The organism is Sphingomonas sp., assembly GCF_017745215.1.
GTDB lineage: Bacteria > Pseudomonadota > Alphaproteobacteria > Sphingomonadales > Sphingomonadaceae > Sphingomonas.
Genome location: NZ_JAGHZV010000005.1, coordinates 1 through 55,213, shown reverse-complemented (window position 1 = coordinate 55,213; position 55,213 = coordinate 1). Strand labels below are relative to the sequence as shown.

56 protein-coding genes, 3 tRNA genes and 1 pseudogene (1 of these 60 cut by a window edge) are annotated in these 55,213 nt (G+C 68.6%); 40 read left to right on the top strand and 20 right to left on the bottom strand.

The genetic code is table 11. The annotated features are described in order from the left end of the window. The 9 genes and pseudogenes from J7495_RS06630 to J7495_RS06590 all read left to right on the top strand — a co-directional run. Positions 1 to 419: the 3' portion of a dihydroorotase family protein gene (locus tag J7495_RS06630; protein WP_294055580.1), read on the top strand. Its footprint begins 790 nt before the window's first position; 419 of the gene's 1,209 nt are visible here — the last part of the coding sequence; the start codon falls outside the window, past its left edge; the stop codon is at positions 417 to 419. A 184-nt stretch (positions 420 to 603) separates the two neighbouring features. Beyond that, entirely contained in the window at positions 604 to 1,554 is a 951-nt protein-coding gene (locus tag J7495_RS06625; RefSeq protein WP_294055578.1) for a glycosyltransferase, read from the top strand. Positions 1,555 to 1,619: 65 nt separating this feature from the next. Next, positions 1,620 to 2,702 (top strand): acyltransferase, encoded by a 1,083-nt coding sequence (locus J7495_RS06620; RefSeq protein ID WP_294055577.1) that lies wholly within the window; start codon positions 1,620 to 1,622, stop codon positions 2,700 to 2,702. Between the two features lie 38 nt (positions 2,703 to 2,740). Beyond that, the gene (locus J7495_RS06615; protein ID WP_294055575.1) at positions 2,741 to 3,379 is read left to right on the top strand and encodes an ATP-dependent Clp protease proteolytic subunit; all 639 of its coding nucleotides are present in this window, start codon (positions 2,741 to 2,743) and stop codon (positions 3,377 to 3,379) included. A 112-nt stretch (positions 3,380 to 3,491) separates the two neighbouring features. After that, positions 3,492 to 4,592: a glycosyltransferase family 61 protein gene (locus J7495_RS06610; protein WP_294055573.1), complete on the top strand. Its 1,101-nt coding sequence runs from the start codon at positions 3,492 to 3,494 to the stop codon at positions 4,590 to 4,592. A gap of 197 nt (positions 4,593 to 4,789) precedes the next feature. Next, positions 4,790 to 6,055, top strand: a complete 1,266-nt coding sequence (clpX, locus tag J7495_RS06605) for an ATP-dependent Clp protease ATP-binding subunit ClpX (RefSeq protein WP_294055571.1) — start codon at positions 4,790 to 4,792, stop codon at positions 6,053 to 6,055. Between the two features lie 267 nt (positions 6,056 to 6,322). Next, the gene (locus tag J7495_RS06600) at positions 6,323 to 7,048 is read left to right on the top strand and encodes a hypothetical protein (protein ID WP_294055569.1); all 726 of its coding nucleotides are present in this window, start codon (positions 6,323 to 6,325) and stop codon (positions 7,046 to 7,048) included. Between the two features lie 51 nt (positions 7,049 to 7,099). Next, positions 7,100 to 7,438 (top strand): annotated as a pseudogene (locus J7495_RS06595) (MgtC/SapB family protein); the annotation flags it as partial. Continuing rightward, positions 7,424 to 8,314 (top strand): DUF4010 domain-containing protein, encoded by an 891-nt coding sequence (locus J7495_RS06590; RefSeq protein ID WP_294055848.1) that lies wholly within the window; start codon positions 7,424 to 7,426, stop codon positions 8,312 to 8,314. The pseudogene J7495_RS06595 and the gene J7495_RS06590, both read left to right, overlap by 15 nt. Here J7495_RS06590 and J7495_RS06585 read toward each other — a convergent pair. The 5 genes from J7495_RS06585 to J7495_RS06565 all read right to left on the bottom strand — a co-directional run bounded on the left by J7495_RS06585 (position 8,311) and on the right by J7495_RS06565 (position 12,076). Then, complete coding sequence (locus tag J7495_RS06585; RefSeq protein WP_294055567.1) at positions 8,311 to 8,664, bottom strand: DUF1428 domain-containing protein; 354 nt, start codon at positions 8,662 to 8,664, stop codon at positions 8,311 to 8,313. The two genes, J7495_RS06590 and J7495_RS06585, sit on opposite strands and share 4 nt — an antisense overlap. 4 nt (positions 8,665 to 8,668) lie before the next feature. Further along, a complete protein-coding gene (locus tag J7495_RS06580) occupies positions 8,669 to 10,123 on the bottom strand; it encodes an NCS1 family nucleobase:cation symporter-1 (protein WP_294055565.1) in 1,455 nt (484 codons plus the stop codon). A 238-nt stretch (positions 10,124 to 10,361) separates the two neighbouring features. Further along, the gene (locus J7495_RS06575; RefSeq protein WP_294055564.1) at positions 10,362 to 10,976 is read right to left on the bottom strand and encodes a hypothetical protein; all 615 of its coding nucleotides are present in this window, start codon (positions 10,974 to 10,976) and stop codon (positions 10,362 to 10,364) included. Between the two features lie 36 nt (positions 10,977 to 11,012). Then, positions 11,013 to 11,477 (bottom strand): hypothetical protein, encoded by a 465-nt coding sequence (locus J7495_RS06570; RefSeq protein WP_294055562.1) that lies wholly within the window; start codon positions 11,475 to 11,477, stop codon positions 11,013 to 11,015. Further along, the gene (locus tag J7495_RS06565) at positions 11,477 to 12,076 is read right to left on the bottom strand and encodes an isoprenylcysteine carboxylmethyltransferase family protein (RefSeq protein ID WP_294055560.1); all 600 of its coding nucleotides are present in this window, start codon (positions 12,074 to 12,076) and stop codon (positions 11,477 to 11,479) included. The genes J7495_RS06570 and J7495_RS06565 overlap by 1 nt, the downstream gene beginning before the upstream one ends. A gap of 24 nt (positions 12,077 to 12,100) precedes the next feature. Between J7495_RS06565 and J7495_RS06560 the strand changes: the two genes are divergently transcribed. Beyond that, positions 12,101 to 13,228: a toll/interleukin-1 receptor domain-containing protein gene (locus J7495_RS06560; RefSeq protein WP_294055558.1), complete on the top strand. Its 1,128-nt coding sequence runs from the start codon at positions 12,101 to 12,103 to the stop codon at positions 13,226 to 13,228. Positions 13,229 to 13,237: 9 nt separating this feature from the next. Here the strand turns inward: J7495_RS06560 and J7495_RS06555 are convergent, their stop codons facing one another. Continuing rightward, positions 13,238 to 14,929 carry a M1 family metallopeptidase gene (locus J7495_RS06555; RefSeq protein WP_294055847.1) on the bottom strand — a complete coding sequence of 564 codons (1,692 nt, stop codon included), beginning with the start codon at positions 14,927 to 14,929 and terminating at the stop codon, positions 13,238 to 13,240. 171 nt (positions 14,930 to 15,100) lie between these two features. Between J7495_RS06555 and lon the strand changes: the two genes are divergently transcribed. The 6 genes from lon to J7495_RS06525 all read left to right on the top strand — a co-directional run bounded on the left by lon (position 15,101) and on the right by J7495_RS06525 (position 24,245). After that, positions 15,101 to 17,512, top strand: coding sequence for an endopeptidase La (gene lon, locus J7495_RS06550; RefSeq protein WP_294055557.1), 2,412 nt, complete (start codon positions 15,101 to 15,103; stop codon positions 17,510 to 17,512). A gap of 309 nt (positions 17,513 to 17,821) precedes the next feature. Continuing rightward, positions 17,822 to 18,094, top strand: coding sequence for an HU family DNA-binding protein (locus J7495_RS06545; protein ID WP_294055555.1), 273 nt, complete (start codon positions 17,822 to 17,824; stop codon positions 18,092 to 18,094). Between the two features lie 112 nt (positions 18,095 to 18,206). Then, positions 18,207 to 18,281: transfer RNA gene (locus J7495_RS06540), tRNA-Val, on the top strand. 89 nt (positions 18,282 to 18,370) lie between these two features. Next, positions 18,371 to 19,246: an FkbM family methyltransferase gene (locus tag J7495_RS06535; protein WP_294055553.1), complete on the top strand. Its 876-nt coding sequence runs from the start codon at positions 18,371 to 18,373 to the stop codon at positions 19,244 to 19,246. A gap of 526 nt (positions 19,247 to 19,772) precedes the next feature. Next, positions 19,773 to 21,428 (top strand): hypothetical protein, encoded by a 1,656-nt coding sequence (locus tag J7495_RS06530; protein ID WP_294055551.1) that lies wholly within the window; start codon positions 19,773 to 19,775, stop codon positions 21,426 to 21,428. 96 nt (positions 21,429 to 21,524) lie between these two features. Continuing rightward, positions 21,525 to 24,245 carry a TonB-dependent receptor plug domain-containing protein gene (locus J7495_RS06525; RefSeq protein ID WP_294055549.1) on the top strand — a complete coding sequence of 907 codons (2,721 nt, stop codon included), beginning with the start codon at positions 21,525 to 21,527 and terminating at the stop codon, positions 24,243 to 24,245. A gap of 181 nt (positions 24,246 to 24,426) precedes the next feature. On the opposite strand, the gene J7495_RS06520 is transcribed toward J7495_RS06525, so the two are convergent. Both J7495_RS06520 and J7495_RS06515 read right to left on the bottom strand, forming a co-directional pair. Next, positions 24,427 to 24,642, bottom strand: coding sequence for a hypothetical protein (locus J7495_RS06520; protein WP_294055547.1), 216 nt, complete (start codon positions 24,640 to 24,642; stop codon positions 24,427 to 24,429). Positions 24,643 to 24,667: 25 nt separating this feature from the next. Next, positions 24,668 to 25,336, bottom strand: coding sequence for a 2OG-Fe(II) oxygenase (locus tag J7495_RS06515; protein WP_294055545.1), 669 nt, complete (start codon positions 25,334 to 25,336; stop codon positions 24,668 to 24,670). 126 nt (positions 25,337 to 25,462) lie between these two features. Here J7495_RS06515 and J7495_RS06510 point away from each other — a divergent pair, with 126 nt between their 5' ends. From J7495_RS06510 to J7495_RS06500, 3 genes are all read left to right on the top strand, one after another. Continuing rightward, positions 25,463 to 26,548, top strand: a complete 1,086-nt coding sequence (locus J7495_RS06510; RefSeq protein WP_294055543.1) for an ATPase, T2SS/T4P/T4SS family — start codon at positions 25,463 to 25,465, stop codon at positions 26,546 to 26,548. A 58-nt stretch (positions 26,549 to 26,606) separates the two neighbouring features. Then, positions 26,607 to 26,683: transfer RNA gene (locus tag J7495_RS06505), tRNA-His, on the top strand. Between the two features lie 77 nt (positions 26,684 to 26,760). Further along, positions 26,761 to 27,810, top strand: a complete 1,050-nt coding sequence (locus tag J7495_RS06500; RefSeq protein WP_294055541.1) for a Glu/Leu/Phe/Val dehydrogenase dimerization domain-containing protein — start codon at positions 26,761 to 26,763, stop codon at positions 27,808 to 27,810. Positions 27,811 to 27,827: 17 nt separating this feature from the next. Here the strand turns inward: J7495_RS06500 and J7495_RS06495 are convergent, their stop codons facing one another. Further along, positions 27,828 to 28,493, bottom strand: a complete 666-nt coding sequence (locus J7495_RS06495) for a class I SAM-dependent methyltransferase (RefSeq protein WP_294055539.1) — start codon at positions 28,491 to 28,493, stop codon at positions 27,828 to 27,830. A gap of 168 nt (positions 28,494 to 28,661) precedes the next feature. On the opposite strand from J7495_RS06495, the gene J7495_RS06490 reads away from it, so the two are divergent. The 3 genes from J7495_RS06490 to J7495_RS06480 all read left to right on the top strand — a co-directional run bounded on the left by J7495_RS06490 (position 28,662) and on the right by J7495_RS06480 (position 30,608). After that, entirely contained in the window at positions 28,662 to 29,216 is a 555-nt protein-coding gene (locus J7495_RS06490; protein ID WP_294055537.1) for a TetR family transcriptional regulator, read from the top strand. Positions 29,217 to 29,283: 67 nt separating this feature from the next. Continuing rightward, entirely contained in the window at positions 29,284 to 29,754 is a 471-nt protein-coding gene (locus J7495_RS06485; protein ID WP_294055536.1) for a carboxymuconolactone decarboxylase family protein, read from the top strand. A 2-nt stretch (positions 29,755 to 29,756) separates the two neighbouring features. Continuing rightward, positions 29,757 to 30,608: a sigma-70 family RNA polymerase sigma factor gene (locus J7495_RS06480; protein ID WP_294055534.1), complete on the top strand. Its 852-nt coding sequence runs from the start codon at positions 29,757 to 29,759 to the stop codon at positions 30,606 to 30,608. A 186-nt stretch (positions 30,609 to 30,794) separates the two neighbouring features. On the opposite strand, the gene J7495_RS06475 is transcribed toward J7495_RS06480, so the two are convergent. Next, positions 30,795 to 31,826 carry a hypothetical protein gene (locus J7495_RS06475; RefSeq protein ID WP_294055532.1) on the bottom strand — a complete coding sequence of 344 codons (1,032 nt, stop codon included), beginning with the start codon at positions 31,824 to 31,826 and terminating at the stop codon, positions 30,795 to 30,797. Between the two features lie 91 nt (positions 31,827 to 31,917). On the opposite strand from J7495_RS06475, the gene ccmC reads away from it, so the two are divergent. The 7 genes from ccmC (at position 31,918) to J7495_RS06440 (ending at position 36,924) form a co-directional block, all read left to right on the top strand. After that, on the top strand, positions 31,918 to 32,643 hold the full coding sequence (ccmC, locus tag J7495_RS06470) for a heme ABC transporter permease CcmC (protein WP_294055531.1): 726 nt from the start codon (positions 31,918 to 31,920) through the stop codon (positions 32,641 to 32,643). After that, complete coding sequence (locus J7495_RS06465) at positions 32,640 to 32,771, top strand: hypothetical protein (RefSeq protein ID WP_294055529.1); 132 nt, start codon at positions 32,640 to 32,642, stop codon at positions 32,769 to 32,771. The genes ccmC and J7495_RS06465 overlap by 4 nt, the downstream gene beginning before the upstream one ends. Continuing rightward, on the top strand, positions 32,768 to 33,205 hold the full coding sequence (gene ccmE, locus J7495_RS06460) for a cytochrome c maturation protein CcmE (RefSeq protein WP_294055528.1): 438 nt from the start codon (positions 32,768 to 32,770) through the stop codon (positions 33,203 to 33,205). The genes J7495_RS06465 and ccmE overlap by 4 nt, the downstream gene beginning before the upstream one ends. Then, a complete protein-coding gene (locus tag J7495_RS06455) occupies positions 33,202 to 35,187 on the top strand; it encodes a heme lyase CcmF/NrfE family subunit (protein ID WP_294055526.1) in 1,986 nt (661 codons plus the stop codon). The genes ccmE and J7495_RS06455 overlap by 4 nt, the downstream gene beginning before the upstream one ends. Further along, positions 35,184 to 35,711 (top strand): redoxin family protein, encoded by a 528-nt coding sequence (locus J7495_RS06450; RefSeq protein ID WP_294055524.1) that lies wholly within the window; start codon positions 35,184 to 35,186, stop codon positions 35,709 to 35,711. Before J7495_RS06455 ends, J7495_RS06450 begins: the two co-directional genes overlap by 4 nt. Positions 35,712 to 35,806: 95 nt before the next feature. Then, the gene (locus tag J7495_RS06445; protein ID WP_294055522.1) at positions 35,807 to 36,220 is read left to right on the top strand and encodes a cytochrome c-type biogenesis protein; all 414 of its coding nucleotides are present in this window, start codon (positions 35,807 to 35,809) and stop codon (positions 36,218 to 36,220) included. Continuing rightward, entirely contained in the window at positions 36,217 to 36,924 is a 708-nt protein-coding gene (locus tag J7495_RS06440) for a tetratricopeptide repeat protein (protein WP_294055521.1), read from the top strand. Before J7495_RS06445 ends, J7495_RS06440 begins: the two co-directional genes overlap by 4 nt. A 102-nt stretch (positions 36,925 to 37,026) precedes the next feature. On the opposite strand, the gene ald is transcribed toward J7495_RS06440, so the two are convergent. Next, positions 37,027 to 38,130, bottom strand: coding sequence for an alanine dehydrogenase (gene ald / locus J7495_RS06435; RefSeq protein WP_294055520.1), 1,104 nt, complete (start codon positions 38,128 to 38,130; stop codon positions 37,027 to 37,029). A gap of 138 nt (positions 38,131 to 38,268) precedes the next feature. Between ald and J7495_RS06430 the strand changes: the two genes are divergently transcribed. Next, the gene (locus tag J7495_RS06430) at positions 38,269 to 38,736 is read left to right on the top strand and encodes an Lrp/AsnC family transcriptional regulator (protein ID WP_294055518.1); all 468 of its coding nucleotides are present in this window, start codon (positions 38,269 to 38,271) and stop codon (positions 38,734 to 38,736) included. A gap of 131 nt (positions 38,737 to 38,867) precedes the next feature. On the opposite strand, the gene J7495_RS06425 is transcribed toward J7495_RS06430, so the two are convergent. Beyond that, entirely contained in the window at positions 38,868 to 39,278 is a 411-nt protein-coding gene (locus J7495_RS06425) for a glyoxalase superfamily protein (RefSeq protein ID WP_294055516.1), read from the bottom strand. 233 nt (positions 39,279 to 39,511) lie between these two features. On the opposite strand from J7495_RS06425, the gene J7495_RS06420 reads away from it, so the two are divergent. From J7495_RS06420 to J7495_RS06410, 3 genes are all read left to right on the top strand, one after another. After that, positions 39,512 to 41,416, top strand: a complete 1,905-nt coding sequence (locus tag J7495_RS06420; protein WP_294055846.1) for a potassium transporter Kup — start codon at positions 39,512 to 39,514, stop codon at positions 41,414 to 41,416. Between the two features lie 17 nt (positions 41,417 to 41,433). Continuing rightward, positions 41,434 to 41,919 carry a 2'-5' RNA ligase family protein gene (locus tag J7495_RS06415; protein WP_294055515.1) on the top strand — a complete coding sequence of 162 codons (486 nt, stop codon included), beginning with the start codon at positions 41,434 to 41,436 and terminating at the stop codon, positions 41,917 to 41,919. A 65-nt stretch (positions 41,920 to 41,984) separates the two neighbouring features. Then, positions 41,985 to 42,061, top strand: a tRNA-Met gene (locus J7495_RS06410). A 9-nt stretch (positions 42,062 to 42,070) separates the two neighbouring features. Here the strand turns inward: J7495_RS06410 and J7495_RS06405 are convergent. After that, positions 42,071 to 42,475, bottom strand: coding sequence for a DUF2147 domain-containing protein (locus J7495_RS06405; RefSeq protein WP_294055513.1), 405 nt, complete (start codon positions 42,473 to 42,475; stop codon positions 42,071 to 42,073). A gap of 175 nt (positions 42,476 to 42,650) precedes the next feature. On the opposite strand from J7495_RS06405, the gene J7495_RS06400 reads away from it, so the two are divergent. Continuing rightward, positions 42,651 to 42,794 (top strand): hypothetical protein, encoded by a 144-nt coding sequence (locus J7495_RS06400; protein WP_294055511.1) that lies wholly within the window; start codon positions 42,651 to 42,653, stop codon positions 42,792 to 42,794. A 213-nt stretch (positions 42,795 to 43,007) separates the two neighbouring features. Beyond that, entirely contained in the window at positions 43,008 to 43,979 is a 972-nt protein-coding gene (gene trxB / locus J7495_RS06395) for a thioredoxin-disulfide reductase (protein WP_294055509.1), read from the top strand. 116 nt (positions 43,980 to 44,095) lie between these two features. Here trxB and J7495_RS06390 read toward each other — a convergent pair whose 3' ends face one another. Genes J7495_RS06390 through J7495_RS06380 form a run of 3 tightly spaced genes read right to left on the bottom strand, consistent with a single transcriptional unit; the run spans position 44,096 to position 45,854 of the window. Then, the gene (locus J7495_RS06390; RefSeq protein WP_294055507.1) at positions 44,096 to 44,890 is read right to left on the bottom strand and encodes a hydrolase 1, exosortase A system-associated; all 795 of its coding nucleotides are present in this window, start codon (positions 44,888 to 44,890) and stop codon (positions 44,096 to 44,098) included. Then, a complete protein-coding gene (locus J7495_RS06385; protein WP_294055505.1) occupies positions 44,878 to 45,576 on the bottom strand; it encodes a hypothetical protein in 699 nt (232 codons plus the stop codon). The genes J7495_RS06390 and J7495_RS06385 overlap by 13 nt, the downstream gene beginning before the upstream one ends. Continuing rightward, positions 45,573 to 45,854 carry an acyl carrier protein gene (locus J7495_RS06380; protein ID WP_294055503.1) on the bottom strand — a complete coding sequence of 94 codons (282 nt, stop codon included), beginning with the start codon at positions 45,852 to 45,854 and terminating at the stop codon, positions 45,573 to 45,575. The genes J7495_RS06385 and J7495_RS06380 overlap by 4 nt, the downstream gene beginning before the upstream one ends. Positions 45,855 to 45,915: 61 nt before the next feature. Between J7495_RS06380 and J7495_RS06375 the strand changes: the two genes are divergently transcribed. Then, a complete protein-coding gene (locus J7495_RS06375; protein ID WP_294055501.1) occupies positions 45,916 to 47,523 on the top strand; it encodes an acyl-CoA ligase (AMP-forming), exosortase A system-associated in 1,608 nt (535 codons plus the stop codon). A 17-nt stretch (positions 47,524 to 47,540) separates the two neighbouring features. Further along, entirely contained in the window at positions 47,541 to 48,755 is a 1,215-nt protein-coding gene (locus tag J7495_RS06370; RefSeq protein WP_294055845.1) for a pyridoxal-dependent decarboxylase, exosortase A system-associated, read from the top strand. Here the strand turns inward: J7495_RS06370 and J7495_RS06365 are convergent. The 4 genes from J7495_RS06365 to J7495_RS06350 form a co-directional block, all read right to left on the bottom strand. Next, entirely contained in the window at positions 48,752 to 49,123 is a 372-nt protein-coding gene (locus J7495_RS06365) for a hypothetical protein (protein WP_294055500.1), read from the bottom strand. The genes J7495_RS06370 and J7495_RS06365 overlap by 4 nt on opposite strands. 87 nt (positions 49,124 to 49,210) lie before the next feature. Further along, entirely contained in the window at positions 49,211 to 49,471 is a 261-nt protein-coding gene (locus J7495_RS06360) for a hypothetical protein (protein ID WP_294055498.1), read from the bottom strand. Positions 49,472 to 49,475: 4 nt separating this feature from the next. Next, on the bottom strand, positions 49,476 to 50,489 hold the full coding sequence (locus J7495_RS06355) for an inorganic phosphate transporter (protein ID WP_294055496.1): 1,014 nt from the start codon (positions 50,487 to 50,489) through the stop codon (positions 49,476 to 49,478). Between the two features lie 13 nt (positions 50,490 to 50,502). Next, the gene (locus J7495_RS06350) at positions 50,503 to 51,603 is read right to left on the bottom strand and encodes a DUF47 family protein (protein ID WP_294055494.1); all 1,101 of its coding nucleotides are present in this window, start codon (positions 51,601 to 51,603) and stop codon (positions 50,503 to 50,505) included. A gap of 251 nt (positions 51,604 to 51,854) precedes the next feature. Here J7495_RS06350 and J7495_RS06345 point away from each other — a divergent pair, with 251 nt between their 5' ends. Genes J7495_RS06345 through J7495_RS06335 form a run of 3 tightly spaced genes read left to right on the top strand, consistent with a single transcriptional unit; the run spans position 51,855 to position 55,053 of the window. Beyond that, a complete protein-coding gene (locus J7495_RS06345) occupies positions 51,855 to 52,499 on the top strand; it encodes an XrtA/PEP-CTERM system exopolysaccharide export protein (protein ID WP_294055493.1) in 645 nt (214 codons plus the stop codon). A 12-nt stretch (positions 52,500 to 52,511) separates the two neighbouring features. Beyond that, positions 52,512 to 54,023 carry an XrtA system polysaccharide chain length determinant gene (locus J7495_RS06340; RefSeq protein ID WP_294055491.1) on the top strand — a complete coding sequence of 504 codons (1,512 nt, stop codon included), beginning with the start codon at positions 52,512 to 52,514 and terminating at the stop codon, positions 54,021 to 54,023. Between the two features lie 4 nt (positions 54,024 to 54,027). Next, on the top strand, positions 54,028 to 55,053 hold the full coding sequence (locus tag J7495_RS06335) for an AAA family ATPase (RefSeq protein WP_294055489.1): 1,026 nt from the start codon (positions 54,028 to 54,030) through the stop codon (positions 55,051 to 55,053). Positions 55,054 to 55,213 lie beyond the last annotated feature (160 nt).

Sequence of the window (55,213 nt, the reverse complement as noted above, 5' to 3'; positions counted from 1 at the left end):
GCGAGGAGGACCGCAAGGCCGCGCTCGCGGCGCTGGCGGACGGGACGATCGACGTGCTCGCCTCGGGCCACGACCCGCGCGGGCCCGAGGAGAAGCGCCTCCCCTTCGCCGATGCCGAGCCTGGCATGTCCGGCGCCGAGACGCTGTTCGCGCTGGGGATGAGCCTGGTGCACAACGGCACGATCGACACCGCCCGGCTGTTCGACCTCGTCGCGCGCAATCCGGCGCGGATCCTGGGGGTGGATGCGGGCTCGCTCGCGCCGGGGCTGGCGGCGGACCTGATCCTCATCGATCCGAACGCGCCGTGGCGGATCGACGCGATGAAGATGGCCGCGCGCTGGGGGAATACGCCGTTCGACGGGCTGCCGGTGCAGGGCAAGGTGCTGCGCGTGTGGAAGGGCGCGGCGGAGATCGGCTGATCCCCCCACCCAACAATACCAACCGTCATCCCGGCGAAAGCCGGGATGACGGTTTCGGTGTGCGTGGATGGCCTTCTGCGCTCACCCTCCGGCCCGCACGGTCTCGAATGTCGAACCAACCTAGGCCTTTCCTTCCCTCTCTCCCTGTGGAAGAGGGGTGGAGACGGAAGGGCGTGATCCAGCCATGACAGAGACGCCGCGCATTGCGGTCTTGCTGCCTTGCTACAATGAGGAAGCCGCGATCGCGCAGACGATCGCCGGCTTTCGCGAGGCGCTGCCCGGTGCCGACATCTACGTCTTCGACAACAACAGCCGCGACCGCTCGATCGAGGTGGCGCGCGAGGCGGGGGCGATCGTCCGCACCGTCCGCATGCAGGGCAAGGGCAATGTCGTCCGCCGCATGTTCGCCGACGTCGAGGCCGACGTCTATGTGATGGCCGACGGCGACGCGACCTACGACCCGCGATCGGCGCCGGCGATGGTGGCTCAGTTGCAGGGCGACGGGCTCGACATGGTGGTCGGCACCCGCGTGCACGAGGCGGCCGAGGCCTATCGCCGCGGCCATGTGCTCGGCAACCGGCTGATGACCGGCTTCCTCGCGGCGCTGTTCGGGCGGACCTTCACCGACGTCTTCTCGGGCTATCGCGCCTTCTCGCGCCGCTTCGTGAAGAGCTTTCCCGCGCTCTCGGCGGGGTTCGAGATCGAGACCGAGATCAGCGTCCATGCGCTCGAGCTCAAGATGCCGGTGGGCGAGCTCGAGACGCCCTATTTCGCGCGGCTCGAAGGCTCGCATTCGAAGCTCAACACCTGGCGCGACGGCCAGCGCATCCTGCGCGTGATGCTCACGCTCTACCGGATCGAGAAGCCGCTCCAGTTCTTCGGGCTGTTCGCGGCGCTGTTCGCGGGGGCGGCGGTGGTGCTCGCGGTGCCGCTGGTGGTGACCTATGTCCACACCGGGCTGGTGCCGCGCTTCCCCACCGCGATCCTGTCGACCGGGGTGATGATCCTCGCCTTCCTCAACTATTTCACCGGGTTGATCCTGGACACGGTGGTGCGCGGGCGGCGCGAGATGCGGCGGCTCGCCTATCTCGCCCAGCCGGGCCCGGCGATCGATTCTGCGACAACGCGCCGATAGGCGGCGGTTCACAGCCTGCCGCGGCAGTGCTAGCCAGCCACGCACCGGGGAAGCGAGGGCGTGGCGTGGCCGAGGAACAGACTGTCGTCGAGGATGCGATCGCCGAGGATCATGTGGTCGCGAGCGCAAGCGGCGCGACAAGGCCGGCGCGGATCGGCTGGCTCGACGCCGCGCGCGGGATGGGCATCATCCTGGTGGTCTACGGCCATGCGCTGCGCGGCTGGGTCTCCGCCGGGATCGTCAAGGCGACGCCGATCGAGCAGCTGCAGGACCGGCTGATCTATTCCTTCCACATGCCGCTGTTCTTCCTGCTCTCGGGGCTGGTGGTCGGGCGCAGCCTCGCGCGGGGCAAGGGCGAGTTCCTGCGCACGCGCTGGCTGACGATCGTCTGGCCCTATCTCCTCTGGTCGGTGCTCCAGGGCTCGATCAGCATGGCGGCGGGCGACGCGGCGAACCATCCGGTGACGCCGGGCACGCTGGTCGCGATCCTCTGGGATCCGTTCGCGCAATTCTGGTTCCTCTACGCGCTGCTGCTCTGCCAGCTGACCCTGCTGCTCCCCGGTCGCTGGACGCTGCCGGTGCTGGTGGGGGCGGGCGTGGTGCTCGAATCGGTGACCAACGTCGGCGGGATCCTCGCGGCGTCGCTCAAGCATCTTCCCTATTTCGCGCTGGGCTATTGGGTGACGGCCGGCCGGCTCGACGCGCAGCTGAGCGCGCCGGCGAAGGCGGCGATCGTGGCTGCGGTCGCGTGGGCGATGTTCGCCATCTTCACGCTGATCGACAATCCCGCCGCGCCGCCGGTGCTGGCACTCCAGCTCGCGCAGGGCTTCGCGGGCTCGATCGGTGTGATCGCAGTGGCGCGGCTGGTGATGGCGCTGCCCGGCCTCCAGGCGCTGGGGGCAGCGTCGATGGCGATCTTCCTCATGCATGTGATGGCGGCGGCGGTGTTCCGCATCGTCGCCAAGAAGCTCCACGTGCACGGCGAGCTCTCGCTGCTGCTCGGCGTGGTGGTGGGGATCGCGGCGCCCTATATCTTCCTCCGCATCACCCAGCGGCTGGGCATCGCCTGGTGGTTCGGCTTCGAATCGCGCAAGCGGCGCGGCGGCGGGCGGAAGCCCTTGAACTTATCTTCCGGGGGCGCGATCTAGGACCCCGAGAGAGGGCAAAATAGGAAAAGAATCTCCCCATGATTGATCATTTCAGGCTTGCAACCAGCGCCATCATTCCCACGGTGATCGAACAATCGAGCCGCGGCCAATATCAGCACGACATCTACTCGCGCCTGCTGCGGGAGCGTATCATCTTCGTGACCGGACAGGTGGAGGATCATATGTCCGCCTCGATCTGCGCCCAGCTGCTGTTCCTGGAGGCGGAGAATCCAAAGAAGGACATCTGGATGTACATCAACTCGCCGGGCGGCGTGGTGACCGCGGGCATGGGCATCCACGATACGATGCAGTACATCCGCCCCAAGGTGGGCACGGTTTGTATCGGCCAGGCGGCGTCGATGGGCAGCTTCCTGCTCGCCTCGGGCGAGCCGGGGATGCGCGTGGCGCTCACCAATGCGCGGATCATGCTGCACCAGCCCTCGGGCGGCGCGCAGGGCATGGCCTCGGACATCGAGATCCAGGCGAAGGAAATCCTGCGCATCCGCGCACGGATGAACGCGCTCTACGCCAAGTACACCGGCCAGCCGATCGAGAAGATCGAGACGACGATGGATCGCGACAGCTTCTTCGAAGCCGAAGAGGCCAAGGCGTTCGGCATCGTCGACGAAGTCTATGAGAAGCGCCCGCGGCCGAGCGAGGACGCCGCCGCGGCCTGATCCGGCGGAATCGGCCCCAGGCCGGCGGCTCGCGCATTGCGCGCGAGCCGCGGGTGGGGAATAGCTGCGCTTCCAGCATCCTGATTTCCAGGCGGCCGGAGCGGGGGGCGCAGTGGATTTAGTCGCGACGATCGAATCGGAACCCTGTCGCTACGGCGGCTGCTGGGTGATCACGCCGCGCAGCCATCTGGCCGACCGCGTCGTCGCGCAGCACGAATTCATCTACTGGCCGCCGGGCGAGGTCCATGGCGGGACGCTCAAGCTGTTCGCGTCCAAGACGGTGAGCGAGATCGCGCGCCCTGCGCCGGCGGGCCCGCTCGGCGGCGAGCCCGGCGGGCTCAAGGGCAAGCTCCGCGCGCTCCGCAAGCGAGTCAGCGCGATCAAGGGCGGCGCCGAGCCGCTGCCCATGCTCGACCTCGGCGACAAGCTCGTGCTCGACCTGCGCTTCGAGCCCTATGCCAACTGGTCGCATCAGATGAACCGCTACCTGCTGATCGCGGCCAACCTGCGCCGCGCGGCAGGGGAGCCGGTCACCATCCTGCTCCACGCGGGCATGGCCGGCTACATCGTGCGGATGTACGAAGTCTTCGGGTTCGAGGTGGTGCGCAGCGACGCGCCGGTGCGGGCGCGGGCGGCGCGGTTCGAGATCGACAAGCGGACCTCGATCTATTCGCTCCGGCCGCGTCTCCTCCCTGTGTTCGACGGATTCGACTTCGCGCCCTTCAGCGCGGGCGAGCCGGCCGAGCGGCTGTTCCTCTCGCGCAAGGACACGCGCAAGATCGCCAACGAGGCCGAAGTGCTCGCGCTGCTCGAGCGCTACGGCTACCGCCGAATCTACCCCGAGGACCTCTCGCCGGCGGACCAGATCGCGGCGATTCGCGCGGCACGCTCGATCGTCTCGATCCACGGCGCCGCGCTTGCGCCGCTCCAGTTCCACCCCGATCCCGCCGCGCTCGGGCTGATCGAGCTGCTGCCGGTGGGGCATGTCACCAATTTCTATCGGGTGATGGCGTGCCAGCTTGGGGCGAACTATCTCGCGGTGCGCGGGCGCGAGAAGCCGAATTACGTGAAGTCGATGTACACCCAGGGGTGGTTCAAGGACTTCTCGCTCGACGACTTCGAAGTCGACGTCGAAGCGCTCGAACTCGCGCTGCAGCTGCGCCACGACGGCAAGGCGCCGTTCGACGCGGAGGGGCTGGCGGCGCCGCGTTGAACTCGGGACAAGTCCGAGGCTTGTTTGCGCAGCGTGGATCATCATATCATGGGGCCTCGGCACCGCCGGCGCAGATTCTTGCCCGGATCGTGCGAAGGAACGGGGTTCGTAAACCTCGTTTTAGGTTTGCCGGATCGAAACCCGCGTGTAGGATAACGGGTGGTGTTGCGCGTCCGGCGCGTAAAGGATTGGATTGAATGACGAAGCTCAGCGGCGGCGACTCGAAGAGCACTCTCTATTGCTCGTTCTGCGGCAAGTCGCAGCACGAGGTGCGCAAGCTCATCGCAGGCCCCACCGTCTTCATCTGCGACGAGTGCGTCGAGCTCTGCAACGACATCATCCGCGAGGAGACCAAGTCCGCGCTGGTGTCGAAGAAGGACGGCGGCGTGCCCACGCCGCAGGAAATCTGCGACGTGCTCGACGATTACGTCATCGGCCAGAAGCAGGCGAAGCGCGTGCTCTCGGTCGCGGTGCACAACCACTACAAAAGGTTGAACCACGGCCAGAAGGGCGCGGACGTCGAGCTCGCCAAGTCGAACATCCTGCTCGTCGGCCCCACCGGCTGCGGCAAGACGCTGCTTGCCCAGACCCTTGCTCGAATTCTCGACGTGCCCTTCACCATGGCCGACGCGACGACGCTCACCGAAGCGGGCTATGTCGGCGAGGACGTCGAGAACATCATCCTCAAGCTGCTCCAGGCCTCGGACTATAACGTCGAGCGGGCGCAGCGCGGCATCGTCTACATCGACGAAATCGACAAGATCAGCCGCAAGGCCGAGAATCCCTCGATCACGCGCGACGTGTCGGGCGAGGGCGTGCAGCAGGCGCTGCTCAAGCTGATGGAAGGCACCACCGCGAGCGTGCCGCCGCAGGGCGGGCGCAAGCATCCGCAGCAGGAGTTCCTCCAGGTCGACACGACCAACATCCTGTTCATCTGCGGCGGCGCCTTCTCGGGCCTCGAGAAGATCATCGGCGATCGCCTTGAGGGCAAGTCGATCGGCTTCGGCGCCCATGTCGCCGCGCCGGACGAGCGCCGCACCGGCGAAGTGCTCAAGCGCGTCGAGCCCGAGGATCTGCTCAAGTTCGGCCTGATCCCCGAGTTCGTCGGCCGCCTGCCGGTGATCGCGACGCTCGAGGACCTCGACGTCGAGGCGCTGGTGAAGATCCTTACCGAGCCGAAGAACGCGCTGGTGAAACAGTATCAGAAGCTCTTCGACATGGAACAGGTGAAGCTGGGCTTCACCGACGATGCGCTGACCGCGGTCTCGAAGAAGGCGATCGAGCGCAAGACCGGCGCGCGTGGCCTGCGCTCGATCCTGGAGGGCATCCTGCTCGACACGATGTTCGACCTGCCGTCGATGGATGGCGTGGACGAAGTGATGGTCGACAAGGACGTGGTCGGCGGCACCAAGGATCCGGTGCGCGTCTATACCAAGAAGGAAAAGGCCGGCGGCGCGGCCTGAGTTTCGTTCGACTGACCCACAACTGTCACCCCGGCCTTGTGCCGGGGTCCACCGTGCGGCAGGCGTCGAACTTACCGTGATCACCTAACCCGTCGTCCCGGCTTTCGCCGGGATGACGATCGTGGGGCGATGGGTGGCGTCTCTCGATCCGTCAGAGCCAGCCCCGGCCCCTGATCGATTGCGGGACAATTTGCCGGTCTCGATTCTGCCACGTCCCTGCGATACCTTGGGCGCGCGGGATAATTACACACGGGTCATCGACAGGGCATGGGCGAGGGGGATCAGCCTTTCCCGGATCGGCGCGAGGCATGGTCCTCGCCCTATCGCGGCATCGAGTTCGGCATCACGGCCAAGTGGCTGATCCTCGGCGCGTTCCTCTACGCGCTGCTGCTGCTCGGCACGATGGCGGCCAACACCGCCGAGGCGATCTGGCCGATCGTCGGGCCCAGTCTCTATTGCACGCCCTTCTTCGGCCTTCCCTATGTCCTCGCGACGATCAACCGGCCCGGGCGGACGCGGCGAATCCTGTTCTTCCTCATCCTCCTGCCGCTGATCCACGTTGCGGCGAACTATCTCGCGTGGCGCAACGCGGTGGAGAATTACGACGAGCTCAAGGCTGGGCGCGACCTGATCCCCAACCTGATCTCGGGCGGGATCGGCGGACTGGCCGGCGCGGCGCTGTCGTTCGGCTTCCTCGAGTTCGTCCAGTTGAGCTCGAGCCAGCGCTTCGAGCGCCTTTCGCTGCTGCTCGGCGTGGTGTTGCTCACCGCGATGGGCGCGCTGGGGCTCGCCTATGGCCTGCAGCTCACCGACGCACTGCGCGAGCCGCGGGTGATCTCGCATCTGGTGCTCTTCTACGAAATGATCCATTTCCCCTGGCAGCTGCTGTTCGCGGTGCTGCTCGCCTGGCTGATGCGCAAGCCGCGCGAGCCGCGCCCGAAGCGGCTCAACTGGTGGCAGCGCCGTGCAGTGCTCGCCCGGGCCGGGAGCTGAACGACGAACGGTTTCACGCTTGATCCCACGCTTCGCGCGCTCGCGGCGGCGCTCGCGGTCGGGCTGCTGATCGGGCTCGAGCGCGGCTGGCGGCAACGCGAGGAAGCCGATGGGCTGCGCGTCGCGGGATTCCGGACCTTCGGGCTGGTCGGGCTGGCGGGCGGGATCGCCGGGCTGCTGCCGGTGGCGGTCGGCGCGGTGATCGGCGCGGCGGTCTGCGGTGGGCTGGTGCTCGGCTATGCCGGCGAACTCAGGCGCGAAGGCAGCCTCTCCAGCACGACGATGGTCGCGGCGGTGCTCACCTTCGCGCTCGGCTATGCCGCGGCGCACGGGTTCGCGGGCGCGGCGCTGGCGGGGGCAGCGATCACGCTGATCGTGCTCGCCTCACGCACGCAGCTCCATGGGCTGCTCAAGGGGCTCACCGAAGAGGAGATCGAATCGGTCGCGCGCTTCGCGATCGTCGCGCTGGTGGTGCTGCCGCTGCTGCCAGACACCAATTTCGGGCCCTATGACGCCTGGAACCCGCGGCGGATCTGGAGCGTGGTGGTGGTCGTGCTCGGGCTGAGCTTCGCCGGCTATGCGGCGACGCGGCGCTTCGGGGCCGAGCGCGGCATTCTGGCCACGGCGCTCACCGGCGCGCTGGTCTCGTCCACCGCGGTGACGGTCACCTACGCCCGGCGGCTGCGCGCGGGCGACGAGGCGCAGGCGGCGCTGACCGCGGGGATCGCGCTCGCGTCGCTGGTGATGTTCGTGCGCGTGCAGATCGTCGCGGCGGTGCTCGCGCCCTTCGCCAGCGCCTCGCTCGCGCTCACCATGACGCCGGCGCTGCTCACGTCGCTGGGGATGGCGCTGCTGGCGCTCCGGCACGAGCAGCAGACGCCGTCGCAGCATGAGGTCAAGCTCGGCAATCCGCTCGACTTCGGGCCGGCGCTGCTGCTCGCGGCGCTGGTAGCGGTGCTGTCGGTCGTGGTGCACTGGGCACTCGCGCGCTGGGGGAGCAGCGGGGTGGCGCTGCTGCTCGGCATTACGGGCATGATGGACGTCGACGCGGCGGTGCTGACGCTCTCCAACCTGCCCGTCGGATCGATCGACGGCTGGACCGCGGGGGTGCTGCTCTCGATCCCGATCCTGGTGAACACCGCGATCAAGGGCGTGATCGCGCTGAGCGTCGCGGGCGGCCGGGCAGGGATCCGCGCGGCGATCCCGCTGTTCGCCGCGGTGCTCGCCTCGGCCGCCGGGATCGCGCTGGTCGGCTGGCCCTTCTAGCGCCCCGAGACCTGGATCGTCTCGAAGCAGCCGACGATCAGGCGGGTCGGATCGAAGGGGATTTCGCCTTCGAAGTCGAGGCTGCCGTCGACGTGCATTACCTCTTCCGCTGCGTCGAGGCTCGCCTTGTCGGGCCAGACCTGCCAGCTCACCGCAATCTTCTCGCCCTCGCGTGCGTCGACCGCGCGGAAGAAATCGGTGTTGCGGCCGCGCGGCACATTGTCCTGCCAGCCGTCGACGACTTCGAGGCAGCCGTGCGCGCGGAACACCGCTGCCGAACGCTCGGCCCATTGTCGGTAGGCATCGAGCTTGGCCTCGGGGACCGGGATGACGAGCGTGGCGATGTACATGCGGTCAGTCTCCTTGCGCGGGGGCGCGGCCGAGCATCAGCGCGGCATAGACGGCGAGGGCGATGGCGAGCCCGATGAACCAGGCCCAGGTGTAGAGGCTCAGCCACGGCTCCCCGATGCCCCTGAACGCGGAGGGCGCGGCGACGGCGAGGAAGCCGGGGAGGTTGGGTAGCACGCCCGCGGCGAAGGCGACCAGCGCGGCGGGGTTCCAGCCGCCCCGGTAGCGATAGGCGCCGCCGGCCCGGTAAAGCGCGTCGACATCGATCCGCGCACGGCGGACGATCCAGTAGTCGGCGATCAATATGCCGGCGATCGGGCCAAGCAGCGCGCCGTATCCGCCGAGCCAGACGAAGATGTAGCCGCCGCTCGATTCGAGCAGCTTCCACGGCATGATCAGGATGCAGATGACCGCGGTGATCATCCCGCCGGTCCGGTAGGAGATGCGGCCGGGCGCGAGCGACGAGAAGTCGTACGCCGAGGAGACGAGGTTGGCGGCGATGTTGCACGAGATGGTGTCGACGCTGATCACCAGCAGCCCGAGCAGCACGAAGGGTCCAGCGAGCATCCCCGAGAGCTTGACCGGGTCCCAGATCGCCTCGCCGTAGATCACCACGGTGGCGCTGGTCGTGATCACGCTGGCGAGCGCGATCAGCCCCATCATCGGCGGCAGCCCGATCGACTGGCCGAGGACCTGGTCGCGCTGGCTGCGGGCGAAGCGCGTGAAGTCGGGGATGTTGAGCGCGAGCGTCGCCCAATAGCCGACCATGGCGGTGAGCGATGGCCAGAACACCGCCCAGAACTGTCCCGTCCGGGCGCCGCCGGGGACGAAGGCCGACGGTGCCGAGAGGATCGGCCCGAGCCCGCCTGCGGCGCCGACCGCCCACCAGACCAGCGCGATACAGACGAAGATCTTGACCGGCGCGGTCCAGGTCTCGAGCCGGCGGATCGTGAGCAGCCCCTTGCGGACGAAGAAGAGCTGGATGCCCCAGAAGGCGAGGAAGCCGAGCAACTGGCCGATGCCGATCCCGAGCAGCGGGAGCGGGTTGCCGCGCAGGTCGGCGCCGATCAGGATGCCGAGCAGCGTCAACAGGGCCTCGCCGCCGATCCAGGTCTGGATGCCGTACCAGCCGCAGGCGACGAGCGCGCGGGCGATCGCGGGGAGGCGCGCGCCGCTGGTGCCGAAGGAGGCGCGGACGAGCACGGCATAGGGGATGCCGTGGCGCGCGCCGGCGTGGCCGATCAGCAGCATCGGCACGAGCACGATGACGTTGCCGAGCAGCACGGTGAGCGCTGCCTGGCCCGCGGACATGCCCTGGCCGATCAGCCCCGAGGCGAGCATCCAGGCCGGCACCGCGACGACCATGCCGACCCAGAGCGCGGCGAAATGGACCCAGGTCCAGCTGCGCTGCTCGGGGCCGGTGGGCGCGAGGTCGGGGTTCCAGAGCGTTGGATCACGCATGTCGCTTGGCCCCCTTCCTCCTGACGCCGATCCGATCCGGCCTCAGATGACCTTCGATCCGTTCGCCGAGTCGAGGCGGTATCGAGATACCGAAAAGTCACAAAAGTCACGACCCGTCGCGGCGATTCCGGTGCCGGGGTCCCGCGAGGCTGACGGAGTGATCGCGTTGATCCGGCCGCACCAGCGAAGCAGCCGAAATCCCACATTGCAAGCTCTTGCCGCGCGGCGGGGCATGGCCTCAGCGGTTGTCGAGCGTGTCGGGCCAGTCGATCGCGCGGAACAGCTGGGCCACGTCCTGGCTCACGTCGATGTCGCTCGGCCAGGTGGCGCGATAGGAGACGATCCAGGCGCCGTGGGCCGCGCAGAAGGCATAGGCTTCCGACCGGACCGGCCGGCTCTGTCCGCCGCCGAAGCCGAAGTCGTAGGTGAAGGTCGCGAGATCGGCGACGCCCGCGGTGCGGCCGGTGGGCGAAGGTGCGGGGGCCTCCGAGATCAGCTTGACGTTCTGATAGGCCTTCGACTGGGCGACGCCGTCCTTGACCGCGCCATATTCGGCCGCGCAGCCGCCGCCGGTATAGGGCGGGTAGATGTAGAGCGTCACGCTCGCGAGCTTCTTGCCGCCGCGCACCAGATCGTAGCCGACGCTCGCGTCGGTGCCTTCCGCGTTATACTCGTAGACGGTGGTGCGGACGAAGTCGCCGAGGGTCTCGGGGAAGCTCGTCGCGGTCGCGGCATGGCTCCACACCGGCGGCGGATTGGTGACCTCGCGCTGGGCCGCGGCAGGCGTCGCGAGCATCGGCAGCGCGGCGCAGGCGACGATCGCGAGCGCGATGCGGAGCAATCGGTGCAGCATGGTCGGTCCTCCCCCGAACAATGGCGCGCGAGCGGCTCAAGGCACGGCGACGGGCCGGTAATGATGCTCGACGAATCGATTCCAGCCTTTTTTCGTCCGGCTTTCAACTGCGAAGCGAAAGCCCTCGTCGCGATCGGGCCAATAGACGAAGCGCGCCGTGCCCGCGGGCATCTCGGCCTCGAAGGCGATCGCGCCGGCGTGGACGTCGCTCGCGTCGCAAGCGGTTCCCTGCGAATTCTTGCCGTCGGAAGTGAAGGACCAGAAAGCGAGCGCCCCGTCGCGCGTCCGGCCGAACAGCGCGCGCTCGCGATAGGCCTTGCCCGGCGCCATTTCCCAGCACGCGTCGAGCTGGACGTGGCTGCCGTTCCACAGCATCTGGAAGCGGCGCGTGCACGCCATCGTGCCGTTCCCCGTCGGATTCGGTGCCTCGGCGCGCCAGTCGCCGAGGAGCGGCTTGAACACCCCGAGCGCGCCGCGGCCGGGCTTCCAGTCGATTGCCATCAAAGCAGGCCGGGGACGAAGCGCTTCACGCGGCGGGCATAGGCGTCATAGGCTGCGCCGAACCGGGCGCGGAGCAGCCTTTCCTCCTCGATCACGCGCAGCCAGGCACCGATCCAGTAGAGCGGCACGCCGAGCACCAGCCCGCGCCAATGGCCGAAGGCGAGCGCCATCGCGAGGAGGAAGAAGAACAGCCCGCTGTAGATCGGGTGGCGGACCAGCGAAAAGGGGCCCGAGGTGACCAGTTCGTGGTCCTCGCGGGTGCGCGCGACCAGGCTCCAGTTGCGCCCCATCGCGCGTGAGGCGCTGAGGAAGGCGACGTAGGTGACGGCCATCAGCAGGAGCGTCGCGGCGCCCTCGGCGATCGCGGGCGTCGAGCGTGTCGCGAGCGCGACGCGGAGCGGGCCGATGCCGACCGCGAGGAAGCCGAGCGTCTGGATCGCGATGCCGAGCACCGACAGCCCCGATCGCGTCGCCCCGGCCTCGCCACCGCCCATGTTGCGCCGGGCCAGCGCGAGCATCAGGAAGAAGCCCGGCACCGCGAGCGCCATCACGCCGAGGCCGGGCAGGCCCACGGGTTGCGGGTCGATCAACTCGATCATGTTTCCCTATTCCCACCGCCCGGCTTGCAGATAGCGATCAAAGTTCGCGCTCAAATCGAACGAGTCAAGCGAGGCGCCAGGATTGACGGCAGAGCATTGCCTCATCACCATCGCCTCGGCATGCGGGGGCGGGAAGTGGCCGATATTTTTCTGAGCTATCAGCATCTCGATCGCGCGCTCGCCGAGCGCATGGCGGCGTTGCTCCAGCAGGCGGGTTTAACGGTCTGGTGGGACGACGATGTCACGCCGCGCGAGGAGTGGGATCGAACCATCGAGCGCGAAATCGCCGCCGCCAAATTCGTCCTGGTGCTTTGGACCCGAAATTCGGTCGAGAGCAACTGGGTGAGGATCGAAGCCAACTACGGAAAGGACTGTCGGCCGCGTAAGCTGGTGCAGGCTCGGTTCGATGGTTGTTCGATACCGATGGGATACAGCCTCATCCAGCACATCGATCTTTCGAGGAGCGACCCTGCCGGCGACAGGGCTTGGAGCAAGCTCTTGAGTTGGCTCGGCGTGGTGCCGAGGGAATCTCACGCGCCGACACCGCCACCTTCGCCGGCGGCGTCGCAGAGCACGGAAACCTACCGAAGCGGGCGCGATGACTCCGCTTCCGCGAAAGCGAAGATTATCTTCGCGCTTCTAATGGTTGCCGCAATATTTCTCGGAATTCTAAACGATTATTTATATAATCTTAGCCCTTATGCGCTGGCCTTTTCGGCAGCAATTTTCGGATTTTCCTATCCAATTGCCCGATATTTCAACAAGACATTCCAAGCGAAAGCTTGGATATTTCCCGTATTGATGTGGATTTCTTCGATTTCTGCTGAGAATGTTTTCATATATTTCTACAATGGAGGAGGCGTCAGGCCGGAGAAAATGATTGGCGCTGCGTGGTGGGGCTTCCTCATGGCGGCGATTCCCCTCGTCGGTGCCCTGGTCACGGGCTTGTTGAGCCGATCGCGAGATTCGCTATTAATATTGGCCGGGTCAATCATAGGTCTGATTTTATTCGACGTTGTTTTGGAATATTGGGGCGACTCTCTGAATGTTGTACCGGAGGGAAAAGTCGTAGTGCTGCCTGTGTTGCTGGTCTATTATCTGCCATGGCACGTGGCATTTGCGCTAGTTTGCCTGCGTCTGCTCCGGATCTAGTATCGCCAGTCAGCTCCCATGGCTCCATTGCCAGCGCTGATAGGCGTCGACCACGTCCGATTGCTTCAGGATGCGCGAGGCGGGGTCGACGACGATGTGAACGTCCGTGGGGGCAGTGAGCGTGGCGGTGCCGCCGGGCATCGCGACCGTCCGGACGCTGTCGCCGACCTGGACCTCGACCGGGAGGGGGAAAGGCTTGTCGTGCGGGGTCGACCAGCGGAGCTTCAGCTGGTCGCCGGTGCGGGTCACGACCAGCTTGGGCAGCGCCGCCTCGCGGAGGTAGACGTCGAAGAACCAGCCCAAGTCCTGTCCGCTCACCTGGTTGGCGATCCGGATATAGTCGTTGGTCGTCGCGAAGCGCGGCTTGAAATTGCCGGGGAGCGGATCGGGGCGGCCGTAGACGAGGCGGCGAGTGATCTCCCAGAAGGCCTTGTCGCCGACATAGTTCCTGAGCGTGTGGAGTACCCAGGCGCCCTTGACGTAGATGTCCTGCGCAGGCCCGCCGTTCTCGGCCTCATAGACCTGCTCCTCGGTCATGATCCGGCCCGAGACGATCGGCGCGCGGTTCATGATGGTGAGGCGGAACTCGTCCATCATCGTCGCATAGCGCGCCTCGCCCTCGCGCCAGCGGCCGTAGAGCGGCTGCATATACTGGGCATAGCCTTCGTGGAGCCAGTAATCGTCCCAGTTCGCCGCGGTCATCTGGTTGCCGAACCATTCGTGCGCGAGCTCGTGCTGGAAGATCTCGTCGAAGCCGCTCGGCGTCTTGGTGTAGTCGTTGCCGTAGGCGTTGATCGTCTGGTGCTCCATGCCCAGATGCGGGGTCTCGACGACGCCAACCTTCTCGTCTCCCCAGGGATAGGGGCCGATCATCGTCTCGAAGAAGTCCATCGCCGGGGCGAATTCCTGGAACAGCCCGGCGGCGCGGTTCTCGCGGCCGGGGAGGTACCAGTAGCTCATCGGGATCCTGTTGCCGAAGCGGCTGAGGTAGACCGCGGAGATCTCCTTGTAGGGCGCCGCCGCGATCGCGACCGAATAGGGATTGGGGCTGCGCGCGCGCCAGTTCCAGGTCGAGCGGCCGTCGGGGAGCTTGTCGACCCCGACCAGCGTGCCGTTGCCCGGCGCGATCAGCCCGGCGGGGACGGTCAGATGGAAGTCGACGAGGTCGGGCTCGCCCGCGGGGAAATCGAGGCAGGGCCAGAACAGGTCGCAGCCATAGCCTTCGGCGGTGCTCGCCACCCAGGGCTTGCCCTGAGGAGTCTTCGCCCAGACCATGCCGTCGTTCCAAGGCGCGCGAACCGCGACGTGCGGCGTGCCGCCATAGGTGATCGCAGCGACGACCTGGTCGCCGGGCTTGAGCGGGTGGGGGAGCCGAATCGCCAGCCGCCCTTCCGGGTTCGACCAGGCCGAGGCGGCGAGCGGCTTGCCGTCGATGCTGACCGCGGTGACCGGCAGATTGCGGTCGAGATCGATCAGCAGCCGGTTCTGCGGGGCGGAGGTGGTGAGGGTGAGGATGGCATGGCCCTTCAGCGTCTCCCTGTCCGGGAAGATCTCGATCGCCAGGTCGACATGCGCCAGGTGCAGCGCCGCGCGCTCGGGATCGATCGGCCCGCCCGATTGTTTCGTCGTATCGGTGATCGGCGGCTCGCCCTTCTCCGGCGCGGCGGCGCCGATCAGCAGGGGAAGCGCGGCGAGAAGCAGGGGAGCGCGGATATGAGCCTCCGTCAGTCGAAAAATCTTGTGGAGAAACGGGGTTTACGGGCCCGAACGGGGTCGCGCCGGGGCATCAAAGCGGCAGAGTGATTGATGCTGATAACGCGCGCACCATATAAAGGTAGTATGAAGCCCGGATAGGGCTGCCCCGGAGTACCCATGAAGCAATCCTACCCAGTTCTGCCGCTCCGCGACATCGTCGTGTTCCCCCACATGATCGTGCCGCTCTTCGTCGGTCGCGACAAGTCGGTCGCGGCGCTCGAAGCGGCAATGGCGGACGACAAGGAAATCTTCCTCGTCGCCCAGCTCGATCCCAGCGAGGACGATCCCGGCCGCGAGGACCTCTACGACACCGGCGTCTCGGCCGAAGTGCTCCAGCTGCTCAAGCTCCCCGACGGCACCGTGCGCGTGCTGGTGGCGGGCCGCGAGCGCGGCCAGCTCGAATCGATCGAGGAGGCGGGCGGCTTCCTGACCGCCAACGTCTCGCCCGTCACCGAGGACGACACCGGCCTCGAGGAAGCCAGCGCCGAACTGAAGGCGCTGATGCGCTCGGTGATCGACCAGTTCGAGAATTACGCCAAGCTCAACCGCAAGCTGCCGGCGGAGACCGCGGTGCAGCTCGCCGAGCTCGAGGACCCCAGCCGGCTGGCCGACGCCGTCGCGTCGAACATCGCGGTCAAGGTCTCGGACAAGCAGTCGCTGCTGGTCGAGAGCGATCCGCAGAAACGGCTCGAGATGGTGTTCGCCTTCATGGAAGGCGAGCTGGGCGTGCTCCAGGTCGAGAAGAAGATCCGCTCGCGCGTCAAGCGCCAGATGGAGAAGACCCAGCGCGAATATTATCTCAACGAGCAGCTCAAGGCGATCCAGCGCGAGCTGGGCAACGAGGGCGAGGAAGGCGAGGGCGACGAGATCGCCGAGCTGACCCAGAAGATCGCCACGCTCAAGCTCTCGAAGGAAGCGCGCACCAAGGCGCAGGGCGAGCTCAAGAAGCTCAAGACCATGGCGCCGATGAGCGCCGAGGCGACGGTGGTGCGCAACTATCTCGACGTGCTGCTGGGCCTGCCCTGGGGCAAGAAGTCGAAGCTCAAGAAGGACCTGATCGAGGCCGAGGGCGTGCTCGACGCGGACCATTACGGCCTCGAGAAGGTCAAGGACCGCATCATCGAATATCTCGCGGTGCAGGCACGGACCAACAAGCTGAAGGGGCCGATCCTGTGCCTCGTCGGCCCGCCGGGCGTGGGCAAGACCTCGCTGGGCAAGTCGATCGCCAAGGCCACCGGCCGCGAGTTCGTGCGCCAGTCGCTGGGCGGCGTGCGCGACGAGGCCGAGATCCGCGGCCACAGGCGTACCTACATCGGTTCGCTGCCGGGCAAGATCGTGTCGAACCTGCGCAAGGCCGGCGCCTCGAACCCGCTGTTCCTGCTCGACGAGATCGACAAGCTCGGCCAGGACTTCCGCGGCGATCCCGCCTCGGCGCTGCTCGAAGTGCTCGACCCCGAACAGAACAGCAAGTTCAACGACCATTACCTCGAGATCGACATCGACCTCTCGGACGTGATGTTCGTGACGACGGCGAACTCGCTCAACCTGCCGCAGCCGCTGCTCGACCGCATGGAGATCATCCGGCTCGAAGGCTATACCGAGGACGAGAAGGTCGAGATCGCCAAGCGCCACCTGATCGAGAAGCAGATCGAGGCGCACGGGCTCAAGGAAGGCGAGTTCACCCTCACCGACGAGGGCCTGCGCGCGCTGATCCAGAAGTACACGCGCGAGGCGGGCGTGCGCACGCTTGAGCGCGAGATCGCCAAGCTCGCGCGCAAGGCGTTGCGCAAGATCCTCGAGGGCAAGGAAACCAGCGTGACGATCACGCCGGAGAACCTCCACGAGTTCGCGGGCGTGCAGAAGTACCGCCACGGCCTCTCCGAGGAGGAGCATCAGATCGGCGCGGTCACCGGGCTGGCCTGGACCGAGGTCGGCGGCGAGCTGCTCACGATCGAGAGCGTGACCGTGCCCGGCAAGGGCGCGATCAAGACTACCGGCAAGCTCGGCGACGTGATGAAGGAATCGGTCGAGGCCGCGTTCAGCTTCGTCAAGGCGCGCAGCCCCGCCTACGGGATCAAGCCGAGCCTGCTCCAGCGCAAGGACATTCACGTCCATTTGCCCGAGGGCGCGGTGCCCAAGGACGGCCCGTCGGCAGGCATCGGGCTGGTCACGGCGATCGTCTCGACGCTCACCGGCGTTCCGGTGCGCAAGGACATCGCGATGACCGGCGAAGTCACGCTGCGCGGCCGCGTGCTGCCGATCGGCGGGTTGAAGGAGAAGCTGCTGGCGGCGCTGCGCGGCGGCATCAAGACGGTGCTGATCCCGGTCGAGAACGAGAAGGACCTGGCGGAAATCCCCGCGAACATCCGCGAGGGGCTGGAGATCATCCCCGTCAAGCATGTCGACGAAGTGCTGCGCCTGGCGCTCACCGAGCCGCTCTCGGCGATCGACTGGACCGAGGCCGACGAGCTGGCAGCCCAGCCGCCGGCGCCGGTGCCTGGGCTGGTGGAGTCGGCGCAGCGGCATTGATACGGGCTCGCCCCTCTCCATCCGTGGGGAGGGGCATTTCCTGAATCGTCATCCCGGCGAAAGCCGGGACCCAGGGTTACGAGCGACGTCCTCTGCTGCCCTGGGTCCCGGCTTTCGCCGGGATGACGGCTTTTGGTGATGGGCCGGAACCCTCTGGCGTACGTACATTCCCCAATGGTGCGTTCAGCACCTTTAGCTGCTTGATTTGCTTTGACAGCGGCGGCGGGGGCGTGCTGACTGGCAAACTCGGCTTCGCCGCGACTCATAAGTGCAACAAAGATCGAAACTCGAGCAGGGGGTCCCAGGAGAATGAACAAGCAGGAGCTGATCGGACAGGTCGCAGAGACGTCCGGCCTCGGCAAGGGCGACGCCAGCAAGGCTGTGGAGGCCGTGTTCGACGCGATCACCAGCGCGCTCAAGAAGGGCGACGAAGTCCGGCTCGTCGGCTTCGGCACCTTCTCGGTGAGCAAGCGCAAGGCCTCGGTGGGCCGCAATCCGCGCACGCGCGAGCCGATGACGATCAAGGCGTCGTCGCAGCCCAAGTTCAAGGCGGGCAAGGGGCTGAAGGACGCGGTCAACTGATCGTTCCGGGCCGGTCGGCGGCGAGCAGCGCAAAGCCTCTGGACAGCGCCGCGATCGCCGCCTAAAGGCCCGCTTCCCGTTTCGGTCCAGGCATTCGAGAATCCGGGACCATGGGCGCGTAGCTCAGTGGTAGAGCACTGTGTTCACACCGCAGGGGTCGCAAGTTCAATCCTTGCCGCGCCCACCATTTCGAGAAAGGGCCTGCAGCCGACCGGCCGCGGGCCCTTTCGATTATCGGGCCCCGAAGCGGCCCAGGCGCGAGAGGCGAGCGGCGGCATGCGACTTTCCGGCATACTGAAGCCCGAATATCTCCATCGTCCCGGCAACCTCCTGCGCAGGCTGCGCTACGCGAAGGTTTCGCCGGGCGCCCAAGTCGAGACCCGGGTGTTCGGCGAGCCCTTCCGCGTCTGGCCCGCCGAAGTGGTCGGGCGGCAAATCCTCTATTTCGGCCTCTACGACCTGACCGTGACCGAGGCGCTGTGGCGGCTTGCCGATCGGGGCGAGCAGGCGGTCGATGTCGGTGCGAACATCGGTTACACCGCCGCGCTGCTCCTGAACCGCGTCGGTGCGAGCGGCCGGGTGACCGCGTTCGAGGCGCATCCGGGCGTGTTCGCCGAGCTCCGCGCCAATGTCGCGCGCCGCCGCAACGCCGATCGGGTGACGTGCGTCCATGCCGCAGTGTCGAGCCGGGCGGGACATGCGACACTCCACATCCCGCGCGATTTCGCCGACAATCATGGTATCGCCAGCCTCGAGACGCTCGGTGAGGACGACGAGCTGGTGACGGTCGAGGCCGTGACGCTCGACGCGGCGCTGGGCGAGGCGGGCGCTGTCGGCGTGCTCAAGATCGACGTCGAAGGGCATGAACTGGCGGTGCTTGACGGTGCCGCGGGGCTGCTCGCGCGGCACGGCGTTCGCGATGTGGTGTTCGAGGACCACCAGCCCGAGCAATCCCGCGTCGCGGCGCGGCTGCACGAGGCGGGCTATGCGCTCTTCCACCTGCAGAAGATGATGGGCGGGGTGACGCTGGTGCCGCTCGGCGAACCGGTGACGCTCTCGCCCTGGGAACCGCCGAACCTGCTCGCGACTGTCGATCCGGCGCGGGCGCGGGCGCGGTTTGCGAAGGGCGGGTGGTTCAGCCTGAAGGGCTAGGACCGTTATCGCCCCTCCCTCACGGGGAGGGGAATTGGGCGGCGGACGCTCGCCGTCTCCCCGCGCCGCATGCTGTTCGGTCCAGGCGGGACGGCCGGCTTCGGACTGCCGACGGATATCGGGGATGGGGACCTCGGCGCCCGGCAGCCGCGTCCGTCGAGATGGCATGCCCCCGGTGCCCGTCCTCGAGCGCGGGTCCGCGACGACATCCTCATAGGCGAGGCGCAGCAGCCCGCGCGCGAGGGAGCGGCTGGGGAATAGCCGCGCTCGTCGGCGTCGAACATGCCGGTCCTGCCAGGCCGGCGTGCAGTCTCCCGCGAAGATGATGCCAGGATGACGCGAAACCATCCGTTGCTTTCGTGCATCGTCATTCAAGCGTCACATGATTGTCTCGCAACTGTCTCCGAAACCGCACTTGCTTGTCATTCGCCGTCCCTAGCGGAGGTGCGCGGACGACAGGGGGAACCGAGTCGCTCCACAGCGCACGCCCACACAATCCGGCACCCCGCCCGGACACGGAGACATTATGGCTAACTTCCACCGCCTCGGCCTCATCCTCATGACCAGCTGCGCGGGTGCCGCCCTTTCGGCGTGCGATGGCGCGACCAGCGTCGCCTCGCCCGGACCCGGCACGATCGTGGTCAACCCGCCGGCCACGCCGACGCCCACCCCCACGCCGACTCCGACCCCGACGCCCGCGATCACCGTCGCGCAGTTCGCGTCGACCTCGGGCCAGTCGGTCGCCGCGACGGCGATCACGGCGCAGGAGCAGTATGACATCGTCAACGGCGGCTCGAACAACAACCTCAGCGGCACCAACCCGCTGAACGGCGTGATCCCGCAGGGCGGCGCGACCACCGCGACGGCCGGCGACCCGACCACGCTCAACCCTTCGGGCACCAGCTTCTTCGTCGCCGCGAGCTTCCTCGGCGCGATCAACGGCTCGGGCGACACCTCCTTCCAGAACTGGACCTGCAACTCGGGTTCGGCGAACTTCGGCGGCGGCGGCGCCAACTGCGTCGCGATCCCGAACGTCGGCACGCCGGCGGCTGCGGCGGGCTCGTGCCCGGCCGGCACCACCGATGACGGCGTCGTCTCGGCCGTGCGCCTCTGCCGCCTGCCGAGCGTGATCAGCACCAACCTGACGCTGCCGAAGATCGCCGGCCTGGTCTATCGCTTCCGCGGCCAGACCGAAGTCGGCGTCGACGTCGGCACCACCGGCGCGGCGCCGGGCGGCACCGCGGTGACGCTCACCATCGAAGCGGGCGTCGTCCTCGCGGCGGACTCGAGCGAAGCCTCGAACGACCTGATCCTCGTCAACCGCGGCTCGAAGATCCACGCCGTCGGCTCGGTCTCGTCGCCGATCGTCTTCACGGCGCAGCAGAACCTCGTCGCCAACGGCGTGTCGGACGCGTCGCAGGGCCTGTGGGGCGGCATCATCCTGCTCGGCCGCGCGCCGACCGCGGTCTGCCGCTCGGGCACCGGCCCGAACGACGCCGGCGGCACCAGCACGACCTGCGAAAACCCGATCGAGGGCGTGACCGGCCGCTTCTACGGCGGCGCGGTGCAGAACGACAGCAGCGGCGAGATGCAGTACGTCCAGATCCGCTACACCGGCATCGCGATCAGCGAAGGCAACGAGCTGCAGGGCCTGACGCTCGGCGGCGTCGGCAACGGCACCACGCTCGACCACATCCAGAGCCACAATTCGGCGGACGACGGCGTGGAAGTCTTCGGCGGCACCGCCAACTTCCGCTACATGGTCATGACCGGCTGGGACGATGACGGCTTCGACATCGACAACGGCTGGCGCGGCCTCGCCCAGTTCATCATCGCGGCGCAGAAGCCGGGCGGCGCCACCGCCGACTCCTTCTCGACCGAGATCGACTCGAACGGTGCGGAAGACCTGCTGCCCCGCACCTGGGGCCGCTATGCCAACTTCACCTTCATCCAGAACTCGACCTCGACCAACCCGCCGGCGGCGATCCGCCTGCGCGGCGGCGCCGACATGAACTTCATGAACGGCATCGTGAAGTCGCCGGCGGGTGTCGCCTGCGTCAACTTCATCGCCAACGAAGTCGACGCGGCCGACCGCACGACGATCCGCGCCGCGAACTCGGCCAAGCAGGACAACGGCCCGCCGGTGTTCACCTCGGTCTACTTCGCGTGCCAGGGCCGCTGAGCCCAGGGCTGGTTTGATTGAACAACCGTGCCGGGTCGGCCGCGAAAGCAGCCGGCCCGGCATCGGCTACCCCGAACTCGATTGTGGATGCTCGGCATGAAAAAGCCACTTGCCCTCGGAACGCTTCTTCTCGTTACGTCCCAGCTGGTCGCCCCGGCTGCGCTGGCGCAGGCGGCTGGCGGCGAGGCGCCCCAGACGGCCGCGCCCGCGGCGGCTCCGGCGGACCAGGACCAGGCCCCTCAGGACGCCGAAGTCTCGTCGCCCGGCTATGACGAGACGATGGGCGAGGAAATCGTCGTCATCGGCCGCAACATCCCGAACACCGTGCGCGCGACGCCGCAGGTTGTGTCGGTGCTCTCGACCGAGGACATCGCGCGCACCGGCGAAGGCGACATCGCCAGCGCCCTCACGCGCGTCACCGGCCTCAGCGTCGTCGGCAACGGCTTCGTCTATGTCCGCGGCCTCGGCGACCGCTATTCCTCGGCGCTGCTCAACGGCTCGCCGCTGCCCTCGCCCGAACCGCTGCGCCGCTCGGTGCCGCTCGACATCTTCCCGACCACGATCGTCGGCTCGGCGATGGTGCAGAAGAGCTATTCCGCCAACTATGCCGGCGAGTTCGGCGGCGGCGTTATCAACCTGACGACCAAGGCCGTGCCCGAGAAGAGCTTCGTCGAGATCGGCGGCTCGGTCGGCTATGATTCGACCACCACGGGCCAGTTCGGCTTCACCTATGACGGCGGCAAATACGACTGGACGGGCTACGACTCGGGCGAGCGCAAGGTCCCCGACTTCATCACCGCGGCGCCGGGCGGCACCGGCGTGATCCCGACCGCGCAGGTGGTGACGCTCTCGGGCGCGCAGACCTCGCTGCTCCAGCAGAACGACGAGCTGCCGGTCAATTTCTCGGGCAACATCAACATCGGCCAGGTGTTCGACATGGGCGGCGCCCGGCTGGGCCTGGTCGCGACCGGCGGCATCAGCAACAACTGGCGCACGCGCGACACGACGCAGCAGGATGCGGTGAGCTCGGCGGGCACGATCCGCAACGACTTCCACACCCAGATCACCGACAATCGCGCGATCGTGAACGGGCTGCTCGGCCTTGGCCTCGAGTTCGGCGAGCAGAAGATCCGCCTGACCAACGTGTACATCCACGACACGCTGAAGCAGGCGCGCGGCTCGACCGCGACGGTCTACAACAACAGCAGCGGCAACCCGCGCTTCCTCCAGGACACCGAATGGTTCGAGCGCCAGCTGTTCGAGACCCAGGCGGTGGGCGAGTTCAAGTTCGGCGACGTCTCGCTGGACCTGCGCGGCGCCTATGCCAATTCGAAGCGCGAATCGCCGTATGAGCGCAGCTTCGACTATCTCTACAACCCGACCTACCAGGCCTATCAGGCGACCAACACCTTCGGGCCGTTCGCGACGCTGACCTTCAGCGACCTGAACGAGGATCTGTGGAGCGGCCAGGCCGACCTCGGCGTGCGCCTTCCCACCGACCGGCCGATGAAGTTCTCGTCGGGCTTCTACTACAGCGACGCCAAGCGCACCTCGACGCGCCTGCCGTTCGTCTACCAGACCAATGTGGGCGGCGCGATCCCGTTCCCCTACAACCTGCTGCGCCCCGACCTGCTGCTCAGCTCGGACGTTCTCACCAAGGCCTGCGACACGCTCAACGACGGCGTCGGCCCGGGCTGCGTGCGCCTGAAGCTGACCGGCGACCCGCAGGGCTTCGGCTATGACGCGTCGCTGCGTGTGGCGGCGGGCTACATGCAGCTCGAGGCCGAGCCCTGGGATGGCGTCCGCGGCACCGTGGGCGTCCGCTACGAGCGCGCTACTGAACGCGTCCAGCCGACCGGCGGCGCCGCGCCGATCCTGCTGCAGAAGTCGTACTGGCTGCCCGCGGCGACGCTGACCTGGAACTTCGTCAAGGACATGCAGTTCCGCGTGCACGCCTCGAAGACGATCGCCCGGCCGCAGTTCCGCGAACTCGCCCCGCAGCAGTTCCAGGACTATGAGTCGGACCGCCTGTTCTTCGGCAACCCGCGCCTGCAGGATACCGAGCTCACCAACTACGAAGCGCGCTACGAGTGGTTCTTCGGCCGCAACGAGCGCATCACCGCGGCGGGCTTCTACAAGGACATCAAGCGCCCGATCGAGCAGGTCGGCTTCCGCCCGACGCCCGACGCGCGCCTGCAGACCGGCTTCTCCTACGTGCCCAGCGCTCAGCTGTACGGCGGCGAGATCGAGGCCCAGAAGTACGTGCCCCTGAGCGGGCTGGGCGGCGGCTTCTTCGCGTCGCGCCGGCTGGTGCTGATCGCCAACTACACCTATACCCAGTCGAAGATCGACGCGTCGGACGAGTGCGTGCCGCAGGTGGCGGGCACCGCGGCGCTCGGCAGCTGCGCGGCGGGCTTCGCGCCGGCCAAGCTGCTGTATCGCGACGGCGCGCCGATGACCGGCCAGTCGGATCATCTCGTCAACGCCCAGATCGGCATCGAGGACACCGACTCGCTGTCGCAGCTGACGATGCTGTTCAACTATGCGAGCGACCGCGTGACCAACCGCGGCCCGAGCGACCTGAGCGGCTTGGGCTTCCTGCCCGACATCATCGAGCATCCGGGCATCCGCCTGGACGTGGTGGCGCGGCAGGGCTTCAAGGTGTTCGGCACGCAGCTCGAAGTGAAGCTGGAAGCGCGCAACCTCACCGGCCAGGGCTATGAGGAAGCGCAGACCTTCGCCGATGGCAAGAAGGTCTACATCAACCGCTACAAGCTGGGCCGGATGTTCTCGGCCGGGTTGAACGTCACCTTCTGATCGACCCGAAAGGGGGAGCCTGGGCTCCGGGGCGCATGCGTGCTCCGGGGCCCGCTTCTTTTTGGGGAGAGAGGGGGCAAAGCTCTCGGTCGTCATCCCGGCGAAAGCCGGGACCCAGGGCCGCGAGCGACGTGCTTTGTAACCCTGGGTCCCGGCTTTCGCCGGGATGACGGTTGGATTTTCAGATGGCTTGGCGCACCATCAGCCGCTCGCCGTCGCGCACGATGAGCGAAGCCTCGCCGTTCAGGCGGAGGTGCGCCAGTGCGTTACGTCGGCATCGAGCGTCGCCGTTGATCTGCTGCTCCACCCAGCGGCGCCACTGCGGGTCCGCCAGCGCCAGCCGCTCGGCGTCGAGGATCGAGGCGTCATGCGTCCGCCGCAATTCCTTGATGTGCATGATCCAGCGGTTGCGCTCGTCTATCTCACCCCCAGGGCCGCTCGCGGAACCACTTGGTGACGACGTACTTCAGCCCCGCACGCACCTTCATAGCATGGTGGAGCGTCGAAGGATTGGGTGTGCCGTCCAGCCGGAGGTTGTTCCAGGCGAGCAGCTTGCCGGTCTCGGGCTGGACGATCTTGTCGATCGCCTTGAAGCGCGTCGCGCCGCCCGATTCGACGTCGTTGAGATAGAGCATCACCGTCCAGGTGCGCTGGCCCGCGACGGTGCAATACGTCGCATAGTCCATGCCGTTGGGCTCGAAATAGTCGGTATGCGCCTTGAACTCCTGGCCGACCGAATAGCGCTGCCCTTGCGGCGGCTCGCCGTGCGCGGGGTGGAGGCCGATGAAGTCGAGCAGCCGCCGGTCGAGCTCGGCGACGAGCGGATCGGCGCGGTCGAGGTCGCAGGTCTCGCTGGTGCGATAGGCATAGTCGCCGTTGCCGTCGGCGATCTCCGAGGGTCGGCGGTTGACGTCGATCCGCGCCATCAGCTCGCGGCAGAAGTCGGGCTCGAGGAAGTCCTTCTTGATGAACAGGGTGAGCTTGGGGCTCGGCACGCGCTGGACGCCGGGCTGGCGGAGGATGTGCGCGATCACGGGCTCGGACGGGTGGCCCGACGGCGGCACCGCGAGCGTTTCGAAGGCAGGTTCCATCGCCGCCTCTCTGCCAAATCGCGCCCGCCGATTCCAGCGTGCCGCGAAACTGTCATCAAACCGAAAGCGTTGCGTAACGTCATCATCCTAGGCCCATCACGGCTGCAGCAAGGGGAGCCCGGGGACTTGGACGCGGAGGCGCTGGCTCAGCCTGGAGCGAGGTCTGGAACCACCGATGCCGCCGATTCCGGACTGATCGACGAGATCGCCGGCGAGGCGTTGCGCCGCGGCGCCACCAAGATCCATCTCGAACCGCAGAAGGATGGCGGGCTGACCGTGCGCTTCCGTGTCGCGGGCGGGCTCGCCGAGGCCTCGCGCCTGCCGCCGCATGCTGCCGCCGGCGTCGCCCAGCGTCTCGCCGCGACGCCGATCAGGCTCGCCGGGCGCGACGTCGAGGTCTCGCGCTTCGGCATCGGCACGGGCGAGCGGATCGTGCTCCACCTCGGCGCGCCGGCGCGGCGATCGACCACGCTCGAGGCGCTCGGCATGCGGCCCGAGCTCGCCCAGTCGCTCGCGCTGGCGCTCGGCAGGCGCGGCGGGCTCGCGATCGTCGCGGGGCCGCCCGGGTCGGGTCGCTCGACCACGCTGACGGCGCTGGCCCGGGAGCTCGAGAGCACGGCGCGTTGCGTGCTGCCGCTGCCGGTCGAAGGCACCATCGCCGAGCGCTTTGCCGCCGTGATGCGGCAGGATCCCGATGCGATCCTCGCCGGCTCGATCCCCGACCGCCAGACCGCCGCCGCGGCGGTGCGGGCGGCCGAGGCGGGGCATCTCGTGCTCGCCAAGATCGATGCGCTCGATGCCATCTCCGCCATCCTCCGCCTTCGCGAGCTGCGCGTCGAACCGTTCCAGCTCGCCTCGACGCTCCATGCGGTACTCGCCCAGCGGCTCGCCAGGCGGCTGTGCGGCGATTGCCGCGAGCCGGTCCAGGCCGAGGCGTCGGTGTCCGCGCTGCTCGGGTTCGACGCGGGCGCAGTGGTCTATGCGCCGGTCGGCTGCGGGTCGTGCGAAAGCGGGCATCGCGGGATGAGCGGGGTGTTCGAGGCGATCCTGCCCGACGCGGCGCTGCGCCGGCTGATCAACGACGGCGGCGACGGCGCGATCCTCGCGCGCCACGCATTCCTCAACGCGCCGAACCTCGGATCGGCCGCGCGCGCGCTGGTCCGCGAGGGCGTCACGACGGCCGAGGAAGCGGTTCGTCTCTCCCGAAGTTGATGCGCAAGAGAGGTGCTTGCGCTAGGATGGAAGCGCCGCTAAGCGCGCATCCTTCGTGGCGACCGTAGTTCAATTGGTTAGAGCGTCGGCTTGTGATGCCGGAAGTTGCGGGTTCAAGTCCCGTCGGTCGCCCCATCATTTTCAGGCCATCATTTCCCGGGTCAGGCGGTGCGGACGAGATGCCGCCGTCCCGATCCCGCAGGAAACACACAGTGATCACCGACTGGGGATTCCCCGACTTCGACGCCCATGAGGGCGTGCACCTGTTCAGCGACCGCGAGTCGGGGCTGAGCGCGATCATCGCAGTCCATTCGACGCACCTGGGGCCGGCCGCCGGCGGCGTGCGATTCTGGCATTACGCCGACAGCCGCGGCGCCTTCACCGATGCGCTGCGCCTGTCGCGCGGCATGAGCTACAAGAACGCGATGGCGGGGCTGCCGCTGGGCGGCGGCAAGGGCGTGATCCTGGCCGATGCGGCGAAGACCAAGACGCCGGCGATGCTCCAGGCGTTCGCGCGGTCGATCGATTCGCTCGGCGGGCGCTATGTAACGGCGCAGGACGTCGGCATGAGCGCGGCGGACATCGCGGCGATCGCCGGCGACACCCGCTACGTCTCGGGCCTGCCCGCGGCGGCGGGGCGCTCGGGCGGCGACCCGGGGCCGACGACGGCCCAGGGCGTCTATCTCGGCGTGAAGGCAGCGGCGAAGCGCGGGCTCGGCGCCGACTCGATGGCGGGCGTGCGCGTCGCGATCCAGGGCGTCGGCAGCGTCGGCGGCGGGCTCGCGCGGCTGCTCGCGGCGGAGGGCGCCCGGCTGGTGCTGGCCGATGTCGATGCCGCGCGGGCCGCGGCGCTGGCGGCCGAGCTCGGCGCCGAGACGGCGGCGGCGGATGCGGTGCTCGGCCTCGAGACCGACATCTTCAGCCCCAATGCGCTCGGCGCGATCCTGACCGAAGCATCGATCGCGTCGCTTGCCTGCAAAGTGGTTGCCGGCGGTGCGAACAACCAGCTCGCGACGCGCGACGACGGGCGGCGCATCCATGAGCGCGGCATCCTCTACGCGCCCGACTATGTGATCAACGCGGGCGGGATCATCAACGTCGGGCTCGAATATCTCGGCGTCGAGGACCGCGGCGAAGTCGACAGGCGCGTCGACGGGATCCCCGGGCGGCTCGAGGAGATCTGGAGCGAGAGCGAAGCCAGCGGCGCGCCGGCGAGCGAAGTCGCCGACCGGATCGCCCAGCGGCTGATCGGGCGGGGCTGATCGCCCCGCCCGTCCAGTCAACGCGCCAGCACCGACACTTCGACGTCCGGCCCGAAGGGGAAGGACAGATAGCGCCCGCCGGGATCGCGGACCTGCGCGAGATAGTCCGGGCACCAGTCGGCATTGTCGGCGACGACGATCGCGCCGGAGCGGAGCCGCGGCTCGGCGAGCGCGAGCACGTCCGGATAGAGCGCCTTGGCGCCGTCGAGCAGGAGCAGGTCGATCGCGTCGGGCAGGTCCTTCGCGAGCGTCTCCAGCGCATCGCCTTCGCGGAACTCGACCAGGTCGGCGAGGCCGCCCTCGGTCAGGTTGGCGCGGGCGTGCGCGACCTTGCCGGGCTCGAACTCGCTGGTGATCAGATGCCCGCCACCGTTATCGCGCAGCGCCGCGGCGAGGTGGATCGTCGAGATGCCGAACGAGGTGCCGAACTCGACGATCGTGCGCACCTGCGCCGCGCGCGCGAGCATGTAGAGCAGCTGCCCGGTCTCGGGCGAGACCGCGAGCGGGATCTCGCGCATCCGGTGGTAGAGCTCGCGATAGCCGTCGCGGCTTTGCATCAGCCGCGCCTGCTCGGTCTCGTCGACATCGGCGAAGAGCGTCTCGAGGCGCGCGCGCTGCGCCGCCTCCTCGGCGAACAGGCGCGCGATCAGCCCCGCCAGCGGGGCGGATTGGAAGAGGGTCATGGTCTGGGTCCTGTGGGCGCCGGCCGGAATGGCCTTGCGCTGCGGATCAAATACGATCAATTCGTCGCGTTCGGCTAATCGCATTCGGGAGCAGGCCTGGTGGCGGAGCGCTCAACCCCTTCGATTTCCTTGCGAAAGACCCCGAAACAGGGGCGTTCGGCGCAGCTGGTGGCGGACATTCTGACGGCGGCGGTTCGCGTTCTGGAGCGCGAGGGCGCGGCGCGATTCACCTGCGCGCGAGTCGCCGAGGCGGCGGGGGTGAGCATCGGCTCGCTCTACCAGTATTTCCCGAACAAGGCGGCGCTCCTCTTCGCGCTCCAGCGCGACGAATGGCGCGAGACGCGCGCGCTGCTCTACGCGATCATCGACGACCGGGCGCGCCCGCCGCTCGACCGGCTGCGCGCGGTGGTCCACGCCTTCGTGCGCTCCGAATGCGAGGAAGCGGCGATGCGCCAGGCGCTCGACGACGCCGCGCCCTATTACCGCGACGCGCCCGAGGCGCTGGAGGCGCGCGCCGACGACGATGCCGCGTGGCAGGGCTTCGTCGCGGAGGCGCGGCCCGACCTCGATGCGGCGGCGCGGGTGCGGACGGCGCAGCTGGTCAAGCTGGTGCTGGGCGGCGCCGGCAAGGCGATCTCGGAGGATTGCCCCGACCTTGCCGAAGCCGATGCGCACGCCGCCGCGCTGGCGGAGATGCTATGCCATCATCTGGCGCTAAAATAATCGCGGCGCATGTCACATCGCGCGGGGCTGCCTCGTCATGGCTGTGCAACCCCGACAGGAGATGACCATGCAACCCCGCCTCAATCCCTTCGCCGCTTCGCCCGCCGAGATGCAGCATTGGCTCGACATGAGCCAGCTCGTCGCGCCCAAGCTCGAGCAATCGCTGCAGGAGCTGGTCAAGATCCGCGCCTCGCAGATCAACGGCTGCGCCAATTGCCTCAACATGCACACTGCCGATGCGCGCAAGCATGGCGAGACCGAGCAGCGCATCTACCTGCTCTCGGCCTGGCATGAAGCGCCGTGCTTCACCCCGCGCGAGCGCGCCGCGCTGGGCTGGACCGATGCGCTGACGCTGGTTGCCAGCGAACGCGCGCCGGACGCTGTCCATGCCGCGCTGGCGGAGCAGTTCAGCAAGGAGGAGCAGGTGCAGCTCACGCTGCTGATCAACGTGATCAACGGCTGGAACCGGATCGCGGTGGGCTTCAACCTCTTCTACGGCGAAGTGGCGATGCCTGCGCGCGAGACCGAGGCGGCGTGACGATGAGCGACGACGCGGCCGCGGTGTTCGATCCGCTGCGGCCGCAGCTCACGCGCGTCGCCTATCGCATGCTCGGCTCGGTCGCCGACGCCGAGGACGTGGTGCAGGACGCGTTCCTGCGCTGGCTCGCCACCGACCGGTCGGCGATCGTCGAGCCCGAAGCGTTCCTCCGCCGGGTGGTGACGCGGCTGTGCCTCGACCAGCTCAAGTCGGCGCGGGTGCGGCGCGAGACCTATGTCGGCGAATGGCTGCCCGAGCCGGTGGTCGAGGAAGCCGATGATGAGGACGTCACCTTGCCGCTGATGCTCGCGCTCGAACGGCTGTCGCCCTTGGAGCGCGCGGCGTTCCTGCTCCACGAGGTGTTCGGCGAGGACTTCGAGACGATCGCCGAGACGCTCGGTCGCGACGCCGCGGCATGCCGCCAGCTCGCGGCGCGGGCGCGGGTGCACGTCCGCGAGGCGCGGCCGCGGTACAAGGTGGAGAAGGCGGCGGGACTCGAGCTCGCCGCGGCGTTCTTCTCGGCCTCGCGCGACGGCGACATGGCGCGGCTGCGCGGGCTGCTCACCGCCGATGTGTCGGTCCATTCGGACGGCGGCGGCAAGGTCCGCGCGGGCTTCCGGCCGGTCCTCGGCGTGGAGGATGTGATGAAGCTCCATGCCTCGCTCGCGCGGTTCATGACCGGCGGCCAGTCGCGGCTGGTGCGCTTCGCGATGATCAACGGGCTGCCGGGCTTCGTGAGCGAGGAAGCGGGCGGCGTGGTGCAGACCACGGCGCTGGAGGTACAGGACGGGCGCGTCGCGGCGATCTATGTGGTGCGCAACCCCGACAAGCTGCGGCATGTGGCGGTGCATTGATCGAGAAAACAGTCCAGGATTGATCGAGAGAATCGATATCGGTTGACACGGTTGACACCAGTCATTGCGGAAAACCTTGATCGTCCGGATCGATCAAATCGGGCTCGGCTGGATCGACGATGTGAAAGAGCGCAGCCAAGGCTTGCAGTCTGATTCCAACATTGCAACCAGGGCAGGGAGCCCGGCTCACCTGGCGGGAAACACTCGCGTCCCCGGCCTGGCCTGGCTCGCCTCGACCACGAAGATCGTCGAGCGGTGCTCGCTGCACTTGAACGCGGCGGCGGGCGGGTCCTCGGCGGAGCGGTCCCAGTGCGGGAGGTTGCCGTACCAGGCGGGCGGGTCGAGCGTGAAGCGGGCGCGAAGCACCGGCTCGTCGACCGTGCAATTGGCGTGGACGATGCCGGGGAGCTGGAGCTTCACCGGCACGCCTTCGCCGCGGATCGCCGCTTCGACGTCGCGGAGATGCTCGCAACAAGTGGTGGCCTTGCGATCGCGGTCATAGGCGATCTGGTCCTCGTTCCAGCTCTCGCCGGCGCGGATGCGATCGGCATAGGTGACGAGGTCGAAGTCGGCGTCGAGCCGCTGGAGCAAGGCGGCCTGGCCGGTCTTGAAGGCCTCGTATTCGCGCTGGGCCTGGCTGATGTTGCGGCGGCGGACGCGCCCGCGTGTTGCGGCGGCGGCGGTGCCGGTGAACAGCGCATAGAGCAGCCAGACCGTCGCGAGGGCGATGATCACCGCGGCGGCGGGGAAGATGCGGGAGATCTCGAGCGGGGCGGACTCGCCGTGCCAGAAGAAGCCGGCCTGAATCGCGACGACGAATCCTGAGCCGACTGCGAGCATCGCCAGCACGATGCCGACCGGGCCGCTCAGGCTCGGCAGCGGCGGCAACCCCGAGGCCTCGCCGGCCTCGCGGCGCTCGCGCGTCAGGGCGATCAGCGCCACCACGCCGATCGCGGTGCCGATCGGAATCGCGAACAGCAGGATCAGCGACGCGATCGCGAAGAAGACGCGGCCCCAGCTTTGCCCGAGCAGCACGCCCAGCCCGCCGAGGAAGGCGGGGAGCAACAGCGGCACCGCGACGATCAGGAACAGCCAGGTGACGATCGCCGTCGCGTCGCCCGAGGACGGATCGGCGGCGAGCCAGGCGACCAGCATCCCGCCGCCGGCGAGCCCGAGCCCGCCAAGGATGCAATAGAGCCAGGCCAGCACGCGCAGCATGTCGTTCCCCCCGAAGGTCCCCGCGCGTTCATGCCATGTCGGACGCGATCGGGCCATGGATTCCGCTGTCGAAGCCCGCTATCCCCGCCGCGTGCCTGCGCTTCACGCCTTCGCCAATCCGGCGCGCTTCCTCAAGATCGCGCGGCCGCTGACGCCCTTGCTCTTCTGGGCGGGCGTTGCGCTGTCGGTGGCGGGCGGCGTCTCGGGGCTGATGCTCACGCCGCCCGACTATCTCCAGGGCGAGACGGTGCGCATCCTCTACATCCACGTTCCCTCGGCCTGGCTGGGGATGGGCGGGTGGTCGGGTCTCGCGATCTCGAGCCTCTGCTACCTGATCTGGCGCCACCCGCTCGCGAGCCTCGCGGCGCGGGCGTGCGCGGTGCCGGGGGCGCTGTTCGCGGCGCTGTGCCTCGCGACCGGATCGATCTGGGGCCGCCCGACCTGGGGGACCTGGTGGGAATGGGACGGGCGGCTCACCTCGATGCTGCTGCTGTTCTTCGTCTACCTCGCGTACATCGCGCTCTCGCGCGCCGATGCCGAGCGCGGCGGCGACGGGCGGGTGCCCGCGCTGTTTGGGGTGGCAGGCAGCGTGCTGCTGCCGATCATCCATTTCTCGGTGGTCTGGTGGAACACGCTCCACCAGGGGCAGAGCATCGGGCTGACCTCGTCGACGATCGACCGATCGATGCTGTGGCCGCTGGCGCTGACCGTGCCGGGGTTCACGCTGTTCTTCGCGGGGCTGGTGCTGATGCGGATGCGCGCGATGCTTGCCGCGGCCAAGGTCGAGGCGCGGATGAAGCGGATGGCGGCGCAATGAACCAATGGGCGTTCGTGAGCGCGGCCTATGCCGTGGTGATCCTCGGATCGGTGGGCGTGGCGCTCGTCAGCTGGCTGGCGATGCGCAAGGCCGAAGCCGCAGCGGACGCGCTCGGGCGCCGCGAATGAAGCCCAAGCACCAGCGCCTGGGGCTCGGCCTGCTCGCCGTGGCCGCGATCGTCGCCGCGGGGCTGCTCGCGCTGTCGGGGCTCAAGGATCAGGCGGCGTTCTTCTACACGCCGGGCGACGTCGTGGGGAAGAAGGACGTGCCGGTCGGCCGCGCGGTGCGGCTGGGCGGGATGGTGCAGAAGGGCTCGCTGGTGCGCGAGGCCGACGGCGTCTCGATCCGCTTCAAGGTGACCGACAACCAGGTGAGCGTGCCCGTCGCCTTCCGCGGCGTGACCCCCGACCTGTTCCGCGAAGGCTCGGGCGTGGTCGCCGAGGGCAAGTTCAACGCGGACGGCAGCTTCATCGCCGACAACCTCCTCGCCAAGCATGACGAGCGCTACATGCCGCCGCAGGTGGCGGGGAAGATGCACAAGAGCGAGTCGCTGGAACGATGATCGCCGAGGGGGGGCTGGCAGCACTGTGGCTCGCGGCGATGTTCGCGCTGACCCAGCTCGTGCTCGCGTGGGGCGGCGCGCGCGGCGGCGGCGAGGCCGAGATGATGCTCGCGACGCGCAAGATCGCGGTGGTGCAGGGCGCGATGGTGCTGCTCTCCTTCGGCCTGCTGGTGCTGCTGTTCGTCCAGAGCGACATGTCGGTGGCGCTGGTCGCGACCAACAGCCATTCGATGAAGCCCTTGCTCTACAAGGTCGCGGGGACCTGGGGGAACCATGAGGGCTCGATGCTCCTCTGGGTCACCGTGCTCGGGCTCTCGGGCGCGGGCGTGGCGCTGCTCGAGAAGCGGCTCGACCCGCGCACGCTGACCGCGACCTTGGGCGCGCAGGCGGCGATCGCGCTGGGCTTCTACGCCTTCCTGCTGCTCACCCCGCGCTTCGTGCAGGACGCGACCGGCACGCACTGGATCTTCGGCGACGGGATGAACCCCTTCCGCCGGCTCGATCCCGCGCCGCCCGACGGGCAGGGGCTCAACCCGCTGCTCCAGGACCCGGGTCTCGCCTTCCATCCGCCGACGCTCTACCTCGGCTATGTCGGGCTCTCGGTGGCGTTCAGCTTCGCGGTGGGGGCGCTGCTGGTCCGCGACGTGGGACCCGCGTTCGCACGGGCGATGCGGCCCTGGGTGCTCGCGGCCTGGATCTTCCTGACGATCGGGATCACCGCGGGCAGCTATTGGGCCTATTACGAGCTCGGCTGGGGCGGCTGGTGGTTCTGGGACCCGGTGGAGAATGCTTCGCTGATGCCCTGGCTCGCGGCGACGGCGCTGCTCCATTCGGTGACGGTGCTGGCGACGCGCGATGGCTTGCGCGCCTGGACACTGATGCTCGCGGTGCTCGCCTTCTCGATGTCGATGATCGGGACCTTCCTGGTGCGTTCGGGTATCCTGGTGAGCGTCCATGCCTTTGCAGTGGACCCGGCGCGCGGCTCGGTGATCCTGGGGCTGCTGACGTTGTACATCGGCGGCGCGCTCGCGCTGTTCGGGTTGCGCGTGGGGACGGTGGCGCAGGGGGCGACGTTCCGGCTGGTGAGCCGCGAAGGCGCGCTGGTGGTCAACAACCTGCTGCTCTCGGTGATCCTGGGGGTGGTGTTCATCGGGACGCTCTATCCGCTGGTGGCCCAAGCGGCCGGCGTGCAGCTCTCGATCGGGCCGCCCTTCTTCAACAAGGCGATCGTGCCGGTGACGCTCGCGCTGGTCGCGGTGACGGCGGCGGGGCCGCTGCTCAAGTGGCGGCGCGACAATCTGAACGAGCTGCTCGCCAAGCTGCTGATCCCCGTGGCCGCCGCGGGGCTGGTGTTCGTGGTGGCGATCGTGCTGGGCGGCGGCGCGCCGATCGCCGAAGTGCTCGGGCTGGCCTTCGCCGCCGGGCTGGCGGTGGCGAGCGTGCGGCCGCTGTTCGGCCGTCGCATCCGGCTGGTGCCGCTCCACACCTGGGGGATGGTGATCGCGCATGTCGGCGTGGCGGTGAGCATCGCCGGCATGGCTTCGGACAGCGCGTTCAAGCTCGAGCGGCTCGCGGCGGTGCGTGTCGGCGAGACGACGAGCGTGGGGCCGTTCCAGGTCAGGCTCGAGGACGTGCATCCGGCGATCGGGCCGAACTGGTCGGCGCTGGAAGCGCGGCTGAGCGTGACGCGCGGCGAGGGCGCCCCCTTCCTGCTGCTGCCGCAGCAGCGCTATTTCTCGAACCCGCCGACGACCACGACCGAATCGGCGATCAGCACCGAATGGGACGGGCAGCTCTACACCGTGCTCGGCCAGGGCGACCCCGACGGGCGCTGGCAGCTGCGGCTGTGGTGGAAGCCGTTCGTGACGCTGATCTGGGCGGGCGGCTTCCTGATCGCGCTGGGCGGGCTGATCGCATTGGTGGGCCGCGTGCGGCGCGAGGTGCGGACCGGGCGGCTCGCCGAAGCGGAGGACGAAGCGTGAGGCGCTGGCTGATCTGGGTGCCGCTGGCGGCGTTCCTGGTGGTGTGGGGCGTGGTCGCGAGCGGGCTGCTGAAGCCGGGCGACCGGACGATCCATTCGGCGATGATCGGCCGGCCGGTGCCGCAGTTCGCGCTGCCCGGGCTGATGCCCGGCCGGCCGGGCGTGGCGAGCACCGACTTCGGCAAGGGCAAGCCGCGGCTGCTCAACGTCTTCGCGAGCTGGTGCCTGCCGTGCATCGCCGAGGCGCCGCAGCTGATGGCGCTGAGGCGCGCAGGCGTCGAGATCGACGCGATCGCGGTGCGCGACACTCCGCAAGCGATGGCGCTGTTCCTGCGCGACAACGGCGATCCCTACACGCGGATCGGCGACGACAAGCAGAGCATGGCGCAGCTGGCGCTGGGCTCGTCGGGGGTGCCCGAGACCTTCGTGATCGATTCGCGTGGGGTGATCGTCGACCAGCACATCGGCGACATCCGCGCCGATGACGTGCCCAGGCTGCTCGAAGCGCTGGAGAAGGCGAAGTGACTTTTCCACGCTTCGTCAACCGTCATCCCGGCGAAAGCCGGGACCCAGGGCAGCGAGCGAGCGGCTTGTGGCCCTGGGTCCCGGCTCTCGCCGGGATGACGGCATTATTGCTGGCGATGGCGCCCGCTTTCGCCGATTCGAACCTGCCGCCCGCGAGGTTGGCCGACACCCAGCTGCCCGACCCCAGGCAGGAGGCCGAGGCCAAGGCACTGATGGAGACGCTGCGCTGCCTCGTCTGCCAGGGCCAGTCGATCGCCGACTCGGACGCGGAAATGGCGGGCGACATGCGCGCGCTGGTGCGCCAGCGCATCGCCGCGGGCGAGCAGCCCGAGCATATCCGCGACTGGCTCGTCCAGCGCTACGGCGACTATGTGACCTATGACCCGCCGTTCAGCTGGCTGACCGCGCCGCTGTGGATCGCGCCGCTGCTGCTGCTCGTCGCCGGGCTGCTGATCGCACGGCGGAGCTTCGGCAAGGGCGATCCGGCGGAGCAGGGGGAGGAGCCGTGAGCGGCTGGCTGATGCTGATCGCGATCGCGATCGCCGCGGCGGTGCTGCTCGCGCTGCTGCGCTTTCCGGCGCGGATGTGGATGATCCCGGCGACCGCGGTGACGCTCGCCGCGACGGGCTATGTCTGGCAGGGCAGCCCGACGATCGAGGGCCATCCGGCGGCGAGCGAGGAGAGCAAGGGCCATGAGCCCGACCCCGACCTGCTGGCGATGCGCGAGCAGCTCTTCGGGCGGTTCAACCAGTCGTACAGCTATTTCCTGGTAGCGGACGCGATGGTCCGCGCCGGATCGCCCGAGAATGCGGCGCAGGCGATGCTCGGCGCGGTGCGCAAGGTCCCGGGCGACTTCTCGCTGTGGACCTGGCTCGGCTATACCATGGCCGAGAAGGACGGCGGGATGATCACCCCCGCGGCGCGCGCGGCGTTCGACCGGGCGATCGCGATCGCGCCCAACCACCCGGGGCCGCATTATTTCCTGGGGCTCGCGCTGATCCGCATGGGGCAATATCCCGAGGCCCGGGCGGAATGGGCGAAGGCGGTGGCGCTCACGCCGGTGGGGGTGGGCTATCGGCCGGCGCTGGAGGAACAACTGGCGAAGCTCGACGCGTTCATCGCACAGGCGAGCGGGCAGGCGATGCCGGCGGCCGAGCCGGCGCCGGAGGCTGAAGCGAATGGCTCGGCGGAGATGGTGGGGAATAGCCAATAACAGCCGTCATCCCGGCGAAAGCCGGGACCCAGGGTTTCGGAGGACGTCGCTTGCGGCCCTGGGTCCCGGCTTTCGCCGGGATGACGATTTTTTGAGAGGGGGTTAGCTCCAAGCCTCGAACGGCAGGTCCAGCGCGCCGGCCACGGCTTCGTGGCGGATCTTGCCGCCCGAGACGTTGAGCCCCATCGCCAGGTGCCTGTCCGCGCGCATCGCGGCTTCGGCGCCCTGGTTGGCGAGCTTGAGCACGAAGGGCAGCGTCGCATTGTTGAGCGCGAAGGCCGAGGTGCGCGCGACCGCGCCCGGCATGTTCGCCACGCAATAATGGATCACGCCGTCGATCTCATAGACCGGATTGTCGTGCGTGGTGGCGCGCGAGGTCTCGAAGCAGCCGCCCTGGTCGATCGCGATGTCGACGAGCACCGAGCCGCGCATCATCGTCTTGAGCTGGTCCCTGGTCACCAGCTTGGGCGCCGCGGCGCCCGGCACCAGCACCGCGCCGATCACCACCTGGCTGCGCTGGATCGCCTCGGCGACCGCCGCCTTGCTCGCATAGGCCGTCTTGATCTGGCTGCCGAAATGGAGGTCGAGCTCGGCGAGGCGATCGTTGTTGATGTCGTAGATCGTGACGTCGGCACGCTGGCCGACCGCGATCTGCGCCGCGTTGATCCCCGCGACGCCGCCGCCGAGGATCGCGACGCGCGCCGGCGCCACGCCCGGCACGCCGCCGAGCAGCTCGCCGCGGCCGCCCTGTTCCTTCTCGAGATAGTGCGAGGCGACCTGGATCGACATCCGCCCCGCGACTTCGCTCATCGGCTTGAGGAGGGGGAGGGCGCCCGAGTTGGAGGTCACCGTCTCATAGGCGATGCAGGTCGCGCCCGAGGCCATCAGGCCCTCGGCCTGGGGCTTGTCGGCGGCGAGGTGGAGGTAGGTGAAGAGCGTGTGGCGCGGCTCGAGCAGCGCGATCTCCTGCGGCTGCGGCTCCTTGACCTTCACGATCATGTCCGATCCGGCGAACACTGCAGCGGCATCGGGGGCGATCGTCGCGCCGACGGCGGTGTAGGCGCTGTCGTCGAAGTCGATGCCCATGCCGGCCTTGGTCTCGACCAGCACCTGGTGACCCGCGTGGACGAGCTCCGCGACCGAAGCCGGGGTGAGCCCCACGCGATATTCGTGGTTCTTGATTTCCTTGGGAACGCCGATGCGCATGAAACCTCTCCTAAGGTCTGGATGCGCATATGGTTACCCCAAGGCGGCCGTGCGAATCTCTGCAAAATCATTCGGCCTTGGATGGGTTGATGCATGAAATCCTTGCGAGGTATCCCTATATTCGGTCAATCATGCGCAATGGACAGAATCGATGCGGCCATCCTCAAGCGGCTTGGAGCGGACGCGCGGGCATCGGTGAGCCAGATCGCCGAGCAGGTGGGACTGTCGCAGTCGGCGTGCACGCGGCGGATCCAGGCGCTCGAGGCGTCGGGGCATTTGCTCGGCTATGCGGCGCGGCTGGGGCACCGGCGGCTGGGCTTCCGGGTGACCGCGCTGGTCGACATCACGCTGGGGACGCAGGTCGAGGAGGACCTCGCCCAGTTCGAGCGCGCGGTGGCGGCGATCGACGGGGTGGTGGAATGCGCGCTGGTCTCGGGCGGGCAGGATTACCGGCTCAAGATCCTCTGCCGCGACCTCGACGACTACGAGCGGCTGCACCGCGAGAAGCTGGGGCGGCTGCCGGGGGTGGTGACGATCAATTCGAGCTTCGTGCTGCGATCGGTGCCGACGCGGAGCGAGGCGGACGCGATCTTTGCCGGGCGGTAGCGAGCGCGCTCGGCCTCGAACAACGCCGTCATCCCGGCGAAAGCCGGGACCCAGGGCCGCGAGCGATGTCCTCTGTAACCCTGGGTCCCGGCTTTCGCCGGGATGACGGTTCAGGGTTGGCGTGTCTCCTGTCAGCCCGCCGCCGCCCCGAATTCGACGAAGGAAATCGCATTGCCGTCCGGGTCGCGGACCTGGAAGTCGGTGCCGCCCCAGGATTGGCGCACCAACGGCTGGGCGAAGTCGACGCCGCGCGACTCGAACTCGGCGAACAGCGCCTTCACGTCGCTGACTTCCACCGTCGCGAGGATCAGCGAGACTTCGCGCGCGGCGAGCTCGGCGAAGTTCGGGCGGCCGACGTGGCGCAGGTGGAGGCACGCGGCTCCGCGCGACACCGCGCCATAGAAGGGCGGCTCGCCGTGAAGGAAGTCGATCGCGAAGCCAAGGCTGTCGCGGTAGAAACCTGCGGCGGCGGTCACGTCGCGGACGAACAGGATCGGAGTCGCGGTGCCGAGCGTCAGTTGACGCGAGTCGATGTTCGGCATGGGCGGGCTCCTGCGGCGCGAGTCGGTGGGTCGAGCATGCGCTTTCCCCGCAGCAGATCAAGGAACCCCATGGCGTTCCCGAGCGTCTCGACAGGGCCCCGGCGGAAGTCGTTGCGGGCGCATGTTGCACGTGCTAACGGCGCGCCACCCATGGAGACGAGCATCAGGGCCGCTATGACAAGGTCCGTTCCATCAGCTCCGGCGCGATCGCTCCGCCAGTGACTGCAGCCCATATCGAAACCGCGCCGGCCCAGGATCATGTTCCCGGGCACGACCATACGCACGACGGCGTGCTGAAGCTCGCGCTCGGCGCGATCGGCATCGTCTTCGGCGATATCGGCACCAGCCCGCTCTACGCCTTCCGCGAGACCTTCCACGGGCACCATTACCTGCTGCTCGACACCTTCAACATCATGGGCGTGATCAGCCTGATGTTCTGGTCGATGATGGCGGTGGTGACGCTGAAGTACGTCACCGTCATCATGCGCGCCGACAACAAGGGCGAGGGCGGTAGCCTGGCGCTGCTCGCGCTCATCTCGGGCCGCGCCGGGCAGAAGCGCTGGACCGCTGGCATCGTGCTGCTCGGCGTGTTCGCGACGGCGCTCTTCTATGGCGATTCGATGATCACGCCGGCGGTGTCGGTGCTCTCGGCGGTCGAGGGCATCGCGGTCGCCGCTCCCGGCTTCGGCGGGCTGGTGGTGCCGATCGCCGTGGTGATCCTGATCCTGCTCTTCTCGATCCAGCGCACCGGCACCGCGCGCGTCGGCCTGTTCTTCGGGCCGATCATGCTGCTCTACTTTACCGTGATCGCGACGCTGGGCGTGATCAGCATCGTCCAGAGCCCGTCGATCATCGCCGCGCTCTCGCCGCACCATGCGGTCACCTTCTTCTGGCGCGATCCGCTGCACGCCTTCCTCGCGCTCGGCTCGGTGGTGCTGGCGGTGACCGGCGCGGAGGCGCTCTACGCCGACATGGGGCATTTCGGGCGCAACCCGATCCGCGTCTCCTGGCTGTTCTTCGTGCTGCCGGCGCTGACGCTCAACTATATGGGCCAGGGCGCGCTGCTGATGCGCGAGGGCCGGACCGCGCTGGTCAGCCCCTTCTACAACCTCGCGCCCGATGCGTTGCAGCTGCCGCTGGTGGTGCTGGCGACGATGGCGGCGATCATCGCGTCGCAGGCAGTGATCTCGGGCGCCTTCTCGGTGACGCAGCAGGCGATCCAGCTGGGCTTCATCCCGCGGCTGCGCATCGACCATACCAGCGCCTCGACCGCCGGACAGATCTACATCCCCGTCATCAACTGGGCGCTGATGGTGATGGTGATCCTGTTGGTGCTGAGCTTCCAGACCTCGTCGAACCTCACCGCGGCTTACGGCATCGCGGTCACCGGCGCGATGTTCATCGACAATTGCCTGCTCGCGGTGGTGCTGTTCCACCTGTGGAACTGGAAGAAGCGCTATGCGCTGCCGCTGCTCGCCATCTTCTTCGCAGTGGATCTCGCCTATTTCTCGGCGAACCTCACCAAGGTGCCCGACGGCGGCTGGTTCCCGCTGATGGTGGGCTTCATCATCTTCACCTTGCTCACCACCTGGGCGAAGGGGCGGATGCTGATGATGCAGCGGCTGCGCGAGAGCGCGATGCCGATCAAGATCTTCATCGATTCGGCCGCAAACTCGGCGAGCCGCGTGCCCGGCACCGCGGTGTTCCTCACCTCGACGCCCGACGGCGTGCCGCAGGCGCTGCTCCATAACCTCAAGCACAACAAGGTGCTGCACGAGCGCGTGATCCTGCTCACCGTGAAGATCACCGATTCGCCGTTCGTGCCCGAGATGAAGCGCTACAAGATCGACGATCTCGGCAAGGGCTTCCACCGGATGGTGCTCTATTACGGCTTCATGCAGGAAGTGAACGTGCCGTCCGCGCTCAAGCAGGTCAGCGAGTGCGGCGCCGAGTTCAAGATGATGGAGACCAGCTTCTTCCTCGCGCGCCAGACCTTGCTGCCCTCGTCGCGGCCGGGGATGATGATCTGGCGCGAGAAGCTGTTCGCCTGGATGCTGCGCAACGCCGAAAGCGCGATGGAGTTCTTCCGCCTGCCGACCAACCGCGTGGTGGAGCTGGGCAGCCAGGTCGAGATTTGAGCGGGGTTCCGCTCATCGTGACCGCCTTGTTCGGGCACGAGGACTTCGCTTTCTTCAACGATCTGCGCGGGCGTTACTATCCGCTCGACCACAATCACGTGCAAGCGCATGTCACGATGCTGAGCCACCTGCCGCCGTCGGTCGCGGACGAGCTCAAGCGGCGGCTGAACGCCGAGACGCGCGGGGTGCCGGCACCGGCGGCGCGGCTGGCGGGGGTGATGGACCTGAACGACGGGGTCGCGCTGCGGATCGAGTCGCACGGGCTCGAGACGATCCGGGACCGGATCGCCCAGGCCTTCGCGCCACTGCTCATCCCGCACGACCGCGCCGGCTGGGTGCCGCACGTGACGCTGCAGAACAATGTCCCGCGCCAGGTCGCGCTCGCGGCCAAGGCCGAACTCCGGGCCTCGATCGTGCCGCGAGCGGTGAAGATCGCCGGGCTGGCGAGCTGGTGGTATCGCGGCGGGCCATGGGAGGCGCATTCGCGTCACATGTTCGCTTGACCGCCCGGACGCGCCGACCTATGTGGCCCGCTCGCCGGGGCCAAGGCCTCGCCGCGACGCCTTGGGGCGGAGTAGCTCAGTTGGTTAGAGCAGCGGAATCATAATCCGCGTGTCGGGGGTTCAAGTCCCTCCTCCGCTACCATCGGCGCCGTCACTTCACCCGCGTCCAATAGCGCGTCTGGCAGATGAACATCACGCAGCCGGTAACGCCGAGCTTGCCATCCTTCCCGACCGCGATCGAGCTGTTGTAGCTCTTGCCGCTCTTGGCGTCATAGGCCTTGCCGCCCTGCCAGCCGCCGTCCTTCCACTGATAACCGCTGAGCACCACGAGCCCGACCATCGGGCGGTTGCGCAGCGATGCGTCGGGGTTCTGCGTGTCGGTCTTCGGCGCCTTGGGATTGAGGATGCGCAGCACCGTGCCGCACATCTTCTGTCCGCAGCGATCGACCTTCACGTCGGCATTGCCATCGTTGGTGCGCCACACGCCGACCACCGACTGCGGATCGGCCTGGGGCGTGAAGGCAAGGGCGAGCAGCGCGGCGAAGGCGGGGATCATGCGGGGTCTCCGTGGGATGCGTCATTGGCTTGGTACCCGGCGGACGCGGTTCGGGCCAGCCTGGGATCATGCAGCATCGGAGAGGACGCGCGAGCCCGGAGAATCCCCAACTGTTGCGGCAATGTTTCCACAAGCATTTTATCGGAAACTGCTTGCCTGGGGATGGGAGGGTGAGATGAAGCTTCCGGGTGAGCCTCCGCTCACGGTGATCGAGCGCGACGACGCATCGAGCCTGCCGCCGGGCGGCGGGCTGGCGATCGTGGTCGCCGGATCGATGCTGTTCTGGGGCGTGCTGCTCTGGTTCGTGCTCCACCGCTGACGCTGTTTTTGGATGCGCCTCACGGCGCATCGGGCCGGTGCCGCCTCAGAACTCGCTCTTTCGCGAGTTTCGAGAGAAGGCCGATAGCTGCGCTTTGCGCGGTCCTATCAAGACTGAACCTGGCGACGCTTGTTCCCGGCCTCGCGCAACCCATGTTGCGCTCCGGCCCGCGCTCCTCCTAGATGCGCGGCTCCTGAGGCTTCGGACGAATCCATGACCGCCACCCATTCCACTCGCATGCTCATCCTCGGCTCGGGCCCTGCCGGGCTCACCGCCGCCATCTATGGCGCGCGTGCCGGCCTGGCGCCGATCGTCGTGCAGGGCATCCAGCCCGGCGGGCAGCTGACCACCACCACCGACGTCGAGAACTACCCGGGCTTCCGCGACGTGATCCAGGGCCCCTGGCTGATGCAGGAGATGCAGGCCCAGGCCGAGCATGTCGGCGCGCAGATGATGTGGGACACGATCGTCGAGGTCGACCTGACCCAGCGTCCGTTCCGCATGGTCGGCGACGGCGGCACCGTTTATCTCGGCGACGTGCTGGTGATCGCCACCGGCGCGCAGGCCAAGTGGCTGGGGCTCGATTCGGAGGAACTGCTCAAGGGCAAGGGCGTGAGCGCGTGCGCGACCTGTGACGGCTTCTTCTACCGCGGCAAGAAGGTCGCGGTGATCGGCGGCGGCAACACCGCGGTGGAGGAAGCGCTCTACCTCACCAACCACAGCCATGACGTGACCGTGATCCACCGCCGCGATTCGTTCCGCGCCGAGAAGATCCTGCAGCAGCGGCTCTTCGCCAACGAGAAGATCAACGTGCTGTGGAACAAGGCAGTCGAGCGCTTCGTCGACGGCGGCGGGACGGCGGGGCTGGTCGGGATCGAGCTGCGCGACACCGGGACGGGCGAGCTCTCGACGATCGAAGTCGACGGCGGCTTCGTCGCGATCGGCCACCATCCGGCGACCGAGCTGTTCCGCGGCCATGTCGAGCTCGATTCGGACGGCTACATCAAGGTCGAGACCGGCAGCACGCGGACGAGCGTGCCGGGGGTGTTCGCCTGCGGCGACGTGATGGACAAGGTCTACCGCCAGGCGGTGACCGCGGCGGGCACGGGCTGCATGGCGGCGCTCGATGCCGAGCGTTTCCTGGCCGAGGCGGACTTCGAGACCGTGGTCGCGCACGCGGGGTGATTGCCCACTGAATCGTCATTCCGGCGAAAGCCGGGACCCAGGGTTACGTAGGGCGTCGCTCGCGGCCGCGGAGTCCCGGCTTTCGCCGGGATGACGGTCAGGGGTGCGGGGCGACCTTAGGGGATCAACCCCATCCTGATGCGCTCGAACAGCCATTGCTTGTCGGCCTCGCCGGCGAAGCTGTGGCTGGCGGTGTCGATCGCGTCGTAGCGCACCTTCGCGCGCGCGGCTTCGAACAGGGGACTGTGCCAATGCTGGTAGAAGGCGATCGCGGTATTGTCGCGCGCGGCGAGCAGCAGCGTGACCGGCACATCCGCTCCCGCCAGCGCTTCGGCCATGCGCTCGGCAAGGGCACGGGGCTGCGATCCGCTCTTCGAGAGCTTCGACAAGCCCTTGCCGAGCTTCAATAAATCCACGCCGCCCGTCGCCAGCCGCAGCCATTGGCGCGGATCGCGCAGCCGCTCGGCATAGCGCGCGCGGATCGCGGCGGCGGGGGGCAGGGCGTCGCTGTCCTCGGTCACCCAGGGATTGGCGAGGATCAGCCCGTCGATCCCGGCACCGCGATGGTAGAGGGCCAGCGCCGTCGCCGCGTCGCAATTGCCGAAGGCGACGATGCGACGCAGGTGCGGCATTTCGGCTGCGAACGTCGCGGATGCGGCAGCGATATCCTCGGCGCTCGCTTCGAAGCCCTGGTCCTGCCCCGAGGAATCGCCGACGCCGCGGCGATCGAAGCGGAACACCGGCGTGCCCGCCCCGGCCAGCCGCGCGGCGAGCTCGGCCATGCCGCGGTGCGCGCCCATGCGGACTTCGCTGCCGCCCGAGACGATCAGCAGCCCGGTGTCGCCCTCGGCTTCGTCGAGCGTCCCGAACAACGTCTCGCCGGCGCAGGGGAAGACGATCAGCCGCCGCATGACCTGATCCAGGCGGCGAGATCGGCGGCGAGCGTCTCGGCGAGCGGCAGGTCCTGGCCAGGCTCGGCGCGACGCCAGGGCGGCGTGTCGGGGAGTGCCAGGTCGGCGATGCGGCGGTCCTTGCCGAGGCGGGCGACGCGCGTCGCGCCGCCCACCTGCGGCGTCGCGCCGATCAGCTCGCAGAGCAAGGGGCGCGGCATCCGGTTGCCGGCAAGCTCGACCGGCGGCCCCTCGGGGCTTGGCGCCAGCGGATCGAAGTCGCGCGGCGTGTTCGGATCGGCGATCGCGCGCATGCGGAAGAGGTCGCGGACGAGGTCCTGGCCGTCGACGGGGGTGAGCTGCCAGCGGCTCCGCAGGTCCGCGCCCGCCTCGACGAGCGCGCCGCCGCGGACCGACAGGCCGTGCGCCGGCCGTCCCGCCGCGGCGAGCACGCCGGCGAAGGCCTCGCGCCACGTCGCCAGCGTCACGTCCGCGAGCGGGACCGTGCTCTCGCCGGTGCCGGGCAGGTCGGGGAGCAGGCTGGCGATCCCCTGGCGGGCAAGCGCGCGGAGCATCGCGACCAGCGTCGCGCGCATCCGGTTGGCTTCCTCGAACAGCGGCGGCAGCGCCACCACGACCGGGCCGTCCAGCGGCCCGAAGCGCAGCATCGCCTCGCGCCCGCCGGCCCAGTCATAGGAAAGGATCATCCCGCCTTGGCCGCCGCGAAACGCGTGAGCGCGCCGAAGCTCTCGAGCATCTCGCCGTCGACCTCGTCGTCGTCGATGCGGATGCCGAGCCGGTCCTCGAGCTCGGTCAGCACATTGGCGACCGCGAGCGAATCGAGCTCGGGGAGCGCGCCGAACAGCGGCGTGTCGGCCGTGAACGCGGCGGCGCGCGCCTCGCTCAGCCCGAGAATGTCCCGGAGCACGTCGCGGACGATGGACTCGACTTCGAGCGACCCTTGGGGCTGCAATTGCCACTCCATAACGGAATTTTGCGCTCCCCTAGGGGTTGGCGGGGGCGCTGCCAAGACTATGCTCGTGGACATGGTCCCGCTTGACCCCGTTCCCCAGCCGATCGATCACCTGACCCTGAGAGGCGCACGCGGCGCCGTCGCACTGGAGGATCGGGCGGGGACGCTCGATTATGCCGGGCTCGAGGCGGCGGTGGCGGGGCTGGCCCGCTGGCTGCGCGCGCAGGGACTGGCGGCGGGCGAGCGGGTGGCGAGCTGGCTGCCCAAGACGCGCACCGCCTGCCTGATGCCGCTGGCGGCGGCGCGGGCGGGGCTGGTGCATGTGCCGGTCAACCCGGTGCTCAAGCGCGCGCAGGTGGCGCATATCCTGGCCGATTCCGGCGCCCGGATGCTGGTGACTCAGGGGCCGCGGACGCAGGCGCTCGAGCCGGGGGACATGCCCGCCGAGTGCCGGCTGGTGGTCGAGGAGGAACTGGGCGCGGGCGAGCCGATGGCGCCGTCGGACGCCGATCCCGAGGCACTGGTCGCGATCCTCTACACCTCGGGATCGACCGGGCGGCCCAAGGGCGTGATGCTGAGCCATGCGAACCTGTGGCTCGGCGCGATCAGCGTGGCGCATTACCTCAAGGTCAGCCCCGACGATCGCGTGCTCGGCGTGCTGCCGTTCAGCTTCGACTATGGCCAGAACCAGCTCTTCTCGACCTGGGCGGCGGGCGCGCGCGTGGTCCCGCTCGACTATCTCACCGCGCGCGACGTGGTGAAGGCGGTCGAGCGCTTCGGCGCGACGAGCATCGCGGGCGTGCCGCCCTTGTGGGTGCAACTGCTCGAGGCGGAGTGGCCCGGGGCGGTGGCGGCGAGCGTCCGGCGGCTGACCAACTCCGGCGGTGCGCTCACCCCGGCGATGGTGCGCGCGCTCAGGGCGAAGTTCCCGGCCGCCGATCTCTACCCGATGTACGGGCTCACCGAGGCGTTCCGCTCGACCTATCTCGATCCGGCGCTGGTCGATGCGCATCCCGATTCGATCGGGCGGGCGATCCCCTTCGCCGACGTGATGGTGGTGCGCCCCGACGGCAGCCGCGCTGCGCCGGGCGAGCCGGGCGAACTGGTCCACGCCGGGCCGCTGGTCGCACGGGGCTATTGGCAGGACGAAGAGCGGACTGCGCTGCGCTTCCGCCCCGCACCGGGCTTCGCGGCGAGCGGGGGCATGGCGGTGTGGTCGGGCGACACGGTGGTGGAGGGGGCAGACGGGCTGCTCCGCTTTGTCGGGCGCGAAGACGAGATGATCAAGTCGGCGGGCAACCGGATCAGCCCGACCGAAGTCGAGGAAGCGGTGCTCGCGGGCGGCGAGACGGTGGAAGCCGCGGCGTTCGGCGTGCCCGATCCGCGGCTCGGCCAGGCGATCGTCGTGGTGGCGCGCGGCGACGGCGGGCGCGAGGCGGATCTCCGCGCACGGTTGCGACGCGACTTGCCGGCGTTCATGCAGCCGGGGCGCTTCGTCTGGGTCGAGGCATTGCCGCGCAACGCCAACGGCAAGCTCGACCGGACGGGGCTGCGGGCTTCACTTGAAGTTCTCCCTGACCGTCATCCCGGCGAAAGCAGGGACCCAGGGCAGCAGGCGACGTCGCTCGTGACCCTGGGTCCCGGCTTTCGCCGGGATGACGAAGAAAAGGAGGGGGCGTGACGATTACTGCCAAGCCGATGGGGCCGATCCCGCCCGAGTTCGCGGGCGGAGGCGCACTGACGATCGCCGGCCAGGGCTTCGAGCATTGGATCGAGGCGGCGGGCAGCACGCCGGCCTATGTCCATGACATGACCGTGGTTTCCGCCCGGATCGCGCGGCTGCGCGCCGCACTCCCGGCGCAGGTCGACATCCACTATGCGATGAAGGCCAACCCGTTGCCGGCGCTGCTCGCCCGGATCGCGCCGCTGGTGAACGGGCTCGACGTCGCGTCGGCGGGCGAACTGGCCAAGGCGCTGGCGGCGAAGGACCCGCGCCACATCAGCTTCGCCGGACCCGGCAAGCGCGACATCGAACTCGAGGCCGCGATCCGCGCCCGCGCGACCCTCAACCTCGAGTCCGAAGGCGAGGCGACGCGCGCGATCGCGATCGGCGACCGGCTCGGCGAGCGCCCGCGGCTGGCGGTGCGGGTGAACCCCGACTTCGAGCTCAAGGGCTCGGGGATGAAGATGGGCGGGAGGCCCTCGCCCTTCGGCGTGGATGTCGAGCGCGTGCCCGCGCTCGTGGCACGGATCGTGTCGTCCGGCGCCGAGTGGCGCGGCTTCCACCTCTTCGCGGGCTCGCAATCGCTCGACACGATGGCGATCATCGAGACCCAGGCGGCGACGATCGACCTGGCGGCACGGCTCGCGCAGGATGCGGGCGTGGAGCCGCCGCTGGTGAACCTGGGCGGCGGCTTCGGCATCCCCTATTTCGCTGGCGACGAGCCCGTGGATGTCGAAGCGATTGGCGCATCGCTGGGCGAGGCGCTGGTGCGGCGCTCTGGCGTGCTCTCGGGGAGCGGCTTCGCAGTCGAGCTCGGGCGCTGGCTGATCGGTGAGGCGGGCATCTATCTGGCGCGCGTGGTCGACCGCAAGGAGAGCGGCGGCGAAGTCTTTCTGGTGGTCGACGGCGGCCTCAACCATCATCTCGCCGCGACCGGCAATTTCGGCACGGTGGTGCGGCGCAACTATCCGGTGGCGGTGGCCGGGCGGATCGGCGCTGCGGTCGAGGAAGTCGTGTCGGTGGTCGGGCCGCTCTGCACGCCGCTCGACCGGCTCGCCGACCGCGTGGCGCTGCCGCGCGCCGAAGTGGGCGACGTGATCGCGGTATTCGCCTCGGGCGCATACGGCGCGAGCGCGAGCCCGGCGGCGTTCCTGGGTCACCCGCCGGTGATGGAGGTGGTGGCGGGCTAAGCGCGACCCTCGGCGTAGTGCGCGGCGATCAGCGCGGCGGGGGCACGGAACCATTCGGCATCGCGGTCGTGACTGACCTCGTCGAGGAAGACGCCCACCGCGCGCCGCCGTCCGCTCGCGCCGAGCAGCAGCGCCAGCGCGAGCAGCGCGCAATCGGGGAGGTCGGTGGGATCGCCCATCACGCCATCGGACCAGAAGGCGAGCAGCAGCGTATCGTGGACCTGCTCGGCGAAGGCTTCGGGGCAGGCGGCCATCGACGCGAGCGCGCCTTCGGTGTCGCCGCGGTCGATCCGGTCTAGCAACTGGTCGGCGAAGTCGCGGTCGGACAGGGTCGAGCCCATCCCCTTGGCAGTGGCGGCGTGCTGCATCGTTGTCCCCTCGACGCGGTCGTTACGGGGACGATACCGGGGTGGCGTTAACAGGGTGCGAATCGATGCGAGGGCGTTCGAGCCGGCCTAGCCGCGGCCGCGCCGCTCGCCCGCAAAGTCGGCGACGAGCAGCGCTCCACCGCCGAGCAGCGCCGCCGCCAGCAGCAGCAATGGCCCCAGCCGGAGCTCGCCGGCGAGTGCGAGGTGGAGCAGCGGCCAGGAGCCGGCGAGGATCAGCGCCGCGCCGGCGGTCGCTCGCCAGCGGCGGAGCACCAGCGACCAGAACATGGCAGCCATGGCGAGGAGGTCCAGCGCGATCAGCAGCTCGGCCAGTTCCTCCGCCCCCATCCGGTCAGAACAACCGGGTCAGGCAGTAGAAGAGCGCGCCGACCGCGGCGGAGGCGGGGATGGTGATGATCCAGGCGACCACGACGTTGCTCGCGACGCCCCAGCGTACCGCCGAGGCGCGCCGTGCGGTGCCCGCGCCGATCACCGCGCCGGTGATCGTGTGCGTGGTCGAGACCGGAATGCCGAGCCAGGACGCAGTGAACAGCACGATCGAGCCGCCGAGCGAAGCGCTGAACCCCTGGTGCTGCGAGAGCTTGGTGATCCGCGAGCCCATCGTCTCGATGATCTTCCAGCCGCCGCTGAGCGTGCCGAGCGCGATCGCGATGTAGCAGCTCACCGCCACCCAGTGCGGCACCTCGAACTTCCCGTGGAGATAGCCGGTCGAATAGAGGAGCACGGTGATGATCCCCATCGTCTTCTGCGCGTCGTTGAGGCCGTGGCTCAGCGAATAGGCGCCCGAGGAGACGAGGTGCAGCGCGCGGAAGCTCCGCTCGGCGCCGCGCGAGCTGGCGCGCATGAACAGCCAGCTTGTCGCGAGCATGATCAGCATCGCCAGGATCATGCCGATGGTGGGGGAGAGGACGATCGCGATCAGCGTCTTGTTGAGCCCTGCCCACTTCACCCCGGTGAAGCCCGCGTGCGCGACGCCCGAGCCGATCATCCCGCCGACCAGCGCATGGCTCGACGAGGAGGGGATGCCCTTGAGCCAGGTCACGACGTTCCAGAACATCGCGCCGACCAGCGCGCCGAACACCACCGCGGGGGTGATCAGGTTCTTGTCGATCAGCCCTTGGCCGATCGTGTCGGCCACCTTGTGGAGCGAGGGGAAGGCGATGGTGAGGAAATAGGCCGCGAAGTTGAACGCCGCCGCGAAGGCGACGGCATGGACGGGCTTCAGGAGCCGCGTCGCGACGACGGTGGCGATCGAATTGGCGGCGTCGTGGAGGCCGTTGAGGAAGTCGAACGCCAGCGCGACGAGGATGAGGCCGATCAGCAGCGGCAGGGCGAGGTCGTGCATCGCTCCGGGCCGCTCAGGCGTGGTCGATCACGATGCCGTCGATCTCGTTCGCGACATCCTCGAAGGCGTCGACGATCCGCTCGAGATGCTTGTAGAGCTCGCGATGGACGGCGAACTGGAGCGCGTCGTGCGGGCCCAGCTCCTTGAACGCGCGCTTGAGGCCGGCGGCGTGGATCTCGTCGGCATGGCTCTCCATCCGCACCAGCCGCTCGGTGAGCTCGTGGAGGCGGGCGCCGTTGCGCGCGACGTCGCGGAGCAGCGGCATCGCTTCGGCGGTGAGGCGCGCGGCATCGACGATGATCGCCGCCATGTCCTTCATCTCCTGGGTGAAGATGGTGACTTCATAGAGATCGATCGCCTGGACCGCGGCCTGCATCTCGTCGATCGCGTCGTCCATCGAGCCGATCAGGCTGGTGATCGCGCCGCGGTCGAACGGGGTGAGGAAGGTCTCGCGCACGGTGCGCAGCATCTCGCGGATGATCTCGTCGGCGTCGTGCTCGCGCTCGATCACTTCACGGATATGGTCGGCGCTGCCGTCGTCGAGCAGCCGCGACAGCGCATCGGCGCCGGCCACAACGGTGACGGCGTGCGCCTCGAACATCTCGAAGAAATTGCCCGTTTTGGGCAGGAGCCGCTGAAACCACGCGAACATGTTGGTTACCTTTGATTTCTGGGCGACGGCGGTCAGCAGGCCGTAGCGCTGCGTTGCCGCCTTGAACTCGGAGGGGCCGAAGGAACGGATGAGGTCGCGCAGGTCGGGCTCCTCGACCGCGGCTGCGGCCTCGGCGAGGCTGAACCAGCGCCGCTCGCGCTCGGCGCGTTCCTTCCAGTCGGGAAGCTCGCTGCGCACCGCCAGCGGGAAGACGTCGACGTCGACCATCAGCGAGGCGCCGTTTCGGCGGCGCTTGCGGTAGCGGTAGGAACCGAGCGGCGTCGGGCAGACGAGCCCGCGGACGCCCGCTTCCTCCTCGGCCTCGAGCGCGGCGGCGCTGTGTGCCGATACGCCCTGCGGGGGATTGCCCTTGGGGATCACCCAGCGCTTGTTCTCGCGCGAGGTGACCAGCAGGATCCGCACCGGCGCATCGATCGCATTGCCTTCGGTTCGATAGGGCAAGGCGGCGATCTGGCGAATGGGGGCGGACTCCGGGACCGTCGGGGATGGGCGCGTGCGTTACAGGCTAGCGTCCATCCAATGCAAGCGGGATGGGGCGCTCCGAAAGTATAGTCGATCGCCCGGTGGGGCGGTTTCTCGGAAAACCTAACGCAATATTTACCCCTTCACACGCATAGCCGTGCCTGATCCCGGAAAGGGTGCTGCCGAGACGTCGGTGGCGCATGCCCGTTCCGGCCTGGAGGCCCTGACGCATGCGTTTCGATTCCCTGGCCAAGATCCTTGCCGCACCGGCGCTGCTCGGGCTGCTGCTCTCCGGCTGCGCGAGCGGTGGCGGGCGCCCCGAGCTGCCGCCCGCGACCTTCGTCGCCGGGCGCGAGGGGCCGGGCGAGGAATATGTCATCGGGCCGCTCGACCAGCTCCAGGTCTTCGTCTGGCGCAATCCCGAGCTTTCGGCCGAGGTCCAGGTGCGCCCCGACGGCCGCATCACCACGCCGCTGATCGCCGACATGCCCGCCGCGGGCAAGACGCCGGCGATGCTCGCCGACGACCTGAAATACGCGCTCGGCGAATATATCAAGGAGCCGATCGTCTCGGTGATCGTGAAGAGCTTCGCGGGCACCACCGGCCAGCAGATCCGCGTCGTCGGCGCGACCGAGAAGCCGGCGTCGATCCCGTACCGCGCCAACATGACCGTGCTCGACGCGATGATCGCGGTGGGCGGCCTCAACGAATTCGCCGCGGGCAACCGCGCGCGGCTGGTCCGCGTCGACCCGCGCACCGGGCAGCAGCGAGAATATCGCCTGCGCCTGTCGGACCTGCTCAAGAACGGCGATACGCGCGCGAACGTCCAGCTCGCGCCGGGCGACGTGATCATCATCCCCGAAAGCATGTTCTGAGGGCCGCCGGGGATGGGGAGCCTCTACGACGAACTGCGCGCCGCGCTCCATGCGGTGTGGATGCGGCGCTGGCTGGCGCTGGCGGTGGCCTGGGGCGTGTGCCTCGCGGGCTGGTTCGTCGTGTCGCAGATGCCCAATCGCTATGAATCGCATGCGCGGGTGTTCGTCCAGTATCGCGCGATCCTGCCGACGCAGGGCGCGAACCTCGCCGAGCAGCAGAAGGACCTCGACCGCGTCCGCCAGACGCTGACCAGCTCGGTCAACCTGGTGAAGGTGGTGAAGGGCACCGACCTCGCGCGCACCGTCTCGAACGACCGCGACGTCGCGGACCGGGTCGCGGCGCTGCAGGCGATGATCAAGCTCACCGCGCAGCAGGACAATCTCTTCGAGATCACCGTCACCGCGGGCAGCGGCAAGCTGGCGAAGCAGATCGGGCAGAAGCTGATCGACATCTTCGTCGAGGACAATCTCGCCGACGACCGCGACCAGACCAGCCAGTCGCTCACCTTCCTCGACGCCCAGCTCGCCGAGCGGCAGAAGGCGTTGCAGGACGCCGAGGACAAGAAGGCCGACTTCCAGGCGCGCTATCTCGGCGGGCTGCCGGGGACGGGCTCGCTGACCGATCGCATCTCGGCCGCGCAGAGCCAGCTGGGGCAGGTGAATTCGGACCTCGCCGCGGCGCAGAGCGCGCTCGGCACGGTCAATGCCCAGATGGCCGGCACCCCGCCGACCGTCGCGACGGCGGGCGGCCCGGTCGCAAGCGGCCCGGCGCATGCCCGGCTCGCGGCGATCCAGGGGCAGATTGCCGAAGCCAGGGGCCGCGGCTGGACCGACAACCACCCCGACATGATCGCGCTGCGCTCGCAGCTCGCCCAGGCGCAGGCCGCCGCGGCGCGCGAGCCGAGCTATGGCGGCGCGGCGGGGGCGAACAACCCGCTCTACCTCACGCTCCAGTCGATGCGCGCCGACAAGGTCGCGCAGATGGCGGCGCTCACCCAGAAGAAATCCTCGCTCGAAGCGGACCTGGCGCGGCTCCAGGCGGCGATGAACGCCGATCCGGCGCAGGCGGCGGAGCAGTCGCAGATCGACCGCGAATATCAGGTGCTCAAGGACCAGTATGACAAGCTGCTGGCGGACCGCGAGCAGGTGCGCATCCAGAGCTCGGCGCAGACCCAGACCGACGCGCTCAAGTTCAGCGTGATCGACCCGCCGACCCAGCCGCGCGCGCCGACCGCGCCGAACCGGACGCTGCTGCTGACGGCGGTGCTGATCGCAGGGCTCGGCGCGGGGGTGGCGGCGGCGTTTGTCTTCGGCAAGCTCAAGACGACCTATTCGGTCGCGTCGAAGCTCGAGAAGGCGAGTGGGCTGCCGGTGATCGGATCGATCGGCGAAGTGGTGACCTCGGCTCAGCTCGCGGCGCGGCGCAAGCGGCTGACCTTGTTTGCCGGAGGCGTGGTGGCGCTGGGCGTGGCCTGGGTCGGGCTGCTCGGGGTCGACATCCTCCAGCGCGGATTGGGGGCGTGACGCGATGAACGACGAGACTCCCCGCCGCCTCAAGGGTTCGCTGCTCGAGCGCGCTGCCGAGCAGTTCCATTACATGCCCGCGCCGAAGCTGCCCGAGGCGCCGGCGCCCGTTGCTGCGCCTGCGCCGGCTGCGGCATCTTCTGCCCGTCATCCCGGCGAAAGCCGGGACCCAGGGCAGCAAGCCGTGTCGCCGGTGGCCCTGGGTCCCGGCTTTCGCCGGGATGACGAAGAAGTGGGCGCGATCGCTCCCGAACCCGTCGAGCCGCTGACGCTGCACGAGCCGATCGGCCGACGTCGCGCCGCGATCGACCGCGAGAAGCTCGCCGCCGCGGGGATGATCGTGCCGGGCGCGTCGGTGACGCCGCTCGCCGAGGAATTCCGCATGGTGAAGCGCCAGCTGATCCTCACCGCGCAGAAGGTGGCGGGCGCGGACCAGCAGCGCGCGCGGATGGTGCTCGTCTGCTCGGCACAGCCCGACGAGGGCAAGACCTTCTGCGCGATCAACCTCGCGCTCTCGATGGCGGCGGAGACCGACGTCGAGATCCTCCTCGTCGATGCCGACTTCGCCAAGCCCGACGTGCTCGCGCGGCTGGGCATCGCCGAGGGGCCGGGGTTGCTCGATGTGCTCTCGGGCGCCGTCGCCGACGCCGAGGACTGCATCATCGACACCGACGTGCCGCAGCTCTCGCTGCTGCCCGCCGGCACGCGTACGCACATGGACACCGAGCTGCTCGCCAGCGCTCGCGCCCGCGCGATCCTCGACAGGCTCGCCGCGGCCAATCCGCGCCGCATCGTGATCTTCGATTCGCCGCCCGCGCTGGCCGCGTCGCCTGCCTCGGTGCTCGCGCTGATCGCGGGGCAGGTGATGCTGGTGGTCCGCGCCGACCGCACGAGCGAGTCCGACGTGCGCGAGGCGGTGCAGATGCTCGACGCCTGCGAGCATATCCAGCTCGTGCTCAACAGCGTTTCGTACCAGCCGGGGGGCCGGCGTTTCGGCAGCTATTATGGCTATGGGGAGACGGCGAAATGACGCGCCGTGAAGTCAGGACCCGCCTTCTCAACCGTCATCCCGGCGAAAGCCGGGACCCAGGGTTGCGGAGGGCATCGCTCGTGGCCCTGGGTCCCGGCTTTCGCCGGGATGACGGTTGAGAAGGCGGGTCCTGACTTCACGGCGCGTCATTTCGCCGTCT

Bases quoted from the DNA above. Each gene is read 5' to 3' on its own strand.
- J7495_RS06625 (WP_294055578.1), top strand. From the start codon at position 604: ATGACAGAGACGCCGCGCATTGCGGTCTTGCTGCCTTGCTACAATGAG.
- J7495_RS06615 (WP_294055575.1), top strand. From the start codon at position 2,741: ATGATTGATCATTTCAGGCTTGCAACCAGCGCCATCATTCCCACGGTG.
- clpX (WP_294055571.1), top strand. From the start codon at position 4,790: ATGACGAAGCTCAGCGGCGGCGACTCGAAGAGCACTCTCTATTGCTCG.
- J7495_RS06600 (WP_294055569.1), top strand. From the start codon at position 6,323: ATGGGCGAGGGGGATCAGCCTTTCCCGGATCGGCGCGAGGCATGGTCC.
- J7495_RS06585 (WP_294055567.1), bottom strand. From the start codon at position 8,664: ATGTACATCGCCACGCTCGTCATCCCGGTCCCCGAGGCCAAGCTCGAT.
- J7495_RS06580 (WP_294055565.1), bottom strand. From the start codon at position 10,123: ATGCGTGATCCAACGCTCTGGAACCCCGACCTCGCGCCCACCGGCCCC.
- J7495_RS06575 (WP_294055564.1), bottom strand. From the start codon at position 10,976: ATGCTGCACCGATTGCTCCGCATCGCGCTCGCGATCGTCGCCTGCGCC.
- J7495_RS06570 (WP_294055562.1), bottom strand. From the start codon at position 11,477: ATGGCAATCGACTGGAAGCCCGGCCGCGGCGCGCTCGGGGTGTTCAAG.
- J7495_RS06565 (WP_294055560.1), bottom strand. From the start codon at position 12,076: ATGATCGAGTTGATCGACCCGCAACCCGTGGGCCTGCCCGGCCTCGGC.
- lon (WP_294055557.1), top strand. From the start codon at position 15,101: ATGAAGCAATCCTACCCAGTTCTGCCGCTCCGCGACATCGTCGTGTTC.
- J7495_RS06545 (WP_294055555.1), top strand. From the start codon at position 17,822: ATGAACAAGCAGGAGCTGATCGGACAGGTCGCAGAGACGTCCGGCCTC.
- J7495_RS06535 (WP_294055553.1), top strand. From the start codon at position 18,371: ATGCGACTTTCCGGCATACTGAAGCCCGAATATCTCCATCGTCCCGGC.
- J7495_RS06530 (WP_294055551.1), top strand. From the start codon at position 19,773: ATGGCTAACTTCCACCGCCTCGGCCTCATCCTCATGACCAGCTGCGCG.
- J7495_RS06525 (WP_294055549.1), top strand. From the start codon at position 21,525: ATGAAAAAGCCACTTGCCCTCGGAACGCTTCTTCTCGTTACGTCCCAG.
- J7495_RS06520 (WP_294055547.1), bottom strand. From the start codon at position 24,642: ATGCACATCAAGGAATTGCGGCGGACGCATGACGCCTCGATCCTCGAC.
- J7495_RS06515 (WP_294055545.1), bottom strand. From the start codon at position 25,336: ATGGAACCTGCCTTCGAAACGCTCGCGGTGCCGCCGTCGGGCCACCCG.
- J7495_RS06495 (WP_294055539.1), bottom strand. From the start codon at position 28,493: ATGACCCTCTTCCAATCCGCCCCGCTGGCGGGGCTGATCGCGCGCCTG.
- J7495_RS06485 (WP_294055536.1), top strand. From the start codon at position 29,284: ATGCAACCCCGCCTCAATCCCTTCGCCGCTTCGCCCGCCGAGATGCAG.
- J7495_RS06480 (WP_294055534.1), top strand. From the start codon at position 29,757: ATGAGCGACGACGCGGCCGCGGTGTTCGATCCGCTGCGGCCGCAGCTC.
- J7495_RS06475 (WP_294055532.1), bottom strand. From the start codon at position 31,826: ATGCTGCGCGTGCTGGCCTGGCTCTATTGCATCCTTGGCGGGCTCGGG.
- J7495_RS06465 (WP_294055529.1), top strand. From the start codon at position 32,640: ATGAACCAATGGGCGTTCGTGAGCGCGGCCTATGCCGTGGTGATCCTC.
- ccmE (WP_294055528.1), top strand. From the start codon at position 32,768: ATGAAGCCCAAGCACCAGCGCCTGGGGCTCGGCCTGCTCGCCGTGGCC.
- J7495_RS06455 (WP_294055526.1), top strand. From the start codon at position 33,202: ATGATCGCCGAGGGGGGGCTGGCAGCACTGTGGCTCGCGGCGATGTTC.
- J7495_RS06445 (WP_294055522.1), top strand. From the start codon at position 35,807: ATGACGGCATTATTGCTGGCGATGGCGCCCGCTTTCGCCGATTCGAAC.
- ald (WP_294055520.1), bottom strand. From the start codon at position 38,130: ATGCGCATCGGCGTTCCCAAGGAAATCAAGAACCACGAATATCGCGTG.
- J7495_RS06430 (WP_294055518.1), top strand. From the start codon at position 38,269: ATGGACAGAATCGATGCGGCCATCCTCAAGCGGCTTGGAGCGGACGCG.
- J7495_RS06425 (WP_294055516.1), bottom strand. From the start codon at position 39,278: ATGCCGAACATCGACTCGCGTCAACTGACGCTCGGCACCGCGACTCCG.
- J7495_RS06405 (WP_294055513.1), bottom strand. From the start codon at position 42,475: ATGATCCCCGCCTTCGCCGCGCTGCTCGCCCTTGCCTTCACGCCCCAG.
- J7495_RS06400 (WP_294055511.1), top strand. From the start codon at position 42,651: ATGAAGCTTCCGGGTGAGCCTCCGCTCACGGTGATCGAGCGCGACGAC.
- trxB (WP_294055509.1), top strand. From the start codon at position 43,008: ATGACCGCCACCCATTCCACTCGCATGCTCATCCTCGGCTCGGGCCCT.
- J7495_RS06390 (WP_294055507.1), bottom strand. From the start codon at position 44,890: ATGCGGCGGCTGATCGTCTTCCCCTGCGCCGGCGAGACGTTGTTCGGG.
- J7495_RS06385 (WP_294055505.1), bottom strand. From the start codon at position 45,576: ATGATCCTTTCCTATGACTGGGCCGGCGGGCGCGAGGCGATGCTGCGC.
- J7495_RS06380 (WP_294055503.1), bottom strand. From the start codon at position 45,854: ATGGAGTGGCAATTGCAGCCCCAAGGGTCGCTCGAAGTCGAGTCCATC.
- J7495_RS06375 (WP_294055501.1), top strand. From the start codon at position 45,916: ATGGTCCCGCTTGACCCCGTTCCCCAGCCGATCGATCACCTGACCCTG.
- J7495_RS06370 (WP_294055845.1), top strand. From the start codon at position 47,541: ATGGGGCCGATCCCGCCCGAGTTCGCGGGCGGAGGCGCACTGACGATC.
- J7495_RS06365 (WP_294055500.1), bottom strand. From the start codon at position 49,123: ATGCAGCACGCCGCCACTGCCAAGGGGATGGGCTCGACCCTGTCCGAC.
- J7495_RS06360 (WP_294055498.1), bottom strand. From the start codon at position 49,471: ATGGGGGCGGAGGAACTGGCCGAGCTGCTGATCGCGCTGGACCTCCTC.
- J7495_RS06355 (WP_294055496.1), bottom strand. From the start codon at position 50,489: ATGCACGACCTCGCCCTGCCGCTGCTGATCGGCCTCATCCTCGTCGCG.
- J7495_RS06345 (WP_294055493.1), top strand. From the start codon at position 51,855: ATGCGTTTCGATTCCCTGGCCAAGATCCTTGCCGCACCGGCGCTGCTC.
- J7495_RS06340 (WP_294055491.1), top strand. From the start codon at position 52,512: ATGGGGAGCCTCTACGACGAACTGCGCGCCGCGCTCCATGCGGTGTGG.
- J7495_RS06335 (WP_294055489.1), top strand. From the start codon at position 54,028: ATGAACGACGAGACTCCCCGCCGCCTCAAGGGTTCGCTGCTCGAGCGC.